We start from the raw sequence: 57,671 nt of genomic DNA, 5'->3' as shown, positions 1-57,671 counted from the left end.
GCCAAATTCGTGCTCCCGAATATTATCGGCTGCCTGCTCTGGCCGCCGCTCTATTTCCTGCCGGGGATTCTCGCCGGCGCGGCGATTGATATTCCGGCCGATGAAAACAGCGCCAGCTTTAAATGGCTGCTGCTGGGGGCGGCGCTGCTGGCCTGGCTGGCGGGGTGGCTGTGCTGGCGGCTGTGGCGGAGCGCGAAAACGTCTGGCGATCGGCTGTCCCGCTGGCTGCCGCGCGGGCGTCTGCTGTGGCTGGCGCCGTGTATGGTCGCGCTGGCGGCAACGGCGTTAACATTTGTCTTCCGCCATCCGCTGATGCCGGTCTATCTGGCGATCCTGCACAAGGTTATCGCGCGCTGATCCCCATCAGATGCGAGGCGCTGCTGCGGCCGCTTAACAGCTCGGCGGTAGCGCCATCCCAGACAATGCGCCCTTCGGCGACCACAATCGAGCGCGGCGCGATGCGCGCGGCATCTTCCACGCTGTGCGAAACCATCAGCAGGGTGAGCTGCTGCTGTTCACAGACATCCGCCACCAGCGCCAGCATCTCCTGACGCAGCGCCGGGTCGAGCGCCGAGAAGGGTTCATCCAGCAGCAGCACCGGCTGCTGGCGCACCAGACAGCGGGCCAGCGCCGCGCGCTGCCGTTGACCGCCGGAGAGCGCTCCCGGCAGGCGGTCAAGCAGGGCATCAATTCCCATCTGGACGGCAATCGCCGTGACTTTCTGCTGCTGTTCGCGGCTCAGTTTCAGGCCAGGGTGGATCCCGAGGCTGATATTCTGCCGAATGGTCAGATGGTTAAACAGGTTATTCTCCTGGAACAGCATCGAGACCGGACGCTGCGCCGGCGGCGTCGCGTGATGCGTCTCGCCGTTAATCTGCAGGCTGCCGCTGGCGGGCGGCAGAAAACCGGCGATCAGATTCAGCAGGGTGCTCTTTCCGGCGCCGCTGGGGCCGAGCACCGCGATGCGCTCGCCGCGCGCGACGTCGAGAGTAAAGCGCATCGGCAGATGCTGGTACAGCCATGTCACATCATTGAGTTTTAGCATCACGCCCCGGAAGTTTTTCAATCAGCGTAAATAATAAGAAACAGAGCAGCAGCAGAAGCAGAGCGGTGACGGCGCCGTCCTGGCTGCGGTAGGCGCCTATCTGCTGGTAGAGATAGAAAGGCAGGGTGCGGAACGCCTCGTTGCCGAACAGCGCCACCACGCCGAAGTCGCCAATCGACAGCACGCAGGCGAAGGCTAACGCCTGGGCTAGGGGGCGCCGGAGCGCGCGAAGTTCGATGACCCGCAGTCGCGTCAGGCCTTCGATCCCCAGCGACTGGCACAGCATATTGTAGCGGACGGCAATGTCGCGCATCGGGTTTTCCAGCACTTTAAGCGCGTAGGGGATCGCCATCAGAGCGTTGGTAAAGATGACGATGCCGTCGGCGGACTCCGGCAGGCCGATGCTGTTATTGAGCAGCAGAAAGAAGCCGGTAGCCAGCACGATGCCCGGCATGGCAAGGATCAGCATGCCGCTCAGCTCCATAGCCTGCCCGGCCAGCGGCCGCTGGCGGGCGCGCAGCTCTCGACTGCTCCATAGCAGCATCATTGTCAGGGTCACGCTCAACAGCCCGGCGGCGATGGCGATGCGCAGGGAAGTCGTTAATGCCTGCCAGAGGGCGGGCTGCGCCAGCACGTCCAGCATATTGCGGTTGACCCCGTCGACGATGACCGCCAGCAGCGGCGGCAGCAGCAGCAGCAGGGCGGCGCCGATCAGCAACCCATCGCTCAGCCGGCTATGCAGGCGATCGTCAGGGTCACGCCAGCCGCGGACATGGCTGACGCCGATAGCCACCGCTTTACTGAGGCGCTGGCTGAGCAGCACCAGCCCGAGGCAGCAGAGCATCTGAATCAACGCCAGCATTGCCGCTCGCGCCGGATCGTAGTCAAAGCTCAGCGCCTGGTAGATAGCCAGCTCAATCGTGGTGGCCTTCGGGCCGCCGCCCAGTGACAGCACGGTGGCGAAGCTGGCAAAGCAGAGCATAAAAATCAGCGCGGCGACGGCGGGAATGTGCCGGCGCATCCATGGCCATTCGACGAGGCGGAAGAAGGCATAGCCGCGCATGCCAAGCTGGGCGGCAATTTGCCGCTGCTCGCCGGGAATGTTCTCCAGCGCCTGCAGCAGCAGGCGGGTGGCCATCGGCATATTGAAAAAGACGTGCGCCAACAGGATGCCCTGCAGGCCGTAAGGTGAGAAATCCCACTGCCAGCCAAAAGTGTGAAACAGCGAGGCCAGCCAGCCCTGGCGGCCATAGACGCTGAGGATGCCGAACACCGCCACCAGCACCGGCAGGATCAGGGTCATCGCGCACAGACGCAGCAGCAACGTGCGGCCGGGGAAGCGACGCCGATAAAGCGCGCGGGCGAGAAAGATAGCCGGCCCCACCGAAAGCAGCGCTGACAGCGACGCCTGCCAGAAGGAGAAGCGCACCACATGCCAGAGGTAGCTATCGCTGAAGACCGTCCGCCAGCCCGCGCCGGGCGCGCTGAACCACAGCGCCAGAAACGCCGCCAGCGCGACGGCGCAGAGCAGCGTAGCGGCGAACAGGCCCGGCAGCAGCCCGCTCAGGTTTAGCGGCTGACGGCGCGTTGCCATGCGCTAATCCAGGTCTGACGCTCGCTGGCGACCTGCTGCGGGGTAAACGTCAGCGTGGTCTGCGGTTTTACCAGGCTTGCAAAACCGGCCGGCAGCGCGACCTGGGTCACCGGATACATCCAGTTGCCGGTGGGGATAGCGTTCTGGAAGCCGGGCGAGATCATGAATTTGAGGAATTTTTCCGCCAGTTCCGGCTGCTTGCTGGCGGCGGTGCGGGCGGCAACTTCGACCTGCAGATAGTGGCCTTCCGCGAAGTTCGCCGCCGCATAGTGGTCTTTCTTCTCTTCAATCATGTGGTAGGCCGGCGAGGTGGTGTAGCTCAAGACCAGGTCGCTTTCCCCTTTCAGGAACAGACCGTAGGCTTCGCTCCAGCCCTTGGTGACGGTAACGGTTTTCGCCGCCAGCTTCTGCCAGGCCTCGGGCGCTTTATCGCCATAGACTTTTTGCATCCACAGCAGCAGCCCCAGCCCCGGGGTGCTGGTGCGCGGATCTTCATAGATGACCCGCCATTTTTGCGGGCTCTCGACCAGCTCTTTCAGGCTCTTCGGCGGGTTGGCCAGTTTGTTTTTGTCATAGACGAAGGCGAAATAGCCGTAATCGTAGGGGACAAAGGTGTCGTTATCCCAGCCGCCCGGCACGCTGACCGCGCTGGCGGGTACGTTGCTTTTGGCAAACAGTTTACTCTGCGCCGCGGCTTCCAGCAGGTTGTTATCAAGGCCAAGCACGACGTCGGCCTTGCTGTTTTTGCCTTCCATGCGCAGGCGATTCAGTAGCGAAACGCCATCTTCCAGCGCGACGAACTTCAGCTCGCAGCCGCAGTCCGCTTCAAAGGCTTTTTTGACCGCCGGGCCGGGGCCCCAGTCGGCAGAGAAGGAGTCATAGGTATAGACGGTAAGAACAGGCTTAGCCAAAGCGGGCATGGCGACCAGCGCCAGCAGCGGGAGTAATTTTTTCAACACTTTGCACCTCAGAAAAAAGGGGGGGCAAAGGATTTTGAGTGAGCCTCAAATCCCTTCGCCGGCGTTATCCGGATCAGGTTCGACGGGTATTTTCTCAGCCCATACGCTTCATCCTTCAAGCCGCATCTGCGTTAGCTTCGCGCGTTCACCCCAGTCACATAGTTATCTATGCTCCAGTGGATTCACCCGCTTGCTGCCTTGATGCAACTTGAATGATATTGCGTATGTTTATTAGCACCCCGTTGAGAACGGCCTTAGTGTAATGATTTTGTCAGATGACGGAAAGCGCTTACGGCTCCGGCGGCGCAAACCATGCGGATTTAAAATCGAACCAGCCGAGGGTGTTCATCCGCACGCCGCGCATACTGCGCTGGCCCTGAATCATCAGCCAGTGATGGATCAGCGGCACGATATGCTGGCTGGCCAGCAGGCGCTGACTCCAGGTGGCCGGATTAAACTCTCCCGCGCGCCAGCGGCTGGCGTCTTCCTGCCAGTCGATGGGGATGCAGCGCTGAATCAGCGGGACTTCGTACAGATAGGCGAATAGCGAGAATTCGATTGGCAAGGTGAAGTTAACGCTGTTGAGCCAGATATCGCTGACTACCTCGCCGCGATGCCAGGCATCGTACTCCAGCTCCTGGATCTCCAGCTTCACCTGATGCGCGGCCAGCAGGTCGCGCATGATCCCGCCGATCACCCGATGTTCGACGTGATCGCGGTAATAGGTGAGGGTGACCGTCTCCAGCCCCGCCGGCTTGTCGCTGGCGTGATTGCTGGCGTGATGCCAGCGCGGCAGCAGGCCGTAGGCGGGAAACCAGTTGCCCTGGTAAAGTTCGCCCGCGTGGTAGAGCAGGTTCGCGGGCTGGAACAGATAGCTTAACCAGCGGCGCACCGCCTCGTTGGCGCCCAGCGGGCTTCGCGAGTCAAACAGCAGGTAGTAGCACCCCTCTTCCAGACGACTCTCCACCGCCTTTTCGCTTTCGGTATTGCCCTGCAGCGTCAGGCCGCCGTTGGGCTCTTCGCTAATTTCCGGTAGCACCCAGACGTTCACCTCATCGATCAGCGCCCGGTAGCCAAAATAGTCCTCAAAGGCGTGGATCTTGAGCTGGTTCTGATTGTTACGCACCACGGCATACGGGCCGGTGCCGACCGGCATCGAAGAAAAGTGGTTCATGGTCTGCCACTCCTGCGGCAGCACCATCGCTGGCACCTGGCCCAGCAGCCAGGGCAGCCAGCGGTCGGGCTGGCGCAGATGAATATCCAGGGTCCAGGCGGTGGGCGACTCGATGCGTTCGATATGCGAATAGAGCGGCAGGGCATTGCTGCGCTGCAGAGAAGCGATCACATCGCTCATCTCCAGCTCACGGCCATGGTGAAAATGGATGCCTGGCCGGAGGAAAAAGCGCCAGTGGGTGGGCGTCAACTGCTGCCAGTGGTGGGCAATATCAGCTTCCAGTTCCCCATTTTCCTCATTTACCCGCGTCAGCGCGCTGAATATTTGCCGGGCGATATGGGTTTCCGAACGTCGCAGCGCGCTGCCGGGCAGTAAATTCTTCATCGGCCGGTAGTAGAGCACGCGCAGGATGTGCCGCCCCTGGCGGAAGCTGCGCCCGAGATGCGAGACCAGCATCTGACGGACGGCGGCTTTATCGCCGACCAGCTGCACCAGCTGATCGATGCGATCCTGTTCAAGCAGATCTTCGGCACGCTGCTGCTGCAGGGCGAGGCCGGTATAGAGAAAGGTCAGCCGCGAGCGTTTTCCGCGGCCAGCCTCCGCCTTCCAGGTCAGCCAGCCGCGGGACTCCATCATATTGAGCAAGGTGCGCATGTGGCGGCGCGAGCAGCTTAGCATTTCCGCCAGCTCGTTGAGGGTGGTCTCCTGCGACTTGCCGTCGCAGCACTGCCATAGACGGATGAACTGTTGTTGCAGACGGCCGGAAGACATAAAAGGGGAACTCCTGCGCAAAACTCAGCAATTTATTACTCCCCATATTAAGCCAATAATGAATCCCGATGAAGCGAGGAGGTGAATATGATGAGGTCTACCGCAAAATCGTTCTACCAGCGCTACTTTTCTGCGACGCAGGAAGCGTCCTGGCTGGCCCGCCTGATGGCAGGACGACAGCAGGAAATCCTGGGCGAACTGATGCAGTGGGGAGTGACGTCAAAGACCTCTGATCATTGACTTGCAGACATCATGTGTGACTGAGTATTGGTGTTATACTCGTCGTTTTTCAAGCTGCAGGTGCGCGCGCTTGCCCGGGTCTATCGCTGTCGATGCTCCCAGAGCCTATGTTCTGGCCGCGTGAATCGCCCCTACGGGACTCACCCTTTCGGTGCCAGCGTAAGCGCTGCGCAAAACGGTTAACCGTTTGTCCTGCAACGTGAAATCCACAGAGTATAGAATCACCCGCCAGCAGAAAGCCTCTGCTGGCTTTTTTCGTTTACTTCGCGTGTGTTAAGGACATTTCATGCTGTGGTTGATGACGATGGGACGACGGCTAAACGGCGTCTATGCCGCCTTTATGCTGGTTGCTTTTATGATGGGCGTGGCGGGCGCATTGCAGGCGCCGACGTTGAGTTTGTTTCTCAGCCGCGAAGTGGGGGCGCAGCCGTTCTGGGTGGGCCTGTTCTACACCGTGAATGCGATAGCCGGGATCCTGGTGAGCCTGGCGCTGGCCAAGCGCTCCGATAGCCGCGGCGACCGGCGGCGGTTAATTATGTTCTGCTGTCTGATGGCGGTAGGCAATGCGCTGCTGTTTGCCTTCAACCGCCACTATCTGACGCTGATCACCTGTGGGGTGATGCTGGCATCCATCGCTAACGCCGCCATGCCTCAGCTCTTTGCCCTGGCGCGGGAATATGCCGACAGCTCGGCGCGGGAAGTGGTGATGTTCAGCTCGGTCATGCGTGCCCAGCTGTCTCTGGCGTGGGTGATTGGCCCGCCGCTGGCCTTTATGCTGGCGCTCAACTATGGCTTTACCACCATGTTCTCTATTGCGGCGGGCATCTTTGCGATCAGCCTGGCGCTGATTGCGGTCAAACTGCCCTCGGTTCCGCGCGTGGAACAGCCCTCGGAAGAGGCGGAGGCGCTGGCGCAGGCCGGCGGCTGGCAGGACAAGAATGTGCGGATGCTGTTTATCGCCTCCACCCTGATGTGGACCTGCAACACCATGTATATCATTGATATGCCGCTGTGGATCAGCAGCGATCTCGGGCTTCCCGACAGTCTGGCCGGGATCCTGATGGGCACCGCCGCCGGCCTGGAGATTCCGGCGATGATCCTCGCCGGCTACTACGTGAAGCGCTTTGGTAAACGTAAAATGATGGTAGCGGCGGTGGCGGCCGGTGTGCTGTTTTATCTGGGGCTGATCCTGTTTCATGCCCGAACGGCGCTGCTGGCCCTGCAGCTGTTCAACGCCATTTTTATCGGCATAATCGCCGGGATCGGCATGCTGTGGTTCCAGGATTTAATGCCGGGACGCGCGGGGGCGGCGACCACCCTGTTTACCAACAGTATTTCCACTGGCGTGATCCTCGCCGGCGTGATGCAGGGGGCGCTGTCGCAGAGCTATGGCCACGCCAGCGTCTACTGGACGATCGCCGCGATTTCGCTGGTGACGCTGTTTTTAACCAGCAAGGTGAAAGATATCTGACCGTCCTCTTCGCCCCGGCGTGCAATTCGCCGGGGCCGCCGTCTTTACTTCAGTTCGATTCGCTTGATGTCGCCGATGATAAAAATGTAGGCAATCACGCCGATCAGCGCCGTCAGGCCGACGTAGATCAGTGCGTAAAAGAAGTTACCCGTTGCGGAGATAATCACGCCAATTATCAGTGGGGCTATAATCGACGCCATATTAGCGCAGAAATTAAATATCCCGCCGGTCAGGCCTGCCATATTTTCCGGGGCAATATCAGAAATTAACGTCCAGCCCAGACCAACCATTCCCTGACCAAAAAATGCCACTGACATAATAATAATAACGGTGCTGTTGGCGCTCACCCAGTTCGCCGCAATAATACAGCTGGAGAGTAATAATCCGGAAATTATTGGTAACTTCCGACTGATATTGACGGAGCCGGTTCGCTTCAGCAGTCGGTCCGAGATCCAGCCGCCGAAGAGGATGCCGATGGCGGCGGCGAGAAACGGCCAGGTGGCGAAGAAGCCAACGTGCAGCCAGGGAAGATGGCGCTCGTTGGCCAGATAGCTGGGAAACCACGTCAGGAAAAACACCAGCGTGGTGTTGCCCGCAAACTGACCCAGACTGGCGCCGAGGATCTGGCGACAGCCCAGCAGGCGCCTGGCGTCACGCCAGTTAAATGGAACGTTCTGGATTTTATTGTTAATACCGTTTGCGCCGATATAATCCAGCTCCGCTTGATTAGCCGTGCGCGATTCATGGGGTTCGTGATAAAAACGCCACCACACCAAAGTAAATAAAATACCTAATCCTCCGGTGAGGAAAAAAAGCGTTCTCCAGCCGTGATGTTCGAGGATTAAAAATAACAGCGGTGAGAAGGCCGCCAGTCCTATATATTCACCAACCGTATATGTTGCCGTCGCCCGTGCGCGCTCATGCTGCGGGAACCAGGTGCTGACGATGCGGCTGTTGGCCGGGAAGCAGGGCGCTTCACTGACGCCAAGTCCCAGGCGCAGAAGCAGCAGAGATTTAAGCCCGAGGGTGAAACTTTGCAGCAGGGTAAACAGCGACCAGAAGAAAATTGACAGGGCATAGGTCAGTTTGTTGCCGAAGCGGTCTAAAAACATGCCGCCGGGGATCTGCGCCAGGGCATAGGTCCAGGCAAAGGCGGAGAAAATGATGCCCATCATCGCCGGATCGATATGAATTTCCTGGGTTAACTGTGGGGCAACGATACCGAGGATGGTGCGGTCGAGATAATTGATCATCGTTCCGACGGACAACAGCAGTAAAATAACTATCCGAACGCGGCTTCTTTTTTTCGTCCCTGATGAGGAAGTGAGGACTTCCTGAGAGTTTGACATACTCATAGCGAGATCCTTTAAAGTTTAAAATATTTTTGCATATATTTGTATATGCAAAAATATCTCCGGGAACTATAGGTAGTATCTATGAATGGCAACGCTTTGTGGCACATTCATACGCTTCAGAAAATAATATTTGATACACCGCCGATATTTACCCGCTCATGCGCATTATTGGTGGCTTGCATGGTATATTAGCATCAGTGGATTTATTCTTATATTATACGGGCAAAAATAATGAACCTAAAGCAACTTTATTATTTTAAACGTCTGTCTGAAACTGAACATTATACCGAAGCGGCCTCCAGTCTGTGCATCACCCAGCCTTCGCTAAGCCATGCGATATCAGAGCTGGAGAAGGAGTTAGGGGTCGCACTGTTCGCCAGACAGGGACGGAACGTTAAAATTACGCAAAACGGCAAGCGTTTTCTGCCGTATGTCGAAGATGCCCTGGCCTCACTGGAAAATGGCCGCACAGTTTTGCAAAAAAACGGCGCTGAAAATAAAGAAAACATTCGTATCGCCTTTATTTACACGATGGGCGAATATGTTGTTCCGCAGTTAATTAATAAATATTCTCTTTCACCTGAGTTTCACAATGTGACTTTTTCTTTTACTCAAGGGACCTCGCTGACGCTGTTGCAGGAGCTGAAAGCGGGAAAAGTCGATCTGGCGATCTGCTCTTATATTGCCGATGAGCCCGATATCGATTTTATTCCGGTTATTCAGCAGGAGCTGGTGGTGGTGACCGCCAGGGATCATCCGCTGGCCCGTCTGTATGAACATGAAGTCGACCTCGTGGAGACGATTCATTATCCCTATATCTATTTTTCAGAAAATAGCGGCTTACGTCCGTTTATCGATAATGTATTTATGCAGCAAAAGCTGGTGCCGGAGATTGCCTGCTACGTGGAAGAGGATACCGCGATGGCCGGGCTGGTCAGCATTGACTACGGGATCGCGATCATGCCGCGGATCTCGGCGCTCTCCCATTACAACGTCCATATCCTGAAGATTAAAAACACCCTCCCTCCGCGCTATATCTATCTGGCGACCATGAAAGACCGGGGACTTTCCCCGGCGCTGCAGTCGTTTAAAAATGTGGTCATCCACGACAGCCAGAAGATCTGTTAGCGAATAGCCCGGAGTGGTCCTCCGGGCTAAGGGGTTATCAGGAGAGAATATCCATCACTTCACGCAGCTTATTGATGGCGATCTGTCCCGGCGCGGAAGCTTGACCCACGGTACCGAAGGTCATGGCTGAGCCAAAAAGACGCCCGGTCACCCGGCTGACGCCGCCTGATTTTCCCATCGACATGGTGATCAGCGGGCGGGTGGCATACTTCTCTTTCATGGTCAGCGTGGCGGCGAGCAGGGTCAGAACGTCCTGCGGCGATTGCGGCATCACCGCGATCTTCGGCAGATCGGCACCCAGATCCTGCATGCGGCGCAGGCGATAGATGATATCTTCCTGGGCGGGGGTTTTATGAAAATCATGGTTACTCATGATCACTTTGACGCCCGCGGCATGCGCATCGTCAACCAGCGCGCGGATCTGCGCTTCATCATTGAACAGCTCGACATCGATGACATCAACCAGTCCACTGCGCGCCGCTTCGCGGTTGAGCGCGAAGTAGGCATCGTCGCTGAGCTCGGTCTCGCCGCCTTCTTTCTTGCTGCGGAAGGTGAACAGCAACGGCAGGGCTTTCAGCGCACCACGGATTTCCGCCAGCGCGGCCATCACCTGGGCCATCTCTCTGACCTGCGTAAAGTGGTCAACGCGCCATTCGATGATATCGGCGCCGGCGTCGACCAGGCCGTGGGCGTTACCCAGTATTTCATCCAGCGTTTTGCCGATCAGCGGTACACAAATTAAGGTTTCCCCTTCCTGGAAGGTGATGTTCTTTACGGTAACTGCATTTGTCATGTAGGCATCCATTATTATTCGCGTTGAACCTCAGGCGGTGACTGCGGTGGGTGATACTTTTTGCGCCGCCCGAGCCTGCAGTTGACGATAGCCGATGTACAGGGCGATCACAAAGCCGATCACGGCGATCGCAAAATCAAACCACATAATGCTGGCAATACTGATCTGCGAAAGTTTGGCGGTGATCAGCGGGATCGTGAAGCTGGCGATACTGCCGGCGGTGTAGAAGATCCCGGTTGCCTTGCCTTTCCCGTTCGGGAAGCTCATCGCCATGATCGTCGCTCCCAGCTGTAGCACTCCGCCCGCGGCGGCAAAGCCGATGACAAAGGCGAAGCCGGTAACCATCATCGGCGTCGGGAACAGGCACACCAGCAGCAGCGAGACCATCGACAGGCCAGTATAGATGATCATGGCGACGGCAGAGCTGAACACCTCTTTGACGAAGGCAGCAGTCACGAAGACGCAGACCAACGACCCAACGGTATAGATGCTGAGCAGCTTAATCGCCGAGGCATAGGGCAGCCCGACCACGAACTGGCCGTACTGCGCCAGCCACTGGCTGACCAGATAGAACGTCGCCATGCCGATATAGCCGTACAGCGTGAAGATCATCATATCCAGTTTGTTGGCCTGCGGACGGGCGAACGTTTCCGCCTGTGGCTCAGGAGATTCCTCTTTTTTCGCTGCCTGGCTGTCAGGGAATGGCATTTTAAGCAGGTAAATCCCGCTCAGTACAAAGAGCGCCGCCGCAATCACGAACGACCAGCCGAACCATAGATTCGCCCAGATCAGGAAGCTGATAATGAACGGCAGCAGGAACTGCCCGGCGGAAACGAAGGCTTTGATCAGCACGTTGGCCCGGCTGGCGGAGTGCGGGAAAGATTCCATCAGCGCCGGATAGGTGCCGGAGTCGAGGAAGCTGTTCGCCAGGCCCGCCATAATGCCGAAGACATAGGCCAGATAGATATTTTTGGTCAGCAGAATGCCGATAAAAAAGATCAGATAGCTGAGGATCCCCAGATAGATAAAGGGCTTACGACCAAAGCGATCCGACAGAAAGCCGGTCACGATGGTCGCTAACTTACCAATACCTAACGAGGAGATAACGATCGATACGCCGGCTTTATCTGTTCCCCACTGTTCCTGAAGATGGGCCATGTTGAGGGTGATTAACAGCACCCCCATGCCGTGGATCAGGTAGTTGAGGTACAGCCCTGCCGCGGTAGGGACGTATTTATTTTTCATCGCTTGCCCCTTAGAACAGGATGCTTTTGATGTAATCAACCGGCATCTGTTTACCCGTCCAGATTTCGAACGCGCGCGCGCCTTGCCACAGCATCATCCCGAGGCCGTTTAGCGTGCGGCAGCCTTTTTTCTCAGCCACTTCCAGCAGGTGGGTTTTGCGCGGGTTGTATACGACGTCGGAGACGATCAGATCCGGACGCAGGAAGCTGTCGTCCGGCAGCAGCATCTGGCCTTCGAACGGCTTCATGCCGACCCCGGTGGCATTGGTCAGGATCACGCTGCTATCGATTTCGGCACGCAGTTTGTCATGATCGTCAAGATCGAACAGATGGATCTCACAGCGCGTGTTGTTGCGGATCTTGGCGACCGTTTCTTCGGCGTTGGCGAAGAATTTATCGCGACGGTTGAAGATGGAGATCGCCTTCACGCCATCCAGTGCCGCCTGGACGCAGAGTGCGGTCGCCGCACCGCCGGCACCGAGCACGGTCATCTTCTTGCCAATGATATCGATACCCGCTTCGCTAAGGGCGCGCATATAGCCGGTGCCGTCGGTGATATGCCCGGTCAGGACGCCGTCGTCATTGACCACGGTATTCACCGCCCCGACCAGCTGCGCCGCCGGCGACAGCTTATCGAGATACTGGCAAATCTCGGTTTTGTTCGGCATAGAGACGTTAAAGCCGCGCAGCTTCAAAGCCCGGAAGCCCTGGACAACGTCTTTCAGCTCCTGATTACCGACTTCAAAAGCCAGGTAGACGTAGTCCAGCCCGAGATGGGCGAAAGCCTCGTTGTGCATGGTGGGCGACATGCTGTGGCGAATCGGGGTGGCGATCAGACCAATCAGCTCAGTGTGTCCAGTAATACGTTCTGCCATGACAAAAATCCTCAATAAGTTAGAAAGGGAATTCGTTGTGCTTCGCGGCTGCCCAGCGCACCCATGTCTTCGAGGGTGTCCAGCACGTTGCGGCCTTCGCGGATGCCGTCGATAATGCGTCGCGCCATCACGCTGTCGCCGATATTCATGATTTTGACGTTATTGGCATTGGCCCAGCGTTCGATCTCGTCGAGACCCGTCCGGTTGGCGCGCATCCCCAGACAGACAAAGCCATAGTCGAAGGGGATATCGAAGGTGTGCTGTGTATTTTTCACCTGGAAATGGTCGGCAGCCACCGCCATCAGTTGCGTATTCATGTGCTGTTCGACCTGGTGCTCGTCGAGCATGGTCAACATGGCATTCTTGGTAATGATGTCGAGATCGCGACCGGCGGCGTCCTGCATTTCGATTAAGACCGCCTGCGCGCCGCGAGCGGTAAAGTATTCGATGACGTCGAGGCCAACGGCGCCCGCGCCGACAACGGCGATGCGTTTGCCCTCGACATGGGTAAATTTCGCCAGATTGTCGATCATGCCGGTAATGGAGAAGACTTTGCCTTCCGCGGCGTCAATATTCTCCCGCAGTCCAGCAATGGGCGGCAGCAGGGGGGTTGAGCCGGTGGCATTGACGATCAGATGTGGACGCAGGGCGGAAACCGAGGCCACGTCTGCCCGTTTGCCGACCTGCAGCATCAGGTTGTCCAGCGCGGCGATGCGGTTTTTCATAAACTGCGGGAAATCCGCGATGCGTTTTTTCTCCGGCAGACGGGCGATATCGCTGGCGAGACCGCCGACGTGATTTTTCGCCTCCAGCAGCCAGGTGTGGCAACCGACTTCCGCCGCGGTGCAGGCGGCCTCCATCCCGGCAGTGCCGGCGCCGATGACGACCACGTTCGTTTCGCGATTAACGCGCCGCGTTTTGTAGGCATCGCCGTGAATGATGTCCGGGTTAATTGAACAGCGCAGCGGACGCGAGCGGGCGATGCGATGGTCGGCGCAGCCGATGTTGCAGGAGATGCATTTGCGCATCAGGCGCTCTTTACCGCTTTGCACCTTCTGCACCCACTCCGGCTCGGCAATCAGACCGCGACCAATGGCAATGAGATCGGCATCGCCGCTGGCGAGGATATCCTCGGCCACCTGCGGGGTACGGATATTGCCAGCGATGACCGTGGGCTTATGGAATTTATCGCGCACCGCGCGGGAGAGGTAACGCTTCCAGCCATCCTCCAGCGACATCTGGTCGATTTGCAGATTCAGGTTGTCGTTCTGCGCCGCCGAGACGTTGATGATATCGACCTTCTCCTGACAGAGCTCAAGGATGCGCAAGGAATCTTCGAGAGTATTGCCGCCTTTGAGGAAGTCGTCGGCGCTGATGCGCAGGCTGACCGGAAAACGTGGCCCGACGCAGGCGCGAACTTTATCGACAATCAGACCTAATATTCGAGTGCGGTTTTCGACGCTGCCGCCAAATTCATCGGTGCGTTTGTTAAATAACGGCGATAAAAACTGGCTAATTAAATAGGAGTGGCCGGCATGAATTTCGACGCAGTCAAAACCCGCGCGACGAACGCGCTCTGCGGCGTCCCCGAATTTTTCCACCGCGTGATAAATTTCCTCATGGGTCATTGGCCGCGGAATATTACCGTGCTTTTTCGAGGGCGTCGTCGAGGAGGAGAGCGGTGTCTGACCCTCGAGGCGGTAGGCATAAGCGGAAGCGCCAGCGTGATTTAACTGAATGGATACGCAGGCGCCGTGTTTATGCAGGGTCTCGGTTAATTTAAACAGCCGTGGAATATATTGATCGTTATCGATGCGCAGCTGGGTGGTGCCGTTGGAAGCGAAAGGGAAATCAATACAGATATTTTCGATGGTGATAAGACCGGTGCCGCCTTTGGCCCGCAGTTCGTAGTATTCCAGCTGTTCCTGCGAGACCTCGCCATTGAGCGTAGCCATATTGGTGCCCATCGGGGGCATAATAATGCGGTTTTTTAGCGTCATGCCGTTGATGGTCAACGGACTGAAAAGGTGCGGATAGTGGCTCATCTCTTCTCTCCACAGGAGGCCGGGAGGCCGCTATGCGGGGGCCCGGGCGTGTCCTTAGTTAATATTTCTCTGTGGGAAAAGATAGCGAGGGGAAAAATTGAAAAATAATGCTTTTTTTTGCTGTGAGCTATAGGGGTTCTCTATGAGATTAACGCTTCTTTCACATTGTTATATTTTTATATTAAACACTCATACCTTATTTTTACTTGCAGTGAAGGGTTAATACATAAACCGCGCAGGTCAGGGGGAAGAAAGCGAAATCATTCGTCTTTATCGCGTGGGGCAGGCCAACGTCATGGGCTGACGTTCGAAGAATTAATATTGTTTTTTGTGCGTGAGATCTCAATTTTCTGCCGCAATAAATTAAAAAGCCCGGTCAAATGACCGGGCGCGAAGCTTAATTCATAAACGCCGGCAGCTTGTGCTCATAGTCGGAAATCGCCGCTTCATGTTGCAGCGTCAGGCCGATGCTATCCAGGCCATTAAGCATGCAGTGGCGACGGAAATCGTCGATCTTAAAGCTGTAGGTTTTATCCCCCGCTTTCACCACCTGCGCTTCCAGGTCCACTTCAAACGTAATGCCCGGGTTGGCCTGCACCAGTCTGAACAGCTCGTCGACCTGCTCATCGCTCAGCGTCACCGGCAGCAGCTGGTTGTTGAAGCTGTTGCCGTAGAAAATATCGGCAAAGCTTGGGGCGATAACGACTTTAAAACCGTAATCGGTCAGCGCCCACGGCGCATGCTCGCGGGAGGAGCCGCAGCCGAAGTTTTCCCGCGCCAGCAGGATAGAGGCGCCTTTGTACTCAGGAAAGTTCAGCACGAACTCCGGGTTCGGCTGTTGACCTTTATCATCGAGGAAGCGCCAGTCGTTGAACAGGTGCGCGCCAAAGCCGGTGCGGGTCACTTTCTGCAGAAACTGCTTGGGAATAATCGCGTCGGTATCGACGTTTGCAGCATCCAGCGGAACCACCAGGCCGGTATGTTGGGTAAATTTCTCTGCCATGATGGTCTCCTTACTTCAGATTACGGATATCGGCGAAATGGCCGGTCACAGCCGCCGCCGCGGCCATTGCCGGGCTCACCAGGTGCGTGCGTCCGCCGCGGCCCTGACGGCCTTCAAAATTACGGTTGCTGGTGGAGGCGCAGCGCTCGCCCGGGTTCAGGCGGTCGTTGTTCATCGCCAGACACATCGAGCAGCCCGGTAAGCGCCACTCAAAGCCGGCTTCGATAAAGATCTTATCCAGGCCTTCCGCTTCCGCTTGCGCTTTCACCGGACCGGAACCTGGTACCACCAACGCCTGGACGCCCGGCGCCACTTTACGCCCTTTGGCGATTTCCGCCGCGGCGCGCAAATCTTCGATACGCGAGTTGGTACAGGAGCCGATGAACACTTTATCGATAGCCACTTCCGTCAGCGGGATGCCGGATTTCAGTCCCATATAGGCCAGCGCTTTCTCAGCGCTGGCGCGTTCCACCGGGTCGCTGAATGACGCAGGATCGGGGATATTATCGGTGACCGAAATCACCTGGCCTGGGTTGGTGCCCCAGGTCACCTGCGGAGCAATCTCAGCCGCCTGCAGCGTCACCACGGTGTCAAATGTGGCGCCGTCGTCGGTTTTCAGGGTTTTCCAGTACGCCACCGCATCGTCAAAATCTTTGCCTTTCGGCGCGTGCAGACGGCCGCGTACGTAATTGAAGGTGGTTTCATCCGGCGCGACCAGGCCCGCTTTGGCGCCCATCTCGATCGCCATGTTGCACAGGGTCATGCGACCTTCCATGCTCAGATCGCGGATCGCTTCGCCGCAGAATTCCACCACGTGGCCGGTGCCGCCGGCGCTGCCGGTTTTACCAATGATCGCCAACACGATATCTTTGGCGGTGATGCCCGGCGCCGCTTTGCCTTGCACTTCGATTTTCATGGTTTTCGCACGACCCTGTTTCAGGGTCTGGGTCGCCAGCACATGTTCCACTTCGGAAGTGCCGATGCCGAAGGCCAGCGCGCCGAACGCGCCGTGGGTGGCGGTATGGGAGTCGCCGCATACAATGGTCATCCCCGGCAAGGTCACCCCTTGTTCCGGGCCCATTACGTGAACGATGCCCTGGTACGGGTGATTCAGGTCGTACAGCTCAACGCCGAACTCTTTACAGTTCTTAATCAGCTCCTGCATCTGAATGCGGGCCATCTCGCCGGACGCGTTAATGTCTTTGGTCTGCGTCGAGACGTTGTGATCCATGGTGGCGAAGGTTTTACCCGGCTGGCGCACCTGGCGGCCGTGGGCGCGCAGGCCGTCAAAGGCCTGCGGGGAGGTAACTTCATGCACCAGATGGCGGTCGATATACAACAGCGGGGTTTCGTTTTGCGCCTCATACACCACGTGCGCATCAAACAATTTTTCGTATAACGTCTTCGCCATGATTACACCCCTTCTGCGACATAGCGGGCAATGATATCGCCCATTTCATCAGTGCTGACCGCCGCCGTGCCGCGCGCTAAGTCGCCGGTACGAACCCCTTCCTCCAGAGCGCGGTTAATCGCGCTTTCAATTGCGCTCGCCGCCTCGTTAGCGTCAAGGCTATAGCGCAGCAGCAGCGCCAGGGAGAGGATCTGCGCGATCGGGTTAGCGATATTTTTGCCAGCGATATCCGGCGCCGAGCCGCCTGCAGGCTCGTACAGGCCGAAACCTTGTTCGTTAAGGCTGGCGGACGGCAGCATACCCATCGAGCCGGTGATCATTGCGCACTCGTCGGAGAGGATGTCGCCGAACAGGTTGGAGCACAGCAGCACGTCGAACTGAGACGGATCTTTAATCAGCTGCATGGTGGCGTTATCGATATACATATGCGCCAGCTCAACGTCCGGATACTCTTTGCCGATCTCACTGACGATTTCGCGCCACAGAATAGAGGACTGCAGAACGTTGGCTTTATCGATGGAGGTCACTTTGTGACGACGTTTACGGGCAGATTCAAAAGCGATGCGCGCGATACGTTCGATTTCAAAGCGGTGATACACCTCGGTATCAAAAGCTTTCTCATGCTGACCGCTGCCTTCGCGGCCTTTCGGCTGGCCGAAGTAGATGCCGCCGGTCAGTTCGCGAACGCAGAGAATGTCGAAGCCGTTGGCGGCGATGTCGGCGCGCAGCGGGCAGAACTCTTCCAGCCCCTGATACAGTTTGGCCGGGCGCAGGTTGCTGAACAGTTTGAAGTGTTTACGCAGCGGCAGCAGGGCGCCGCGCTCTGGCTGTTCTGCGGGCGGCAGGTGTTCCCACTTCGGGCCGCCAACGGAGCCGAACAGGATCGCGTCCGCCTGCTCGCATCCGGCGACCGTCGCCTGCGGCAGGGGAGTTCCCTGGCGGTCGATGGCCGCGCCGCCGACGTCGTACTGGCTGGTGGTAATGTGCATGGCAAAACGTTGGCGCACGGCTTCCAGTACTTTCATCGCCTGGTTCATCACTTCCGGGCCAATGCCATCACCCGGCAAAACGGCAATATGGTAATTCTTCGACATTACACGGTTTCCTTATTGTTCTCTTTATTCTGAGCTTTGCGTTGCAATTCTTTTTCGACTTCGGCGGCGCGCCAGATGTTGTTCAGCACATGAACCATCGCTTTGGCTGACGACTCTACGATATCCGTTGCCAGACCAACGCCGTGGAAACGGCGGCCGTTGTAGTCAACGACGATATCCACCTGGCCCAGGGCGTCTTTGCCGTGGCCTTTCGCGCTTAAGCCATATTTCACTAATTCAATGTTGTAATTGGTGACGCGGTTAATCGCCTGGTAGATAGCATCGACCGGACCGTTGCCGTTGGCGGCTTCAGTTTTGATCTCATCCCCGCAGACCAGTTTGATCGAGGCGGTGGCGATATCGCTGGAGCCGGACTGAACGTTGAAGTAATCCAGGCGGAAATGCTCTGGCTCTTCCTGCTGCTTGTTGATAAAGGCCAGCGCTTCCAGATCGTAATCGAAGACCTGTCCTTTTTTGTCCGCCAGCTTCAGGAACGCGTCGTACAGGTGATCCAGGTTGTAATCGCTCTCCTGGTAGCCCATCTCTTCCATCCGGTGTTTCACCGCCGCGCGGCCGGAACGGGAGGTCAGGTTCAACTGCACCTGGTTCAGACCGATGGATTCCGGGGTCATGATCTCGTAGTTTTCGCGGTTCTTCAGCACGCCGTCCTGGTGGATACCGGAGGAGTGGGCGAAGGCGCCGGTGCCGACGATGGCTTTGTTCGCCGGGATCGGCATGTTGCAGATCTGGCTGACGGTCTGGCTGGTGCGCCAGATTTCATGGTGGTTGATATTGGTGTGCACGTTCATGATGTCTTTGCGCACTTTAATCGCCATGATGACCTCTTCCAGCGCGCAGTTGCCGGCGCGCTCGCCGATACCGTTCATCGCGCCTTCTACCTGGCGAGCTCCGGCGTGGACCGCGGCGAGGGCGTTGCCGACGGCAATGCCCAGGTCATCATGGGTGTGAACGGAGATAATGGCTTTGTCGATATTCGGTACGCGCTCATACAGGCCGCTGATAATGTTGGCGTACTCGAACGGCATGGTGTAGCCGACGGTATCCGGAATATTTATGGTGGTGGCGCCAGCGTTAATCGCTGCTTCCACGACGCGAGCCAGGTCAGCTATTGGCGTACGGCCGGCGTCTTCACAGGAGAATTCGACATCGTTAGTGTAATTGCGCGCCCGCTTCACCATATAAACCGCTCGCTCAATGACTTCATCCAGGGTGCTGCGCAGTTTGGTGGCGATATGCATCGGCGAGGTGGCGATGAAGGTGTGGATACGGAACGCTTCGGCCACCTTTAAGGATTCCGCCGCCACGTCGATATCTTTCTCAACGCAACGCGCCAGAGCGCATACGCGGCTGTTTTTGATGGTGCGCGCGATGGTCTGCACGGATTCAAAATCGCCCGGAGAAGAAACCGGGAAACCGACTTCCATCACGTCAACACCCATGCGCTCGAGGGCCAGAGCGATCTGCAGCTTCTCTTTGACACTCAGGCTTGCCTGTAACGCTTGTTCGCCATCACGTAAGGTCGTATCGAAAATAATGACTTGCTGGCTCATGGTTTGGATCCTTAGTCTGTGTCCTGGCGCCTTGTTGACGAGCATAAAAAAACCCGCGCCAAGGCGCGGGTTTTATAGTCTTGCTGGAAGATGACTTAACGCTGAACGTCGCCCAACAGCCTACCGCGCAAATGGCATGCGTTTAGTAGTAGTAGGCTGGTGATGCGAGTGGTGCGAATCATTGCGTCAAACTCCAGATGAAATCGTTATGCTTTTAGAGTTACTGGATAGCCGTTTCAAAGTCAACCCCTGGCATGGAAAAAGCGTTTTTGGTCCACGGCGTGAATTAGCTAATTGTGCTGATGTTTGCCCTTTTTTGCCGAAGATCCTTTTTTGGCCCTGCGGGAGCGCACTGGGATATGTTTCATTTGACAATGTACTTTGCATTAAAGGCTTCGCTCACGATGCGCCGCGAGCGAGGCGGCAAAAAATCGCTATCTAAATGAAAAGATTATATTTATTTTTCGTGTGAATATCTCCACCCCTTAGCGGCTCTTTTTTCAATGATAAATGGTTGTTAATTTTATGGGGTAGAAAATAAAATGCTTTATTATTGCTTAAGTTACAGTTAATCATTGGTGTTGTTTTTATTTTTCTGAATTATGGTTAAACTCATCATCATTAAGTAACTAGTATGGTTTGAGCAGTTCACCTATTCCGGCGGTACCGGATTTACACTGCCACTCATAGCCTTGATATATTCCTAAAATACACCTTTGCTATTTTGCAAATGTCATTAGCATGATAAATGATATTTTCGCCGCTAATCATAGCGGTTTAGTAAAGGGAATTCATCGTGACGGCGGAACTAGATATGTTAATTGAAAGTCCAGAATATAAATCAGCCCCCGGACAGGAAGTCGTAAAACCTCAACTACGGATGGTTGATCTCAATCTGCTTACCGTTTTTGATGCGGTTATGCAGGAACAGAATATTACCCGTGCCGCCCATACGCTAGGCATGTCTCAACCGGCGGTGAGCAACGCGGTTTCACGTCTGAAAGTGATGTTTAATGATGAACTGTTTGTGCGCTATGGCCGCGGTATTCAGCCGACGGCGCGGGCCTATCAGCTCTTTGGCTCAGTGCGCCAGGCGCTGCAGCTGGTGCAAAACGAATTGCCAGGCTCCGGTTTTGAACCACTGAGCAGTGAGCGTGTTTTCAATCTGTGCGTCTGTAGCCCGCTGGATAACATCCTGACGTCGGTGATATTTAATAAAGTCGCTGAAATCGCGCCCAATATTCATTTAGTCTTTAAATCAGCGCTTAATCAAAATACGGAACATCAGCTACGTTATCAGGAAACGGAATTTGTGATCGGTTATGAAGAGTTCCGTCGCCCTGAGTTTGCCTGTGTGCCGCTATTCAAAGATGAAATGGTTCTGGTGGCCAGTCGCAACCATCCGCGTATCTCCGGACCGGTGATGGAGGCTGATATTTATCGCGAGGAGCATGCCGCGGTGGCTCTCGATCGGTATGCCTCATTCAGTCTGCCGTGGTATGACACGGCCGATAAACAAGCGCGCATCGCATATCAAGGTAATGCGATGGTCAGCGTATTAAACGTGGTGTCACAAACACAGATGGTGGCCATTGCGCCGCGCTGGTTGGCAAATGAGTTTGCCGATAAGTTAGCGCTGCAAATATTACCTCTACCGCTGAAGGTGAATAGCCGGACCTGCTATCTCTCCTGGCACGAAGCGGCGGGTCGCGATAAAGGCCATCAGTGGATGGAAGAGCTGCTGGTGGATATTTGTCAGCGCTGAGCCGATGGCAATGATCATGAAAGGGGCTTCGGCTCCTTTTTTTATATGATTGAATTACAAGAATGCAGAATTTTATGCTGTTTACTCTTTCAGTTGCTCTCCTCCCGTTAACAAAAAATGGATCAATTCCTGCTATCGCGCCTTTTCTCCGAGTATTTACTATTCTCTTTTCTTATCTCTGAAGCATTCCACCATATTTTCCTCTCTCCGCTTGTTTTTCTTCTTATTCCACTTAGAAAGCCCCTGTCGTGGCGAATTGCCTGCCTGCTGGCGAGCAGTTATGGTAGTGGCATGCAGTCCATTCACCTCAGTGCGGAGGGGTACCCCTTCGCATCGTGCGAGCGCGCGGAAATTGAGTTCCGCTGTCGTAAAACAATAAGCCTGGAGGCAAACCATGGAGATGTTGTCAGGAGCCGAGATGGTCGTCCAATCGCTTGTCGATCAGGGCGTCAAGCAAGTATTCGGCTATCCCGGAGGCGCAGTCCTCGATATCTATGATGCGTTACATACCCTTGGCGGTATCGATCATGTGCTGGTTCGCCACGAGCAGGCGGCGGTGCATATGGCGGATGGTCTGGCGCGAGCGACCGGGGAGGTCGGTGTGGTGCTGGTGACCTCAGGGCCTGGGGCGACGAACGCCATCACCGGTATCGCGACGGCCTATATGGACTCTATCCCGCTGGTGATCCTCTCAGGGCAAGTGGCGACATCGCTTATCGGCTACGATGCCTTCCAGGAGTGCGACATGGTGGGGATTTCCCGACCGGTGGTGAAGCACAGTTTCCTGGTGAAGCAGACCGAAGATATTCCCGGCGTGCTGAAGAAAGCCTTCTGGTTAGCGGCCAGCGGTCGCCCCGGGCCGGTGGTGGTCGATCTGCCGAAGGATATACTCAATCCGGCGAAGAAACTGCCGTACGTCTGGCCAGACGCGGTCAGCATGCGCTCGTATAACCCGACGACCAGCGGCCATAAAGGCCAGATTAAACGCGCCCTGCAGACCCTGGTGGCGGCGAGCAAGCCGGTCGTCTACGTCGGCGGCGGGGCGATCAATGCGCAATGCGAACCACAGCTGCGCGAACTGGTGGAAAAGCTGAAGCTGCCGGTGGCCTCCTCCCTGATGGGGCTGGGCGCTTTCCCGGCGACGCACTCGCAGGCGTTGGGGATGCTGGGCATGCACGGCACCTATGAAGCCAACATGACCATGCACCATTCAGACGTGATTTTTGCCGTCGGCGTTCGCTTTGACGATCGGACCACCAATAACCTGGCCAAATACTGTCCGAACGCGACTGTGCTGCATATTGATATCGATCCGACCTCAATCTCGAAAACCGTGCCGGCAGATGTGCCGATCGTCGGCGATGCCCGGCTGGTGCTGGAACAGATGCTGGAGCTGCTGGAACAGGAAGAGGCGCAGCAGCCGCTGGACGATATTCGCGACTGGTGGCTACAGATTGAGCAGTGGCGCGCCCGCCATTGTCTGCGCTACGACGACCAGAGCGATAAGATCAAACCGCAGGCGGTGATTGAAACGATCTGGCGACTGACCCAGGGCGATGCCTATGTCACTTCCGATGTGGGTCAGCACCAGATGTTCGCCGCCCTTTATTACCCCTTCGACAAACCGCGGCGCTGGATTAACTCCGGTGGTCTCGGCACCATGGGCTTTGGCCTACCGGCAGCGCTGGGGGTCAAAATGGCTCTGCCGGACGAAATGGTCGTCTGCGTGACCGGTGACGGCAGTATCCAGATGAATATTCAGGAACTTTCTACCGCGCTGCAATATGAACTGCCGGTCCTGGTGCTTAACCTCAACAACCGCTATCTGGGGATGGTGAAGCAGTGGCAGGATATGCTCTATTCCGGGCGCCACTCGCAGTCCTATATGGAGTCGCTGCCGGACTTTGTGCGTCTGGCGGAAGCCTATGGCCACGTTGGCATCCGCATCAGTGAGCCACAGGAACTGGAGACGAAGCTTGCTGAAGCCCTGGAGCAGGTGCGACAGCGCCGGCTGGTGTTTGTCGATGTCACCGTCGACGGCAGTGAGCATGTGTACCCCATGCAGATCCGCGGCGGCGGCATGGATGAAATGTGGTTGAGCAAAACGGAGAGGACCTGATTATGCGCCGGATATTATCGGTATTACTGGAAAACGAATCGGGCGCATTGTCCCGCGTTATCGGCCTCTTTTCCCAGCGCGGCTATAATATAGAAAGCCTGACTGTCGCGCCGACAGACGATCCGACCCTCTCCAGGATGACCATCCAGACCGTGGGCGATGAAAAAGCGATCGAGCAGATTGAAAAGCAACTGCACAAGCTGGTGGATGTCCTGCGGGTCAGCGAACTGGGGCAGGGGGCTCATGTCGAACGTGAAATCATGCTGGTGAAGGTCCAGGCCAGCGGTTACGGCCGTGAAGAAGTGAAGCGCAACACCGAAATCTTTCGTGGACAGATTATCGACGTGACGCCTTCTATCTATACCGTCCAGCTCGCCGGCACCAGCGATAAGCTCGACGCCTTCCTGGCCTCGCTGCGCGATGTCGCTCGGATCGTGGAAGTGGCTCGCTCCGGCGTGGTCGGCCTGTCTCGCGGTGATAAAATCATGCGCTGAGGATCGGGAATTGATGCAAAAATAGCCCGGCAGCGACTGTCGGGCTTTTTTTTTGCGAAATCAGTAGGAACTGTAAGCGAAAGCGGTTGCTGCGCTAACTATTCTGCGTTTAGATGTTATAAAAAGGGTTCCATACCTGAATAATGGTTATGTTTGGCACTTCTTACCCAAGGGGCAATTGTGAAACTGGATGAAATCGCCCGGCTGGCCGGTGTTTCAAGAACCACCGCGAGCTATGTGATTAATGGCAAAGCGAAGCAGTACCGCGTAAGCGACAAGACGGTCGAAAAGGTGATGGCTGTCGTGCGAGAGCACAACTATCATCCGAATGCGGTCGCTGCTGGCCTGCGTGCAGGACGCACACGCTCTATCGGTCTGGTGATCCCGGATCTGGAAAACACCAGCTATACCCGCATTGCAAATTATCTGGAGCGGCAGGCGCGCCAGCGCGGCTATCAGCTGCTGATTGCCTGCTCGGAGGATCAGCCCGATAACGAAATGCGCTGTATCGAGCATCTGCTACAGCGCCAGGTGGACGCCATCATTGTTTCCACCTCGCTGCCGCCGGAGCACCCTTTCTACCAGCGCTGGGCTAACGATCCGTTTCCGATTGTCGCCCTCGACCGCGCCCTTGATCGCGAGCACTTCACCAGCGTCGTCGGCGCTGATCAGGATGACGCCGAGATGCTCGCCGCCGAGCTGCGGACTTTTCCAGGCGAAACGGTGCTTTATCTTGGCGCGCTGCCGGAACTGTCGGTGAGCTTCCTGCGCGAGCAAGGCTTCCGTAAAGCCTGGCAGGACGATCCGCGTGAGGTGCATTATCTCTATGCCAACAGCTATGAGCGAGAAGCGGCGGCCCAGCTATTTGAAAAATGGCTTGAAACTCATCCGATGCCGCAGGCGCTGTTTACCACCTCTTTCCCGCTGCTGCAGGGCGTCATGGATGTGACGCTGCGCCGTGAGGGTAAACTGCCTTCCGAGCTGGCGATCGCCACCTTCGGCGATAATGAGCTGCTCGATTTCCTGCAGTGTCCGGTACTGGCCGTGGCCCAGCGCCATCGCGATGTTGCTGAGCGGGTGCTCGAGATCGTCCTCGCTAGCCTCGATGAACCGCGCAAGCCGAAACCAGGCCTCAGCCGTATTCGTCGTAATCTTTATCGCCGCGGCAGCCTGAATCGCCGTTAAGGGCGCAATATCGTCAGCATCCAGGATTATTCCTGGCAGGCCTGCCAGAGAGCAGGCCGCTGGCGATAAATCAGGCAACTGACGTCCAGAATGCAAAACTGAATATATTTCAGACAAATCCTTAAACTTCTTTACGCGTTATTTTGTTTTATTCCCTGGCAATCGTTTTGTGACTCAAAACAGGACACAAAAAATGATGGTGCAGGCTTTAATTGTATTATTTTGTTACATTCACCAGGTTAATTGCTGAATTAACACCCATTTTGTTCGCCACTACCGTTCTCCCCTGCCTTATCCCGCGCCTGGTCCACCCCTCAGGCAGCAACAGGTACTGTTAACGGCCGGCATAATGGCCTAAAATGCCGCTCGCGTCGCAAACTGACACTTTATATTTTCCCGCCGAAGATATTTTGTTGTTTATAACTGTTACGAGTTTGTTGGTTATTTTCTTACACGTATTCATAACGTTAATTTGCCTCGCCTGTTGATGATTTTTTCATCAGGGCTAATGTCGGCTGTAAATAATGGGTTTTTGAGCTCCGTTGGCATTCGTGCTGGCTTGACAAGCTTTTCCTCCGCTCCGTAAACTCCTTCTGGTGGGAATTTGTGGGATAAAGTGGCGAAAAGGGGTGAGGCTGGCATGTTCCGTGGAGCAACGTTAGTCAATCTCGACAGCAAAGGCCGCCTGGCCGTGCCAACGCGCTATCGCGATGGGCTGATCGAGGACGCTGCCGGTCAATTGGTATGCACCATTGACATTCATCACCCGTGCCTGCTGCTTTATCCATTGCCTGAATGGGAAGTCATCGAGCAGAAATTGTCGCGTTTATCGAGCATGAATCCCGTTGAGCGGCGCGTACAGCGTTTGCTTCTGGGTCATGCCAGCGAATGTCAGATGGATAATGCTGGTCGCTTGCTGATTGCGCCGGTGTTACGGCAGCATGCCGGGCTGACAAAAGAAGTGATGCTGGTCGGGCAGTTTAATAAATTTGAACTGTGGGACGAAACGACCTGGTATCAACGGGTCAAGGAAGATATTGACGCTGAGCAGTCCGCGACCGGTGAACTGTCGGAGCGCCTGCAGGATTTGTCTTTATAAAAATGATGGAAAATTTTAAACACACTACGGTACTTCTGGATGAAGCCGTCAAAGGCCTCAATATTCGTCCAGACGGTATCTATATTGATGGTACCTTTGGTCGCGGCGGTCACTCGCGCCTGATCCTCTCCCGGCTGGGAGCGGAAGGACGCTTGCTGGCAATCGATCGCGATCCACAGGCGATTGCCGTCGCGCAAACCATCGATGATCCCCGCTTTTCCATCGTACATGGTCCATTTTCACAGCTTGCTGATTATGTCGGCGAGCGCAATCTTACCGGTAAGATCGACGGCATTCTGCTCGATCTCGGCGTCTCTTCCCCACAGCTTGACGATGCGGAACGCGGTTTTTCCTTTATGCGCGACGGACCGCTGGATATGCGCATGGATCCGACGCGCGGTCAGTCTGCGGCCGAATGGTTGCAGACCGCTGAAGAAGCGGATATCGCCTGGGTGATTAAAACCTTCGGCGAAGAGCGTTTCGGCAAACGGATCGCCCGCGCGATCGTCGAACGTAATCGCATTGCACCGATGACTCGCACCAAAGAGCTGGCGGAGGTCATCGCCGCCGCGATGCCGGTAAAAGATAAGCACAAACATCCCGCGACCCGTACCTTCCAGGCGGTGCGCATTTGGGTAAACAGTGAACTGGAGGAGATAGAGCAGGCGCTAAAAAGCTCGCTCAGCGTGCTGGCCCCAGGCGGGCGGCTGTCGATCATTAGTTTTCATTCGCTGGAAGATCGCATTGTAAAGCGCTTTATGCGCGAGCAAAGCCGCGGTCCGCAGGTTCCGGCGGGAATACCGATGACCGAATCGCAGCTCAAAAAACTGGGCGGCCGTGAGTTACGAGCACTAGGCAAGTTGATGCCGGGCGAAGAAGAGGTGGCAGAGAATCCACGCGCCCGTAGTTCAGTGCTGCGTATTGCAGAGAGGACGAACGCATGATCGGCAGAGTGACAGAGGCCTTAAGCAAGGTTAAAGGGTCGATTGGAAGCAACGAGCGCCATGCTTTGCCTGGCGTGATCGGGGACGACCTTCTGCGGTTTGGGAAACTGCCACTCTGCCTGTTCATTTGCATCATTATTACGGCAATTACCGTGGTCACCACCGCGCACCACACGCGCCTGCTGACCGCGCAGCGTGAACAACTGGTTCTGGAACGCGACGCCCTGGACATTGAATGGCGCAACCTGATCCTCGAAGAGAACGCGCTCGGCGATCACAGTCGGGTTGAGCGGATCGCGACCGAGAAGTTGCAGATGCAGCACGTCGATCCATCCCAAGAAAATATCGTTGTACAGAAATAAGGATTATTGCGACGGATGAAAGCAGCGCCAAAAACGCCTAAAGCAAAACGTCAGGAAGAACAGGCCAACTTTATCAGTTGGCGTTTTGCGTTGCTGTGCGGCTGTATTCTACTGGCGCTGGCTTTTCTGCTGGGGCGGGTTGCCTGGCTACAGGTAGTCAGCCCGGACATGCTGGTGCGCCAGGGCGATATGCGTTCTCTGCGCGTACAGGAAGTATCCACCGCGCGCGGGATGATTACCGACCGCTCCGGTCGTCCGCTTGCGGTCAGCGTGCCGGTGAAGGCTATCTGGGCCGATCCAAAAGAACTTCATGATGCCGGCGGGGTAACCCTGGATACGCGCTGGAAGGCGCTGGCGGATGCCCTCAATATGCCGCTGGATCAGCTGGCGACGCGCATCAATACCAATCCGCGGATGCGTTTCATCTATCTGGCGCGTCAGGTTAACCCTGACATGGCCGACTACATCAAAAAACTGAAGCTGCCGGGCATTCATCTACGTGAAGAATCCCGTCGTTACTACCCTTCCGGGGAAGTGACCGCTCACCTCATCGGCTTTACCAACGTCGACAGCCAGGGGATTGAAGGGGTCGAAAAGAGCTTTGATAAATGGCTTACCGGCCAGCCGGGCGAGCGTATCGTGCGTAAAGACCGCTATGGCCGGGTAATTGAAGACATCTCTTCCACCGACAGCCAGGCGGCGCACAACCTGGCGCTGAGCATCGACGAGCGTCTGCAGGCGCTCGTCTATCGTGAGCTGAACAACGCCGTGGCCTTTAACAAAGCCGAGTCCGGCAGCGCGGTGTTAGTGGACGTGAACACCGGCGAAGTGCTGGCGATGGCCAACAGCCCGTCCTACAACCCAAACAACTTTGCCGGCACGGCGAAAGACACCATGCGTAACCGCGCCATCACCGACGTGTTCGAACCGGGTTCGACGGTGAAGCCGATGGTGGTGATGACGGCGCTGCAGCGCGGTATCGTCAACGAAAATACCGTGCTCAATACCGTGCCTTATCGAATTAACGGCCACGAAATTAAAGACGTGGCGCGCTACAGCGAATTGACCCTGACCGGGGTACTACAGAAGTCGAGTAACGTCGGTGTTTCTAAGCTGGCGTTAGCGATGCCGTCCTCAGCGTTAGTAGATACTTACTCACGTTTTGGGCTTGGAAAGGCGACCAATTTGGGGTTGGTCGGAGAACGCAGTGGCTTATATCCTCAAAAACAACGGTGGTCTGACATAGAGAGGGCCACCTTTTCTTTCGGCTACGGGCTAATGGTAACCCCGTTACAGTTAGCGCGAGTCTACGCAACGATTGGCAGCTACGGCATCTATCGCCCGCTGTCGATTACCAAAGTTGATCCACCGGTTCCGGGCGAACGTGTCTTCCCGGAATCACTCGTTCGTACCGTCGTTCATATGATGGAAAGCGTGGCGCTGCCTGGCGGCGGCGGCGTGAAAGCGGCGATCAAAGGCTATCGCATCGCGATTAAAACCGGTACGGCGAAAAAAGTGGGGCCGGATGGCCGCTACATCAACAAATATATTGCTTACACCGCAGGCGTTGCGCCCGCCAGCCATCCGCGCTTTGCGCTGGTGGTGGTGATCAACGACCCGCAGGCAGGTAAATACTACGGTGGCGCCGTTTCCGCGCCGGTGTTCGGTGCCATCATGGGCGGCGTATTGCGCACCATGAACATCGAGCCGGATGCGCTGGCAACGGGCGAAAAAAGTGAATTTGTAATTAATCAAGGCGAGGGAACAGGTGGCAGATCGTAATTTGCGCGACCTTCTCGCTCCATGGGTGCCAAACGCACCGGAGCGCATTCTGCGAGAGATGACGCTGGACAGCCGGGTGGCTGCTTCCGGCGATCTCTTTATCGCGGTACAGGGTCATCAGGCGGACGGGCGTCGTTATATCCCGCAGGCGATAGCGCAAGGTGTGGCTGCCATTATTGCTGAAGCCCAGGGCGAAGCTAAAGACGGTGAGATCCGTGAAATGCACGGCGTGCCGGTTATCTACCTGAGCCAGCTTAACGAACGCTTATCGGCGCTGGCCGGGCGTTTTTATCATCAGCCGTCGCAGCAACTGCGTCTGGTGGGCGTGACCGGTACCAACGGCAAAACCACCACCACCCAGCTTCTGGCGCAATGGGCGAAACTACTCGGCGAAACCAGCGCGGTGATGGGGACCGTCGGCAACGGCCTGCTGGATAAAGTGGTGCCGAGCGAAAACACCACCGGTTCTGCGGTCGATGTTCAGCACGTGCTTTCCGGCCTGGTCGAGCAGGGGGCAACCTTCGGCGCGATGGAAGTCTCTTCCCACGGGCTGGTACAGCACCGCGTGGCGGCCCTGCAGTTTGCCGCCTCGGTATTTACCAACCTGAGCCGCGACCACCTCGACTACCATGGCGACATGGCGCACTACGAAGCGGCAAAATGGCTGCTGTACTCCACCCACCATTGCGGTCAGGCCATCGTCAACGCTGACGATGAAGTCGGTCGTCGCTGGCTGGCGAAGCTGCCGGACGCGGTGGCGGTGTCGATGGAAGATCATATCAATCCGAACTGCCACGGCCGCTGGCTGAAGGCCACCGCGGTTAACTATCACGACAGCGGTGCCACCATCCAGTTTGACTCCAGCTGGGGCAACGGTGAAATCGAAAGCCGCCTGATGGGCGCCTTTAACGTTAGCAACCTCCTGTTGGCGCTGGCCACGCTGCTGGCGCTGGGCTATCCGCTGGCCGATCTGCTGAAAACTGCGGCGCGTTTACAGCCGGTATGCGGCCGTATGGAAGTGTTCAGCGCGCCCGGTAAACCGGCGGTGGTGGTGGATTATGCCCATACCCCTGACGCACTGGAAAAAGCACTGCAGGCCGCGCGCCTGCACTGCAGCGGCAAGCTGTGGTGCGTCTTCGGCTGCGGCGGCGACCGTGACAAAGGCAAGCGTCCGCTGATGGGGGCGATTGCAGAAGAGTTCGCCGATATTGTGGTCGTCACTGACGACAACCCGCGTACCGAAGAACCGCGGGCGATTATCAACGATATTCTGGCCGGCATGCTCGATGCAGGTCATGCAAAAGTGATGGAAGGCCGTGCGGAAGCGGTGACCAACGCCGTGATGCAGGCGCAGGAGAACGACGTGGTGCTGGTGGCGGGTAAAGGCCATGAAGATTACCAGATCGTCGGTAACCGTCGTCTGGATTATTCCGACCGCGTCACCGTCGCGCGTCTGCTGGGAGCGGTAGCATGATTCGCTTTACGTTAAGCCAGCTCGCCGCGATCGCCCATGGCGAACGGCAGGGTAGCGATATCGCTATCGACGAGGTAACCACCGACACCCGTAAAGTCACAGCGGGCTGCCTGTTTGTGGCGCTAAAAGGCGAGCGTTTCGACGCCCATGATTTTGCCGAACAGGCGAAAGCGGCAGGCGCCGGCGCGCTGCTGGTGAGCCGTCCGCTGGCCTGCGATCTCCCGCAGGTGATCGTGAAAGATACCCGGCAGGCTTTCGGCGAGTTAGCCGCCTGGGTCCGTCAGCAGGTGCCGACCCGCGTCGTCGCCCTGACCGGCTCGTCCGGTAAAACCTCGGTCAAAGAGATGACCGCGGCGATCCTCAGCCAGTGCGGCAATACGCTGTATACCGCCGGTAACCTGAACAACGATATCGGCGTACCGATGACTCTGCTGCGTCTGACCGAAGAACATCAGTACGCGGTGATTGAGCTCGGCGCCAACCACCAGGGCGAAATCGCCTGGACCGTCAGCCTGACGCGTCCTGAAGCGGCGCTGGTCAACAACCTTGCCGCCGCGCACCTTGAAGGTTTCGGCTCGCTGGCGGGCGTGGCGAAGGCGAAGGGCGAAATCTATACCGGACTGCCGGAAAACGGCATCGCCATTCTCAATGCCGACAACAACGACTGGCTGAACTGGCAGGCGGTGATTGGCGATCGCAAAGTGTGGCGCTTCTCACCGAATGCGGCCAACAGCGATTTCACTGCGACTAACGTGCAGATCACCAGCCACGGCACCGAATTTACGCTGCAGACTCCAACCGGTAACGTTGATGTACTGCTGCCGCTGCCGGGACGCCACAACATCGCTAACGCGCTGGCGGCGACCTCGCTGGCGATGGCGGTAGGCGCCGATCTGGCGGCGGTGAAAGCCGGTCTGGCGCAGCTGCAGGCCGTTCCGGGACGTCTGTTCCCGATCCGCCTGACCGAGAGCCAGCTGCTGCTGGATGACTCCTACAACGCTAACGTCGGTTCGATGACCGCGGCGGTGCAGGTCCTGTCAGAGATGCCGGGCTTCCGGACGATGGTGGTCGGCGATATGGCCGAACTTGGCGCGGAAAGCGCGGCTTGCCACCGTGAAGTCGGCGAAGCGGCGAAAGCGGCAGGGCTGGATTGCGTTCTCAGCGTCGGCGTCTTGAGCGCGGATATCAGCCGCGCCAGCGGCGTGGGCGAACATTTTAACGATAAAGCCGCCGTGGTGGCTCGCCTGCGCGAGCTGCTGGCGGAGCATAAGATAATGACCATTTTAGTGAAGGGTTCACGTAGTGCCGCCATGGAAGAGGTAGTACGCGCATTACAGGAGACTGGGACATGTTAGTATGGCTGGCCGAACATTTGGTCAAATATTATTCCGGCTTTAACGTCTTTTCGTATTTGACGTTTCGCGCCATCGTCAGCCTGCTGACCGCGCTGTTCATCTCTCTGTGGATGGGCCCGCGCATGATCGCCCGTCTGCAAAAACTCTCCTTCGGCCAGGTGGTTCGTAACGACGGTCCGGAGTCTCATTTCAGTAAGCGCGGTACCCCGACCATGGGGGGGATCATGATCCTCACCGCGATCACTGTGTCGGTGCTGCTGTGGGCTTACCCGTCCAACCCGTACGTCTGGTGCGTGCTGACGGTGTTGATCGGCTACGGCATCATCGGCTTCGTTGATGATTACCGTAAAGTGGTGCGCAAAGACACCAAAGGTCTGATCGCCCGCTGGAAGTACTTCTGGATGTCGGTGATTGCCCTTGGGGTAGCCTTTGCCCTGTATCTAGCGGGGAAAGACACCCCGGCGACCGAGCTGGTGGTGCCGTTCTTTAAAGACGTCATGCCGCAGCTGGGGCTGTTCTATATCCTGCTGGCCTACTTCGTGATCGTCGGCACTGGCAACGCGGTTAACCTGACCGACGGTCTCGACGGCCTGGCGATCATGCCCACCGTCTTCGTCGCAGCGGGTTTTGCGCTGGTGGCGTGGGCGACCGGTAACATGAATTTCGCCAACTACCTGCACATTCCTTATCTGCGCCACGCCGGCGAACTGGTGATCGTCTGTACGGCGATCGTCGGCGCGGGGCTAGGCTTTCTGTGGTTTAACACCTACCCGGCGCAGGTCTTTATGGGCGACGTCGGTTCGCTGGCGCTCGGTGGCGCGCTGGGCATTATCGCCGTGCTGCTGCGTCAGGAATTCCTGCTGGTGATTATGGGCGGCGTTTTCGTGGTGGAGACCCTGTCGGTGATTCTGCAGGTTGGCTCCTTTAAGCTGCGCGGTCAGCGTATCTTCCGCATGGCGCCGATCCACCACCACTATGAACTGAAAGGCTGGCCGGAGCCGCGCGTTATCGTGCGCTTCTGGATTATTTCGCTGATGCTGGTGCTGATTGGCCTGGCGACGCTGAAGGTACGTTAATCATGGCAGATTATCAGGGTAAAAAAGTCGTCATTATTGGGCTGGGCATGACCGGCCTGTCATGCGTGGACTTTTTCATGGCGCGCGGCGTAACCCCGCGCGTGATGGACACCCGCGTCGCGCCTCCTGGGCTGGATAAATTGCCTGAATCGGTCGAATGCCATGTCGGTGGCCTCAATGATACCTGGCTGCTGGCGGCGGATCTGATTGTCGCCAGTCCTGGCATCGCGCTGGCCCATCCTTCGTTGAGCGCGGCGGCAGACGCTGGCGTAGAGATCGTTGGCGATATCGAACTGTTCTGCCGCGAAGCGCAGGCGCCGATCATCGCCATTACCGGCTCGAACGGCAAAAGCACCGTCACCACCCTGGTGGGCGAGATGGCGAAAGCGGCCGGGATTAACGTCGGCGTGGGCGGCAATATCGGCCTGCCGGCGCTGATGCTGCTGGATACCGATCGTGAGCTGTATGTTCTGGAGCTCTCCAGCTTCCAGCTGGAAACCACCTCCAGCCTGCAGGCGGTGGCGGCAACCATCCTCAACGTGACTGAGGACCATATGGACCGCTACCCGCTGGGGCTGCAGCAGTATCGCGCGGCGAAGCTGCGGATTTACGAGAATGCGAAGACCTGCGTGGTCAACGCGGACGATGCGCTCACCATGCCGGTACGCGGCGCGGACGATCGCTGCATCAGCTTTGGTATCGACGTCGGTGACTATCACCTTAACCGTCAGCAGGGCGAGACCTGGCTGCGCGTAAAAGGTGAGAAAGTCCTCAATGTGAAAGAGATGTCTATCACGGGCCAGCATAACTACAGCAACGCCCTGGCGGCGCTGGCGCTGGCCGATGCCGCGGGTCTGCCGCGTGCCAGCAGCCTGAAGGCGCTGACCACCTTTACCGGCCTGGCGCATCGCTTCCAGCTGGTGCTGGATCACAACGGCGTGCGCTGGATTAACGACTCGAAGGCAACCAACGTCGGCAGTACCGAGGCGGCGCTGAACGGCCTGCAGCTTGATGGCACGCTGTATCTGCTGCTGGGCGGCGACGGCAAGTCCGCTGATTTCACTCCGCTGAAGCGCTACCTTGGCGGCGATCGTATCCGTCTGTACTGCTTTGGTCGCGACGGCGCCGAGCTCGCCGAGCTGCGTCCTGAGGTGGCGGTACAAACTGAAACCATGGAGCAGGCGATGCGTCAGATAGCGCCCCTGGTGAAGGCGGGCGATATGGTTCTCCTGTCGCCAGCCTGCGCCAGCCTGGATCAGTTTAAGAACTTTGAACAACGGGGCGAGATGTTTGCCCGCCTGGCGAAGGAGTTAGGTTGATGCGTTTCTCTCTCCCACGCCTGAGAATGCCGCAGCTGAGCTTGCCTCGGTTGAGACTGCCGCGACTGCCGGGGATGTTTATCTTCGCCTGGCTGTTCGCCGCGCTGAAAGGCTGGGTGATGGGCTCGCGCCCAAAAGATAACGACAGTCTGGTGATGTATGACCGGATGCTGCTGTGGCTGACCTTCGGCCTGGCGGCGATCGGCTTTATTATGGTGACCTCGGCGTCAATGCCGGTGGGACAGCGCCTGGCGAACGATCCTTTCCTCTTCGCCAAGCGTGACGGCCTGTACATTGTGCTGGCCTTTGTCCTCGCGCTGGTGACGCTGCGCCTGCCGATGGATTTCTGGCAGCGCCACAGTACCGCGATGCTGATCGCCTCGATCGTCATGCTGCTGATCGTGCTGGTGGTGGGTAGCTCGGTAAACGGCGCATCGCGCTGGATCGCCCTCGGTCCGCTGCGCATCCAGCCGGCGGAGTTCACCAAGCTGTCGCTGTTCTGCTACATCGCCAACTATCTGGTGCGCAAAGCCGACGAAGTGCGCAACAACCTGCGCGGCTTCTTAAAACCGATGGGCGTGATTTTCGTACTGGCCATCCTGCTGCTGGCGCAGCCTGACCTCGGTACGGTGGTGGTGCTGTTCGTCACCACGCTGGCGATGCTTTTCCTCGCCGGCGCCAAGCTGTGGCAGTTCATCGCTATTATCGGCATGGGCATATCGGCGGTGGTCCTGTTGATCCTCGCCGAACCGTACCGTATTCGCCGCGTGACCTCCTTCTGGAACCCGTGGGAAGACCCGTTCGGCAGCGGCTATCAGCTGACCCAGTCGCTGATGGCCTTTGGCCGCGGCGAGATGTGGGGGCAGGGACTCGGCAACTCGGTGCAAAAACTGGAGTATTTGCCGGAAGCGCACACTGACTTTATCTTCGCCATCATCGGCGAAGAACTCGGTTATATCGGTGTGGTACTGGCGCTTTTAATGGTATTCTTCGTCGCTTTCCGCGCCATGTCGATTGGCCGAAAAGCGCTGGAGATCGATCATCGCTTCTCCGGCTTCCTCGCCTGTGCGATTGGTATCTGGTTTAGCTTCCAGGCGTTAGTTAACGTCGGGGCGGCGGCGGGGATGCTGCCGACGAAAGGTTTGACGCTGCCGCTGATCAGTTATGGTGGTTCCAGTCTGCTGATTATGTCGACGGCCATCATGTTGTTGTTGCGAATTGATTATGAAACGCGTCTGGAAAAAGCCCAGGCGTTTACACGGGGTGTTCGATGAGCGGTCAGGAAAAGCGGTTGATGGTGATGGCGGGCGGTACCGGCGGGCATGTGTTCCCGGGACTGGCGGTCGCGCACTATCTAATGGACCAGGGCTGGCAGGTTCGCTGGCTGGGTACCGCCGATCGTATGGAAGCGGATTTAGTGCCGAAAAACGGCATCGAGATTGATTTTATCCGTATCTCCGGCCTGCGTGGCAAAGGGATTAAAGCACAGCTGCTGGCGCCGGTGCGGATCTTCAACGCCTGGCGTCAGGCGCGGGCGATCATGAAGCGTTTCCAGCCGGACGTGGTGCTGGGTATGGGCGGCTATGTGTCCGGGCCTGGCGGCCTGGCGGCGTGGTCGCTGGGGATCCCGGTGGTCCTCCACGAACAAAACGGCATTGCCGGCCTGACCAACAAATGGCTGGCGAAGATTGCGAAGAAAGTGATGCAGGCGTTTCCCGGCGCCTTTCCGCATGCGGACGTCGTCGGGAATCCGGTGCGCACCGATGTGCTGGCGCTGCCGCTGCCGGGGCAACGTCTGGTAGGCCGTCAGGGGCCGATTCGCGTGCTGGTGGTCGGTGGCTCTCAGGGCGCGCGCGTCCTGAACCAGACCATGCCGCAGGTGGCGGCGAAGCTCGGCGATACGGTGACCATCTGGCATCAGAGCGGTAAAGGCGGCCAGCAAACCGTACAGCAGGCCTATGCCGCCGCGGGGCAGTCGCAGCATAAAGTGACGGAATTTATTGATGATATGGCCGCGGCGTATGCCTGGGCAGATGTTGTGGTATGCCGTTCCGGCGCCCTGACGGTTAGCGAAATCGCGGCTGCGGGCTTACCGGCGCTGTTTGTACCGTTCCAGCACAAAGATCGTCAGCAGTACTGGAATGCGCTGCCGCTGGAAAAAGCCGGCGCGGCGAAAATTCTCGAACAGCCGGCGTTCACGGTTGAGGCGGTAGCCTCTACTCTGGCGAGCTGGGATCGGGAAACCTTGCTGGATATGGCGGAACGAGCGCGTGGCGCTTCGATTCCGGACGCTACCGAGCGGGTAGCAGAAGAGGTCAGCGCCGTAGCTTTGGCGCGCTAATTGCGGTGATTTTCACCGCCCGAATACAGAAGTTGATGGCGTAAAGAATGAATACACAAGATTTGGCAAAACTGCGTTCCATAGTGCCCGAGATGCGTCGCGTCCGGCACATTCACTTTGTCGGCATCGGCGGTGCCGGTATGGGCGGTATTGCCGAAGTGTTGGCTAACGAAGGTTATCAGATCAGCGGCTCCGACCTGGCGCCGAATCCGGTGACCCAGCAGCTGTCGCAGCTTGGCGCCACTATTTATTTCAACCATCGCCCGGAAAACGTGCGCGATGCCAGCGTGGTCGTAGTTTCCAGCGCGATTTCCGCCGATAACCCGGAAATCGTCGCCGCGCACGAGGCGCGTATCCCGGTGATCCGTCGTGCGGAAATGCTGGCGGAGCTGATGCGCTTCCGTCACGGGATCGCCATTGCCGGGACCCATGGCAAAACCACCACCACCGCGATGGTATCCAGTATTTACGCCGAAGCCGGGCTGGACCCGACTTTCGTCAACGGCGGGTTGGTGAAAGCGGCGGGCGTCCATGCGCGCCTCGGCCATAGCCGTTACCTGATTGCGGAAGCGGATGAGAGCGATGCATCGTTCCTGCACCTGCAGCCGATGGTGGCCATTGTTACCAACATCGAAGCCGACCACATGGACACCTACCATGGCGATTTCGAGAATCTGAAGCAGACCTTTATTAACTTCCTGCACAACCTGCCGTTCTATGGACGCGCGGTGATGTGTGTGGATGACCCGGTGATCCGGGAACTGCTGCCGCGCGTCGGCCGGCAGATCACCACCTACGGTTTTAGCGACGACGCCGACGTCCGCGTAGAAGACTACCGTCAGGTTGGAGCGCAGGGGCATTTCCGCCTGGTGCGTCAGGATAAAGAACTGCTGCAGGTGACGCTCAATGCCCCGGGACGCCATAACGCGCTGAACGCGGCGGCGGCGGTCGCCGTGGCGACGGAAGAGGGGATTGACGATCAGGCGATCCTGCGCGCGCTGGAAAGCTTCCAGGGTACCGGCCGTCGTTTCGACTTCCTTGGCGAATATCCGCTGACGGAAGTCAACGGCAAAGCGGGCAGCGCGATGCTGATCGATGACTATGGCCACCACCCGACGGAAGTCGACGCCACTATCAAAGCGGCGCGTGCCGGCTGGCCGGATAAAAATCTGGTGATGGTATTCCAGCCGCACCGTTATACCCGTACTCGCGATCTGTACGATGATTTCGCCAACGTGCTGACCCAGGTCGATGCGCTGCTGATGCTCGATGTCTACCCGGCAGGCGAAGCGCCGATCCCGGGTGCCGACAGCCGCTCGCTGTGCCGTACAATCCGTGGTCGCGGTAAAGTTGACCCGATTCTGGTGTCCGACCCGACGCAGGCCGCGGCGATGCTGGCGTCGGTGCTGACCGGCAACGATTTAGTGCTGGTGCAGGGGGCCGGAAACATTGGAAAAATCGCCCGTCACCTGGCTGAAATCAAACTGATCCCGCAAAAAACGGAGGAGGAGCGCCATGGCTGATAAAATCGCGGTGCTTTTCGGTGGAACCTCCGCTGAACGTGAAGTGTCGCTGAATTCAGGCGCCGCGGTGCTGGCCGGGCTGCGTGAAGCCGGGGTGGATGCCCATCCGGTTGACCCGCGCGATGTCGATATTACCCAGTTGAAAAAGCTGGGGTTTAAGAAAGCGTTTATTGCCCTCCACGGTCGCGGCGGGGAAGATGGCACGCTGCAGGGGGTGCTGGATCTGATCCAGCTGCCTTATACCGGCAGCGGCGTGATGGCTTCGGCGATTTCAATGGATAAACTGCGCAGCAAATGGCTGTGGCAGGGGGCCGGATTACCGGTCGCGCCGTGGGTGGCGCTGACCCGCGCCCAGTTTAGCGCCGGATTGTCTGCTGATGTCGAACAGCAGATTGCGGCGCTGGGTCTGCCGCTCATCATCAAGCCCAGCCGCGAAGGCTCCAGCGTTGGGATGTCGAAAGTCAGCGAAAGCTGTGATTTAGCAAGTGCACTGGCGTTGGCTTTTCAGCATGATGATGAAGTTTTAGTCGAAAAATGGCTCAGTGGGCCGGAATTTACCGTCGCCATCGTCGGTGAAGAAATTTTACCGTCAATACGTATCCAGACGGCTGGAACCTTCTATGATTATGAGGCGAAGTATCTCTCTGATGAGACGCAATATTTCTGCCCAGGATTGGAGGATCCAGCGCGTGAGTCAGCCATTCAAAGCCTGGTGCTTAAAGCCTGGAATGTTCTGGGTTGCAAAGGCTGGGGCCGTATTGACGTCATGCTGGACAGCGATGGCCAGTTTTATCTGCTGGAAGCGAATACTTCTCCGGGCATGACCAGCCATAGCCTTGTACCGATGGCGGCGCGTCAGGCAGGAATGAGCTTCTCCCAGCTTGTTGTACGAATTCTGGACCTGGCGGGGTGATATGTCGCAGGCTGCGCTGAATACGCGGAACCATGAAGAGGACGTTTCTTCTTCGCGTCGGAGTAATGGAACGCGGCTGGCAGGGATCGTTTTCCTGCTGGCGGTGCTGTTTACCGTGCTGGTCAGCGGGTGGATGGTTCTTGGCTGGATGGAGGACGCGCAGCGTTTACCGCTGTCGAAGATGGTGGTGACCGGCGAGCGTCACTATACGCGCAATGATGACATCCGCCAGGCGATCCTGGCGCTGGGTTCGCCGGGCACCTTTATGACTCAGGACGTGAACATCATTCAGAGTCAGATTGAACGTCTGCCGTGGATTAAGCAGGCGAGCGTCCGAAAGCAGTGGCCCGATGAATTGAAGATTCATCTGGTTGAATATGTGCCGATTGCGCGCTGGAATGATCAACATATGGTGGATGCAGAGGGAAATGCCTTCAGCGTGCCGGCGGATCGCACCAGCAAACAGAATTTACCGATGTTATACGGCCCGGAAGGCAGCGAGAACGAAGTGCTGCAAGGGTATCGTGACATGGGGCAGGTGCTGGCAAAGGATAAATTCACGTTGAAAGTGGCGGCGATGACCGCCCGTCGCTCCTGGCAGTTGACGCTTAATAATGACATTAAGCTCAACCTTGGTCGTGGCGACACCATGAAACGGCTTCAGCGCTTTATGGAACTCTACCCGGTTCTTCAGCAGCAGGCGCAGACCGACGGCAAACGGATTAGCTACGTTGATTTGCGTTATGACTCGGGTGCGGCAGTGGGCTGGGTACCTGCTCCCGCAGAGGAAACTAATCAACAACAGAATCAGGCACAGGCAGAACAACAATGATCAAGGCGACGGACAGAAAACTGGTAGTTGGACTGGAGATTGGCACCGCCAAGGTGGCCGCTTTAGTAGGGGAAGTTCTGCCCGACGGCATGATTAATATCATCGGCGTGGGCAGTTGCCCATCGCGTGGTATGGATAAAGGCGGTGTGAACGACCTCGAGTCGGTGGTGAAATGCGTACAGCGCGCCATCGACCAGGCCGAACTGATGGCGGATTGCCAGATTTCATCAGTTTATTTGGCTCTTTCGGGTAAACATATAAGCTGTCAGAATGAAATCGGGATGGTACCGATTTCGGAAGAAGAAGTGACGCTGGACGACGTCGAAAACGTGGTCCATACCGCGAAGTCGGTTCGCGTCCGCGATGAGCATCGCGTCCTGCACGTGATTCCGCAGGAATACGCCATTGACTACCAGGAAGGGATTAAAAACCCGGTTGGGCTGTCCGGCGTGCGCATGCAGGCGAAGGTGCATCTGATTACCTGCCATAACGATATGGCGAAAAACATTGTTAAAGCGGTGGAACGTTGTGGTCTGAAAGTTGACCAACTTATTTTCGCCGGTTTAGCGGCCAGTTATTCCGTATTAACAGAAGACGAACGTGAGCTGGGCGTCTGCGTGGTGGATATTGGTGGTGGTACAATGGATATCGCCGTCTATACCGGCGGCGCGCTGCGTCACACCAAAGTGATCCCGTACGCGGGCAACGTGGTGACCAGCGATATCGCCTATGCCTTCGGGACGCCGCCGAGCGACGCCGAAGCCATCAAGGTTCGTCACGGTTGCGCATTGGGTTCCATCGTCGGTAAAGACGAAAACGTCGAAGTACCGAGCGTAGGCGGACGGCCGCCGCGTAGCCTGCAACGTCAGACGCTGGCTGAGGTGATTGAACCGCGCTATACCGAACTGCTTAATCTGGTCAATGAAGAGATCCTGCAGCTGCAGGAACAGCTCCGCCAGCAGGGGGTGAAACACCATCTGGCGGCGGGGATTGTGTTAACCGGCGGCGCGGCGCAAATTGAAGGTCTGGCGGCCTGTGCGCAGCGCGTGTTCCATACCCAGGTGCGCATTGGCGCGCCGCTGAACATCACCGGTTTAACGGACTATGCCCAGGAGCCGTATTATTCGACGGCGGTGGGGCTGCTGCACTACGGAAAAGAGTCACATCTGAGTGGTGAAGCGGAAGTCGAAAAACGCGTGACGGCGTCGGTGGGCTCGTGGATTAAGCGACTCAACAGCTGGCTGCGAAAAGAGTTTTAATTTTTTAAGAGAACGCAGACAATTAGCGTTCTCAGGCGACAGGCACAAGACGGAGAGAAACTATGTTTGAACCTATGGAACTGACCAACGACGCGGTGATTAAAGTCATCGGCGTCGGTGGCGGCGGCGGTAATGCCGTTGAACACATGGTGCGCGAGCGCATTGAGGGTGTTGAATTCTTCGCGGTGAACACCGATGCGCAGGCGCTGCGTAAAACGGCTGTTGGCCAGACTATCCAGATCGGTAGCGGTATTACCAAAGGTCTGGGCGCTGGCGCGAACCCGGAAGTCGGCCGTAATGCGGCGGACGAAGACCGTGAAGCGCTGCGTGCGGCCCTTGATGGCGCAGACATGGTGTTCATCGCGGCAGGCATGGGCGGCGGTACCGGTACCGGCGCGGCGCCTGTTGTTGCCGAAGTGGCTAAGGATCTGGGGATCCTCACCGTTGCGGTGGTCACTAAGCCGTTTAATTTTGAAGGTAAGAAGCGCATGGCGTTTGCTGAGCAGGGGATCACCGAGCTGTCCAAGCACGTTGACTCACTGATCACCATCCCAAACGACAAGCTGCTGAAAGTACTTGGCCGCGGTATTTCTCTGCTTGACGCGTTCGGCGCGGCAAACGACGTCCTCAAAGGCGCGGTGCAGGGTATCGCTGAACTGATCACTCGTCCGGGTCTGATGAACGTTGACTTCGCGGACGTCCGTACCGTGATGTCTGAAATGGGCTACGCGATGATGGGCTCCGGCGTGGCGAGCGGTGAAGACCGTGCGGAAGAAGCGGCTGAAATGGCCATCTCTTCTCCGCTGCTGGAAGATATCGACCTGTCCGGTGCGCGCGGCGTGCTGGTTAACATCACCGCGGGCTTCGACCTGCGTCTGGATGAGTTCGAAACCGTGGGTAACACTATCCGCGCATTTGCCTCGGATAACGCCACCGTGGTTATCGGTACCTCTCTGGACCCGGATATGAACGACGAACTGCGCGTCACCGTAGTGGCGACCGGTATCGGCATGGACAAGCGTCCGGAAATTACCCTGGTGACCAACAAACAGGTTCAGCAGCCGGTGATGGATCGCTACCAGCAGCACGGTATGTCCCCGCTGACGCAAGAGCAGAAGCCGGCGGCAAAAGTGGTGAACGACAATACGCCGCAAACCGCGAAAGAGCCGGATTATCTGGATATCCCAGCCTTCCTGCGTAAGCAAGCCGATTAAGAATCGACTGGAAGTTGGGCATCTGCGCTCTTTGTGCTAAACTGGCCTCCCGATAGTGGTGTACACTTCGGTTGGATAGGTAAATTGGCGAGATTATACGATGATCAAACAAAGGACTCTTAAACGTATCGTTCAGGCGACTGGTGTCGGTTTGCATACCGGCAAGAAAGTCACACTGACGTTACGCCCTGCGCCGGCAAATACCGGGGTCATCTATCGTCGCACCGACTTGAATCCACCGGTAGATTTTCCGGCTGATGCCAAATCTGTGCGTGATACCATGCTCTGTACTTGCCTGGTTAATGAGCATGACGTGCGGATTTCTACGGTTGAACACCTGAACGCCGCATTGGCTGGCCTGGGTATCGACAACATTATTGTTGAAGTCGATGCACCGGAAATCCCGATTATGGACGGCAGTGCGGCTCCGTTCGTTTATCTGTTGCTGGACGCCGGCATCGATGAACTGAACTGCGCCAAGAAATTTGTACGTATCAAAGAGACGGTTCGCGTCGAAGATGGCGACAAATGGGCTGAATTCAAACCGTACAATGGTTTTTCGCTGGACTTCACCATCGATTTTAACCATCCGGCGATTGATGCCAGCACCCAGCGCTATACGCTGAACTTCTCGGCCGATGCGTTCATGCGTCAGATTAGCCGTGCGCGTACCTTCGGTTTCATGCGCGATATCGAATATCTGCAGTCCCGTGGCCTGTGCCTGGGCGGCAGCTTCGATTGTGCCATCGTTGTTGACGATTATCGCGTACTGAACGAAGACGGTCTGCGCTTTGAAGACGAATTTGTTCGCCACAAAATGCTGGATGCGATCGGTGACCTGTTTATGTGTGGTCACAACATTATCGGCGCATTCACGGCGTACAAATCGGGTCACGCGTTGAACAACAAACTGCTGCAGGCTGTTCTGGCAAAACAGGAAGCCTGGGAGTATGTGACCTTCGAAGACGACGCAAAATTGCCAATGGCGTTCCGCGCACCGTCGATGGTTCTGGCGTAAGCCTGACCATTCAGTAAATTCGACTGGTAACCTGGTACTCTCTCCGACCAGGGAACCAGTCGTTTTTCTTTTATAGCCTCTTCCCGTTATTTTTCGCTGCGATCGCTGGGTAATAATTAGCGCGCGTTCGCTGCTTTATTAAGCGTTTTCCCCGGGCAACGGCCTTCATTCATGCTGCCTCAGCGCGCTATTAATGTTAGTATTTGAGCGCAAAATTATTTCTCCGGGTTGCTTTACCCCGTGGACATCAGGTTGTCCTGCGAAAAACGTCAATAAAGAGACAGCCTGAACGACGACGGGTATACCAAAGAAAGGTAATGAACGTGAGTGGATTGCTGACGCGCTGGCGACAGTTTGGCAGACGGTATTTTTGGCCGCATCTCCTGTTGGGGATGGTCGCGGCCAGCCTCGGCCTGCCTGCGCTAAGCAACGGCCATGCGACCGCGACGCCAGCAAAGGCGACCGCCAGCAACCACAACCCGAGTAAAGTTAATTTCTCCCAGCTGGCGCTGCTGGAGACGAATCGCCGGCCCAACTTTACCGTCGACTACTGGCATCAGCATGCCATTCGCACCGTTATTCGTCATCTCTCTTTCGCCATGGCGCCGCAGGCGTTGCCGGTGGCGGAAGAAGCGTCTCCGCTGCAGGCGCAGCATCTGGCGCTGCTCGACACGCTCAGCGCGCTGCTGACGCAGGACAGTACGCCGCCGGTAGTGATCCGCCAGGCGGCGTATATCCCTTCCTCATATTCTGCCTTCCGCGTCAGCGCCTGGATAAGCCAGGTAGCGGGGATCCGCGCAGGCCCTCAACGTCTCAGCTGAAAATAACCACGGACCATCCTATTTTTTGTGACTCCGCACCGCGGGGCGTTTGAGATTTTATTATGCTTATTAAAATGTTAACTAAGGTTTTCGGCAGCCGTAACGACCGTACGCTGCGTCGTATGCGCAAAGTCGTCAATATCATCAACGGTATGGAACCGGCGATGGAAAAACTCTCTGATGACGAGCTGAAAGCGAAAACCGCTGAATTCCGCGCGCGCCTGGAAAAAGGCGAAGTGCTGGAAAACCTGATCCCTGAAGCGTTCGCCGTCGTTCGCGAAGCCAGTAAGCGTGTGTTCGGCATGCGCCACTTCGACGTCCAGCTGCTGGGCGGTATGGTGCTTAACGATCGCTGCATCGCCGAGATGCGTACCGGTGAAGGTAAAACCCTGACCGCGACCCTGCCGGCCTACCTCAATGCGCTGACCGGCAAAGGCGTTCACGTGGTGACCGTCAACGACTATCTGGCGCAGCGTGACGCCGAAAATAACCGCCCGCTGTTTGAATTCCTCGGCATGACGGTTGGCATCAACATGTCCGGCCTGCCGGCGCCGGCGAAGCGTGAAGCCTACGCTGCCGATATCACCTATGGCACCAACAACGAATACGGCTTCGACTACCTGCGCGACAACATGGCCTTCAGCCCGGAAGAGCGCGTTCAGCGTAAACTGCACTATGCGCTGGTGGATGAGGTGGACTCCATCCTGATCGATGAGGCGCGTACGCCGCTGATCATTTCCGGCCCGGCGGAAGACAGCTCTGAAATGTACCGTAAGGTCAACAAGATCATTCCGCACCTGATCCGTCAGGAAAAAGAAGATTCGGACACCTTCACCGGCGAAGGCCACTTCTCGGTGGATGAAAAAGCGCGTCAGGTTAACCTGACCGAACGTGGTCTGGTGCTGATTGAAGAGCTGCTGGTACAGGAAGGCATTATGGATGAAGGTGAGTCCCTGTACTCCCCGACCAACATTATGCTGATGCACCACGTCACCGCCGCGCTGCGCGCCCATGCGCTGTTCACCCGCGACGTTGACTACATTGTTAAAGATGGCGAAGTTATCATCGTCGATGAGCACACTGGTCGTACAATGCAGGGCCGCCGCTGGTCCGATGGTCTGCACCAGGCCGTTGAGGCCAAAGAGGGCGTGGAGATCCAGAACGAGAACCAGACCTTGGCCTCTATCACCTTCCAGAACTATTTCCGTCTGTATGAGAAACTGGCGGGGATGACCGGTACCGCCGATACTGAAGCCTTTGAATTCAGCTCTATCTATAAGCTGGATACCGTGGTCGTGCCGACCAACCGTCCGATGATCCGTAAAGACATGGCGGATCTGGTCTATATGACCGAAGCGGAAAAAATTCAGGCGATTATCGAAGATATCAAAACCCGTACCGCAGCCGGTCAGCCGGTGTTGGTGGGGACAATCTCGATCGAAAAATCGGAAGTGGTTTCCCGTGAGCTGACCAAAGCCGGCATTAAGCACAACGTTCTGAACGCCAAGTTCCATGCCAGCGAAGCGGATATCGTCGCTCAGGCAGGCTATCCTTCCGCGGTGACCATCGCTACCAACATGGCGGGCCGTGGTACCGATATTATGCTCGGCGGTAGCTGGCAGGCGGAAGTCGCGGCGCTGGAAAATCCAACGCCTGAGCAGATTGAAAAAATCAAAGCCGACTGGCAGGTGCGCCACGATGCGGTACTGGCCGCAGGCGGCCTGCACATTATCGGTACCGAGCGTCATGAATCACGCCGTATCGATAACCAGCTGCGCGGCCGTGCCGGTCGTCAGGGGGATGCCGGTTCTTCCCGCTTCTACCTGTCGATGGAAGACGCCCTGATGCGTATCTTCGCCTCCGATCGCGTTTCCGGCATGATGCGTAAACTGGGGATGAAACCCGGCGAAGCCATTGAGCACCCGTGGGTCACCAAGGCTATCGCCAACGCGCAGCGTAAAGTCGAGAGCCGTAACTTCGATATTCGTAAGCAGTTGCTGGAATATGATGATGTGGCCAACGACCAGCGCCGGGCAATTTACACTCAGCGTAACGAACTGCTGGACGTGTCTGACGTCAGCGAAACCATCAACAGCATCCGCGAAGACGTGTTTAAGGCGACTATCGATGCCCATATTCCGCCGCAGTCGCTGGAGGAGATGTGGGATATCGAAGGCCTGCAGGAGCGTCTGAAAAACGACTTCGACCTCGACCTGCCAATCAAAGAGTGGCTGGATAAAGAGCCGGAGCTGCATGAAGAGACCCTGCGCGAACGTATTCTGCAGAGCGCGGTAGAGACCTACCAGCGTAAAGAAGAAGTGGTCGGCGCTGAAATGATGCGCCACTTCGAGAAAGGCGTGATGCTCCAGACTCTGGATTCACTGTGGAAAGAACATCTGGCGGCGATGGACTACCTGCGCCAGGGTATCCACCTGCGCGGCTATGCGCAGAAAGATCCGAAGCAGGAGTACAAGCGCGAATCGTTCTCTATGTTTGCCGCGATGCTGGAGTCACTGAAGTATGAAGTGATCAGCACCCTGAGCAAAGTGCAGGTGCGGATGCCGGAAGAAGTCGAGGCGATGGAGCAGCAACGTCGTGAAGAGGCCGAGCGCCTGGCGCAGATGCAGCAGCTCAGCCATCAGAGCGATGATGAAGCCGCTGCACAGGATCTGGCGGCACAAACCGGCGAACGTAAAGTGGGGCGTAACGATCCTTGCCCGTGCGGTTCCGGTAAAAAATACAAACAGTGCCATGGCCGTCTGAGCTAAGGGCTGATAAAAAAACAAAGGCGCAGAGTTCTGCGCCTTTTTTATGGAGCTGATTCAATGAAAAAACTGCAAATCGCCGTAGGGATAATTCGCAATCCAGAAGGCGACATCTTTATTACCCAGCGCGCCGCGGATGCCCATATGGCGAATAAGCTGGAGTTCCCGGGCGGGAAGATTGAATCTGATGAAACGCCGGAGCAGGCGTTGATCCGCGAGCTGCAGGAAGAGGTGGGAATTACGGCCACTACCTTTTCACTATTTGATAAGCTGGAGTATCAGTTCCCCGATCGCCACATTACGCTGTGGTTTTTCCTCGTGGAAAGCTGGGAAGGCGAGCCCTGGGGTAAAGAGGGGCAGCCGGGACAGTGGATGACGCGGCAGGCGCTGGATCCGGAAGCGTTTCCCCCGGCGAATGAACCGGTTATCCGCAAACTTATCGCCCAGGGCTGAACCCCAGGTTGGGAGGCTAACCCAACTGGCGTTGGGTTAGCGTGCCGTCAAATCAGGGCTGCTGTTCGCTCCAGTCATCGCTGTCGGAGAGATCGCCCGCGCTGGGGATGCGCTTCTCCTCTGCTGCCCATTCTCCCAAATCGATCAGCTGGCAGCGTTTGCTGCAAAATGGACGATAGGGGCTTTGTTCGCCCCATACCACGTTTTTGCCGCAGGTCGGACAATTAACGATAGTCTCTTCTGACATGTTATCTCCTTAACAGCAGGCCAGTTCAAAATCAAAGCGCTCCGGCACGATCCCATACTCACTGTCCAGCGGCAGGAAGCGGATGGCGAAACGGCTCTTATGGCCAGAGATCTGCGGATAAAGCTGGTGGGCCAGATCGAGACGCAGGCGCAGCAGATCGGCATCTTCGCCATTATCCTGATAAAAGCCATTGAGGCTGGTCTGTTTGCGAAACTGTCCGGAGTTACGAATCAGATCGAGGATCAGGCTCAGGGACTGGACCAATGGATCGAGGCTGGCAAGCCAGCTGGCCACCTGCTCGTCACGATGCGCCTGCGGCATATGGAGCCAGATATGCAGGGTCGGTAAATCGAAGCTGCAGCAGCCGCCAGGGATACTCAGGCGCTGGCGTACTAGCGCAATCAGGCGATCTTCACGCAGAAACTGACCAATGCGCGGCGCGGCCATCAGGGTGCTGGAAGACTGCTTGAGCTGCTGGCGCAGCGCGTTAATGCGCTCCTGATCGACTCCCGGCACTTCTGCCCAGGACTGGAGCTTACGCTGCTGGCGCTCCAGCTCTTTGACCAGATCGGTACGCACCTCGCCGCGCTCCAGGACATCCAGCAGATCGCCGGCGTTACGGAAAAAATGGAGCGCATCGGCATGGCTGGAAATCATCGGATGGAAAGCCATCTGCTGGATCAGAAATTCGATGCGCAGCCAGGTGCGCATTTTCTCATTAAGAGGATGTTCAAACAGAACGGGAGTATGCATTACGAGTTTTCCTGTGAGGCGGCCTGCAATGCCAGCGTTAAGTACTTTTCGTGCAGGCGGGCAACATCCGATGCCACTGCATCCGGAGTGCCAGTGTTTTCAATAACATCGTCCGCGACGGCCAGGCGCTGCTCGCGCGTGGCCTGGGCGGCAAGAATATGTTCAGCATGTTCGCGGCTGACCTTATCGCGCAGCATGGTGCGTTCGATTTGCGTCTCTTTTGGCACATCGACGACCAGTACGCGATCGGCCTGGCTGGACAGGCGGTTTTCGACCAGCAAAGGTACGACCCAGAGGAGATAAGGGGAGGTGGCGGCCTGCATCTGGCGGCGCGTTTCCTGCTGAATCAGCGGATGCAACAGCGCGTTGAGCCAGGCTTTTTCCTCCACCTGAGCAAAAATTTTTTCCCGCAGCAGACGGCGGTTTAGCGTGCCGTCGGGGGCAATCATCTGTGGCCCGAAGTGGCCGGCAATGGCCTGGAGCGCCGGGGTGCCGGGTTCGACCACCTGGCGGGCGATAACATCGGCATCGATAACCTTAATCCCGAGCTGCGCGAAGGCGTCGGCGACCGTACTTTTACCGCTGCCAATCCCGCCTGTTAACGCGACTGTGTACCCCATATCTTCTGGCCCTGAAACGGATTGCTCGTATTTTTGGTATTCAGACAGCGAGGACGGGCAGTATGCCGGAGAGGCGACAGCGATCTTGTCGTGATGGCCCCGTGCCAGCCGGGAGCGCCGTCCGCTATTCTGTTTCTTTTAATCAAGCAAATCAAATGGTTAAAAATAATGCGCTGGCGGGTGGAGATATAAGCGCTTTTTTCTCCATTCACCAGGTAAATTTATACGATTGTAGCGTAAAAAAAGTGAAAATCGCAGTCTTGCGCGGGCCTGATTCGTGCGTATGATAACGTCACTGGAGTTGTGCTCTCACATTAATGCCATTAACCCCAGGAATTCGCACATGCGTATTGAAGAAGATCTGAAGCTTGGTTTCAAAGACGTTCTTATCCGCCCGAAACGCTCTACCCTCAAAAGCCGTTCTGATGTTGAGCTGGCACGTGAATTCACCTTTAAACATTCAGGCCTGACCTGGTCCGGTGTGCCGATTATTGCGGCTAACATGGACACCGTCGGCACCTTCAGCATGGCGAAAGCGCTGGCCACTTTTGGCATTCTGACGGCAGTACACAAGCACTACACCGCGGAAGAATGGCAGGCGTTTGTCCAGAGCGTATCCGCAGACGTTCTCAAGCATGTGATGGTTTCCACCGGTACTTCCGATGCGGATTTTGATAAAACGCAACAGATCCTCTCTCAGAACCCACAATTGAACTTTGTGTGCATTGACGTCGCCAATGGCTACTCTGAACACTTCGTCCAGTTTGTGGCGAAGGCGCGCGAAGCCTGGCCGCAAAAAACCATTATTGCCGGGAACGTGGTCACCGGTGAAATGTGTGAAGAGCTGATCCTCTCCGGCGCCGATATCGTCAAAGTTGGCATTGGCCCGGGCTCCGTCTGCACCACCCGCGTCAAAACCGGGGTCGGCTACCCGCAGCTCTCCGCCGTGATCGAGTGTGCTGATGCCGCACATGGCCTTGGCGGCCAGATCATCAGCGACGGCGGTTGCACCATGCCGGGCGATGTGGCGAAAGCCTTCGGCGGCGGCGCTGATTTCGTGATGCTCGGCGGTATGCTGGCGGGCCACGAAGAGAGCGGCGGTACTGTGGTTGAAGAGAACGGTGAAAAATTCATGCTGTTTTACGGTATGAGCTCCGAATCGGCGATGACCCGCCATGTGGGCGGTGTCGCGAAATACCGCGCGGCGGAAGGGAAAACCGTTAAGCTGCCGCTGCGTGGCCCGGTGGACAATACCGCGCGCGACATTCTCGGCGGCCTGCGCTCTGCCTGCACTTACGTTGGCGCCTCGCGACTGAAAGAGCTGACCAAACGCACCACCTTTATCCGCGTTCAGGAACAAGAGAACCGGGTATTCAATAGTCTGTAACCGGCTGCGCTGGCGCCTGCGCGGTGCCAGCGTTGCTTATCCTCCCGCCCCGCCAATGGCATCGCCCAGATGAAAAACGGGCAAATACATCGCCACCACCAGGAGCCCGACCAGCGAGCCGGTTATCACCAGCATCAGGGGTTCCAGATGCGCAGCCAGACTGTCGGCTCGCTGATGGGTCTGCTCACGATGATGATGCGCCAGGTTTTCCAGCATCTGATCCAGTGCCCCCGCGCTTTCCCCCGTGCGGATGAGCTGCAGACACAGCGGTGTAAAACCGCCGCAGCGGCTTAACGCCTGCCAGATCGGATCCCCCTGAACGATCAGCGCGCGGGCCTGCGCCAGGCGCTGGCGCCACAGCGGGCACGACAGGGTCTCTTCAACGCTTTGCAGCCCCTGTAGAAAGCTGATACCGGCACTTTGGGTTAACGCCAGAACGGTGAATATCAGGCTCAGCTGTTGGCCGCCGATCAGGGGGCCGATGAGAGGGAGCGCGTTAAGCAGTTGCTGGCGACGCAGCAGCCAGTCGGCGCGCTGCCGGACCAGCTGGTTGAGCAGCAGCGGGCTCAGCAGAAAGGCCAGCAGTAACGGCCAGCCGCGGTTCAGCATGTCCCCTGCCGCAATAACCATTCGCGTTAATAACGGCAGCGGCGTATTGAACGTCTGGTAGATGGCAGTGAATTCAGGAAGGACAAAATAGAGCATCCCCAGCACCACCAGCAGCGCCAGTGTGAGCACGATCAGCGGGTAGCGCAGCGCCTTCTTGACCTTGCCGGCGAGCCGCTGCTGCTCCTGCTGCTGGTTGGCCAGCTGCTGGCAGCAAATATCGAGCTTGCCCGTCAGTTCGCCAGTGCTAATCATCGCCAGATACAGTGGCGGAAAAGCCTGCGGCCACTGCGCCAGTGCGGCAGAGAAAGTCACGCCCTGGGCCAGTTCGCGGCCCAGCGCCTCAAGCAGCGCCTGCCACTGCCCATGCGGTTGCTGCTGCGCCAGAAGCGATAACCCTTCCGCCAACGGTAGCCCGGCCTGCAGCAGGGTTGCCAACTGGCGGATTGTTTCGCTGCTGTAGCGCGGGTGCCACAGGCTTTGCTTCACCGTACAGCGGCGTATAGCCAGCGGCAGGATGCGCTGCTGCTGGAGGTGATGCAGCACCTCCGGACGACTGGCTTGCCATAGCATCCCCTGACAAGGAGCGCCTTGCGCATCGACGCCTCGCCAGCGCCAGAGACGCTTAGTCGCCATGGGGGATCCCCAGCACCCGCACCACCTCTTCGAGGCTGGTCAAGCCCTGTTCGATAGCCTGACATCCGCTTTCGAAGAGCGTCATCATGCCCGCGGCTCGCGCCAGAGATTCGATCTCAATGGCGTTGAGCCCCTGGACTATCCCCTGACGTAGCCCCGGAGTGACAGGCAAGACCTCGAACAGCGCCAGCCTGCCGTGATACCCGTGATAACAGTGTTCGCAGCCCGCGGCCTGCCAGCGCGGCAGCGAGCGGGGCCACAGACTGTGCGGCAGGTCGGCGGCACTGCCGGCATTGCGCCGGCAGTGGGGGCACAGCTTGCGAACCAGACGCTGGGCGATAACCAGCGAGAGCGCAGAGGAGATCATCCAGCGGGCGATGCCCATTTGCTGCAGGCGGGTAAGGGTTTCGCTGGTGGAATTGGTGTGCAGAGTAGAGAGCACCAGATGACCCGTTTGGGCGGCTTTCAGCGCGATTTCAGCGGTTTCGGCATCGCGGATTTCACCCACCATCACAATATCCGGGTCCTGACGTAACAGGGCGCGCAGTACGCTGTGAAAGGTCAGCCCGGCGCGCGGGTTGATTTGCGTCTGGTTCATCCCGGCGATGGGGATCTCCAGAGGATCCTCGACGCTACAGATGTTCACTTGCTCCCGGTTTCGCGCCTGCAGGGCGCTGTAGAGGGTTACCGTTTTCCCGCTTCCGGTTGGGCCAGTGACCAGCAGCAGCCCCTGCGGCTGATTCAGCGCCTGGCGGAAGGCCGCCAGCTGAGAGGATGAGAGGCCGAGCGCCTCCAGATCCAGCGCCTGGTCAACCTGATGCAGAAGGCGCAGGACAATTTTCTCGCCATAGCGGCAGGGCAGAGTGGCGATGCGAAAGGAGAGCTGCCGTCCGGCGAGGTTCAGCGCGAACTGACCATCCTGCGGCAAACGATGCTCGGCGATATCGAGACTGGCCATCACTTTGAGTCGTGCGATAACCGGCGCGGCCAGCTCGGGCGCCAGCAGCGGCAGGGCGTGTAGCACGCCATCGACACGCAGGCGGATCCGTAAGTGCGTTTCCGTGGGTTCGATATGAATATCGGAGGCCCGCTGACGCAGGGCCTGCTCGAGGATCTGATTGACCCGTTCGGCGATGTTTTCCGGGCCTGCATTTTGCGCCAGCAGCGCCTGCTTTTCCTGGACTTGCAGGCGTTTATCCATCTGCTCCTGGCTCCAGCATTCAATATCGATCCGTTTTTGCGTCGCGAAACGTAGCGCCTCCATTAGCTCCGTCGGCGGGGTATCGACCACCGCAATGGATATCGTCTGCTCATCGCTGTGCAGCAGCAGGGCGTGATGGCGACGACAGAGAGGGATCAGCTGTTCTGTTTTCATGTTGTCGCCCTCACTTCACGCGGAAGACGTCTTCGCAGGCCTGCTGAAGCGCGCTGTTGTCGGTGATAGTGCAGACCCGCTGCCAGCCGGTGACGCCCTCGGCGTTATCCCAGGTCGGGGTTAGGGTGACGCCCAGTCCGTTGAGACTTTCCTGGCCGGTGAGGGTAACGACCCCTTTTGCCACGCTCATGGCGGAGAGGTAGCGCGTGGTGGTTGGCGAGGGGATGCCATTGCTGCCGCCGTCGCATGTCGTCAGGCCGCCATGATCGAGCGCGCAAAGTTCAATTGCCGTCCGGTAGGGGACAAAGGTCTGCAGCAGATCGGTGAGGGCGGCTTTACGCAGGTAGTTCTGGTAGGCCGGGATGCCGATGGCGCTGAGAATGGCGATGATGCCGATGACCACCATCAGTTCAATCAGGGTAAAACCTCGTTGTTTATCCATAAGTCGCTCCTTGTTGTGACAGAAGCACTGTGACGGGATTCAGGGGGACAGGCGAGGAGACGAAAACGATCCGGGAAACCGGGTTCCAGGGTTTTTAGCGGGATTGCATGGTGAGCAAGAGCGGCTGCGAGTCGGGTCGCAAATTCAGGCCTTCACGCCGGAAACGTGAAGGCCCAATCTTCAGCGAAAACGCATCGACAGGTCGAGCGCCTGCACATGTTTGGTCAGGGCCCCGACGGAGATATAGTCGACCCCGGTGTCGGCAAATTCGCGGATGGTGTCAAAGGTGACGTTGCCGGAGACCTCGAGCGCCGCCTGGCCAGCGGTGATTTTCACCGCCTCGCGCATCAGGTCGGTGGTGAAGTTATCGAGCATAATGATATCGGCCCCGGCTTTTAACGCCTGCTCCAGCTCATCCAGCGTTTCCACTTCCACTTCCACCGGCACATCAGGATGCAGCCAGAACGCCTTTTCCACCGCCTGACGGATCGAGCCGGAGGCGATGATGTGGTTTTCTTTAATCAGGAAAGCGTCGAACAGCCCCAGGCGGTGGTTGGCGCCGCCGCCGCAGAGAACCGCGTATTTCAAAGCGGTTCGCAGCCCTGGCAGCGTTTTGCGCGTATCCAGGAGTTGGGTTTTGGTGCCCGCCAGCAGGTCGACATAGCGGCGGACAACGCTGGCGACGCCGGAGAGGGTTTGCACAAAGTTCAGCGCCGTACGTTCGCCAGTGAGCAGAATGCGCGATGGGCCTTCCAGCTCGAACAGGGGTTGATCGGCTTTGACCGCATCGCCATCGGCGACGTGCCAGGTGATATTCACGTCGTCACCGGCGAGCTGAATGAAGACCTCTTCCACCCAGCGTTTACCACAGAAGACGCCATCTTCGCGGGTAATGACCACCGCATGGGAGCGTGCATCCTGCGGCAATAATTGTGCGCTAATATCGTTGCTGGCGTCGACTTCGCCGCCCAAATCTTCCCGCAGGGAGTGTGCGACAGCATCGGTAATATCGAGATTAATACGTTCCAGCAGCACGTCACGGCGGCGGTCGGGGTTGTAACGACGAGGCGACATGATAAAGCTCCAGATAGATAAGATTCAGAAGTGGGAAACATGCTAACCTGAACGACGTTTCAGTACCATACACACTTCATCCTTTGGGCCGGCGTGTGGCCCGGAAGCATGAGTTCGCGAAAGGAGATCCCGCATGCAGTTGAACGAGGGATGGCTGGTCGGCGCGCGGCGGGTTCCCTCGCCGCACCATGACTGCCGTCCGGATGAAGAGGCCCCTTCCTTATTGGTGGTGCATAATATCAGCCTGCCGCCAGGTGAATTTGGTGGTCCATGGATTGACGCGCTGTTCACCGGCACCCTGGATCCTCACGCGCATCCTTTCTTTGCCGAGATCGCTCATCTGCGCGTTTCGGCGCATTGTCTGATTCGCCGTGATGGTGAAATCGTGCAGTATGTGCCTTTCGATAAGCGTGCATGGCATGCGGGTGTCTCCAGCTATCAGGGGCGTGAACGCTGCAATGACTTTTCCATCGGTATAGAGCTGGAAGGCACGGATACCCTGGCGTATACCGATGCGCAGTACCAGCAGCTGGCGGCGGTGACGGATCTGCTTATCACGATTTATCCTGCCATCGCCGCAAACATCACGGGCCATAGCGATATCGCGCCCGTGCGCAAGACGGACCCGGGACCGGCCTTTGACTGGAAAAAATTTCGTGCGCTGCTCAGCGCGCCGTCCGAAAAGGAGACCTCATGACGCTGTTTACTACGCTGCTGGTGCTTATCGCTGAACGCCTGTTTAAACTGGGCGAACACTGGCAGCTTGATCATCGGCTGGAGGTGGCGTTCCGCCGGATAAAACATTTCTCGTTGCCGGGAACGCTGCTGATGACCCTGGTCGCCGTCGCGGTGGTCTACATTATTCAGCGCTTGCTGCAGGGGCAGCTGTTCAACGTACCGCTGCTGGTGTTCTGGATTTTGCTAGGCCTGCTGTGCATCGGCGCCGGTAAGGTTCGGCTGCACTATCATGCCTATCTGAAAGCGGCGTCGCGCAATGACAGCCGCGCCTGCGATGCGATGGCTAGCGAGCTGACGTTGATACACGGCGTCCCCCCGGGCTGTGATGAGCGCGAGTACCTTAGCGAACTGCAAAATGCGCTGCTATGGATTAACTATCGTTACTACCTGGCGCCACTCTTCTGGTTTGTGGTCGGTGGGGCGTGGGGGCCGCTGACGCTTATCGCCTATAGCGTCCTGCGTGCCTGGCAGACGTGGCTGGCGCGCTACCAGACGCCGCATCATCGTTTGCAGTCCGGAATCGATGGTATCCTGCATATTGTGGACTGGCTGCCGGTGCGTCTGGTGGGGGTTGTCTATGCTCTGGTGGGGCATGGAGAGAAAGCGCTCCCGGCGTGGTTTGCATCGTTAGGCGACCGCCATTCGTCGCAGTATCAGGTATTGACCCGCCTGGCGCAGTATTCCCTGGCTCGTGAACCGCACGTGGATAAAGTGGCGACCCCGAAGGCCGCGGTGTCGATGGCCAAGAAAACCTCGCTGGTGGTGGTGGTGATCATGGCGCTGCTGACGATTTACGGCACCCTGGTGTAACGGCCTGCGCTCGTACTCTACCTGCCACGATACTCTCACATCTGGGGCGTTATTTGCCGGATGGCGTTGTGCTTATCCGGCCTGGAGACCCACACTGCGCAGGCCCGGCAAGCAACAGCGGCGCCGGGTTCTATATCAGACGCCGTACCTGGCATGTTGCCGGGCGGCGGTTTCGCCTGACCCGGCCTGGAGAACCCGCGCCAGCGGGCCGCATACCGAACCGCTACAGCGTATCCGCCGGCGGGATGCCGAAGTCGGGCATGCCGTCCTCTCTCCAGCTGACGAGTTTTAGCCGGGTATGACGATTGGGGTCATACAGCGGGTCGCCTTCAATCTCGGTGTAATTCCGCGCGTGGTAGACCAGCACATCTTCCCCGGCCGGCGTTTGGGTAAAACTATTATGGCCCGGGCCATACTGGCGGTTTTCATAGCTGGTCCGGAACACCGGCTGCGGGGCTTTATGCCAGTTTGCCGGCTGCAGCGGATCGGCCTGCCGGTCAATCCAGAGCAACCCCATGCAGTAGTTTTCGTCGGTGGCGCTGGCGGAATAGCTGATGAACAGCTTATCGCCATGCACCAGCACCGCGGGTCCTTCATTGACCTTAAATCCCCGACACTCCCAGTCGAACTCCGGCTTGCTCAGCATGACCGGCTTGCCTTTTAGCGTCCACGGGTTGGCCATTTCAGCGAGATACAGGTTTGAGTTGCCCTCGATATGCGGCGATTTTTGCGCCCACAGGTACCAGCGTTTGCCCTGATGGATAAAGGTGGTGGCATCGAGGGCGAAGGTATCGAAAGGCGTGACCACCTGGCCTTTTTCCTGCCAGCGGCCGGTCAGCGGATCGTTGTCGGCGCACTCGATAACGAACATACGATGCTGGAACATGCCCAGCGCATCCAGATCGTGGGTATAGGTGGCGGCAAAATAGATATACCACTTCCCGTCTATCTCATGTAGCTCCGGCGCCCAAATCAGCTGGCTCATCGGCCCGCTTTGCGGTGCGCGCCAGACCACTACCGGCTCCGCATCGCGTAATCCTTCAAGGGTCGCCGCGCGCCGGATCTCCAGCCGGTCGTATTCCGGCACCGAGGCAATA

Annotated in this window: 52 protein-coding genes and 1 riboswitch (2 of these 53 running past the window's edge); of the genes, 30 read left to right on the top strand and 22 right to left on the bottom strand. The window is 57.4% G+C overall.

What is annotated here, in order from left to right; all coding sequences use genetic code 11:
• Positions 1-357 carry the 3' end of a DedA family protein gene (locus KHQ24_RS10510; protein ID WP_017901199.1) on the top strand. 411 nt of this gene lie to the left of the window's left edge, so only the last 357 of its 768 coding nucleotides appear in the window; its start codon lies off the left edge, out of view; its stop codon occupies positions 355-357.
• On the opposite strand, the gene thiQ is transcribed toward KHQ24_RS10510, so the two are convergent.
• The 4 genes from thiQ to sgrR all read right to left on the bottom strand — a co-directional run bounded on the left by thiQ (position 344) and on the right by sgrR (position 5,543).
• A complete protein-coding gene (gene thiQ / locus KHQ24_RS10505) occupies positions 344-1,045 on the bottom strand; it encodes a thiamine ABC transporter ATP-binding protein ThiQ (protein ID WP_004204303.1) in 702 nt (233 codons plus the stop codon). The two genes, KHQ24_RS10510 and thiQ, sit on opposite strands and share 14 nt — an antisense overlap.
• Positions 1,029-2,639, bottom strand: a complete 1,611-nt coding sequence (gene thiP / locus KHQ24_RS10500) for a thiamine/thiamine pyrophosphate ABC transporter permease ThiP (RefSeq protein WP_004204304.1) — start codon at positions 2,637-2,639, stop codon at positions 1,029-1,031. Before thiP ends, thiQ begins: the two co-directional genes overlap by 17 nt.
• A complete protein-coding gene (gene thiB, locus KHQ24_RS10495) occupies positions 2,615-3,598 on the bottom strand; it encodes a thiamine ABC transporter substrate binding subunit (protein WP_211777259.1) in 984 nt (327 codons plus the stop codon). Before thiB ends, thiP begins: the two co-directional genes overlap by 25 nt.
• Before the next feature lie 32 nt (positions 3,599-3,630).
• Positions 3,631-3,850, bottom strand: a riboswitch (TPP riboswitch).
• Between the two features lie 37 nt (positions 3,851-3,887).
• Complete coding sequence (sgrR, locus tag KHQ24_RS10490) at positions 3,888-5,543, bottom strand: HTH-type transcriptional regulator SgrR (RefSeq protein WP_065904202.1); 1,656 nt, start codon at positions 5,541-5,543, stop codon at positions 3,888-3,890.
• Positions 5,544-5,630: 87 nt separating this feature from the next.
• Between sgrR and sgrT the strand changes: the two genes are divergently transcribed.
• Positions 5,631-5,783, top strand: coding sequence for a glucose uptake inhibitor SgrT (gene sgrT / locus KHQ24_RS10485; protein WP_004204309.1), 153 nt, complete (start codon positions 5,631-5,633; stop codon positions 5,781-5,783).
• Between the two features lie 286 nt (positions 5,784-6,069).
• A complete protein-coding gene (locus KHQ24_RS10480; protein ID WP_004204311.1) occupies positions 6,070-7,254 on the top strand; it encodes a sugar efflux transporter in 1,185 nt (394 codons plus the stop codon).
• 44 nt (positions 7,255-7,298) lie between these two features.
• Here the strand turns inward: KHQ24_RS10480 and KHQ24_RS10475 are convergent, their stop codons facing one another.
• Complete coding sequence (locus tag KHQ24_RS10475; RefSeq protein WP_004204313.1) at positions 7,299-8,609, bottom strand: MFS transporter; 1,311 nt, start codon at positions 8,607-8,609, stop codon at positions 7,299-7,301.
• A gap of 231 nt (positions 8,610-8,840) precedes the next feature.
• Here KHQ24_RS10475 and KHQ24_RS10470 point away from each other — a divergent pair, with 231 nt between their 5' ends.
• Positions 8,841-9,737: a LysR family transcriptional regulator gene (locus tag KHQ24_RS10470; RefSeq protein WP_004204315.1), complete on the top strand. Its 897-nt coding sequence runs from the start codon at positions 8,841-8,843 to the stop codon at positions 9,735-9,737.
• 37 nt (positions 9,738-9,774) lie between these two features.
• On the opposite strand, the gene aroD is transcribed toward KHQ24_RS10470, so the two are convergent.
• The 9 genes from aroD to leuL all read right to left on the bottom strand — a co-directional run bounded on the left by aroD (position 9,775) and on the right by leuL (position 19,955).
• Entirely contained in the window at positions 9,775-10,530 is a 756-nt protein-coding gene (gene aroD / locus KHQ24_RS10465; RefSeq protein ID WP_004204316.1) for a type I 3-dehydroquinate dehydratase, read from the bottom strand.
• 30 nt (positions 10,531-10,560) lie between these two features.
• Positions 10,561-11,775: an MFS transporter gene (locus tag KHQ24_RS10460; protein WP_057213392.1), complete on the bottom strand. Its 1,215-nt coding sequence runs from the start codon at positions 11,773-11,775 to the stop codon at positions 10,561-10,563.
• Positions 11,776-11,785: 10 nt separating this feature from the next.
• Positions 11,786-12,649: a shikimate dehydrogenase gene (locus tag KHQ24_RS10455; protein WP_017901194.1), complete on the bottom strand. Its 864-nt coding sequence runs from the start codon at positions 12,647-12,649 to the stop codon at positions 11,786-11,788.
• 11 nt (positions 12,650-12,660) lie between these two features.
• Positions 12,661-14,694 carry an FAD-dependent oxidoreductase gene (locus tag KHQ24_RS10450; RefSeq protein WP_048294153.1) on the bottom strand — a complete coding sequence of 678 codons (2,034 nt, stop codon included), beginning with the start codon at positions 14,692-14,694 and terminating at the stop codon, positions 12,661-12,663.
• Positions 14,695-15,091: 397 nt separating this feature from the next.
• Positions 15,092-15,697, bottom strand: a complete 606-nt coding sequence (gene leuD, locus KHQ24_RS10445; protein WP_004204321.1) for a 3-isopropylmalate dehydratase small subunit — start codon at positions 15,695-15,697, stop codon at positions 15,092-15,094.
• A gap of 10 nt (positions 15,698-15,707) precedes the next feature.
• Positions 15,708-17,108 (bottom strand): 3-isopropylmalate dehydratase large subunit, encoded by a 1,401-nt coding sequence (gene leuC / locus KHQ24_RS10440; RefSeq protein WP_004177417.1) that lies wholly within the window; start codon positions 17,106-17,108, stop codon positions 15,708-15,710.
• A 2-nt stretch (positions 17,109-17,110) separates the two neighbouring features.
• Complete coding sequence (gene leuB / locus KHQ24_RS10435; protein WP_017901193.1) at positions 17,111-18,202, bottom strand: 3-isopropylmalate dehydrogenase; 1,092 nt, start codon at positions 18,200-18,202, stop codon at positions 17,111-17,113.
• The gene (gene leuA / locus KHQ24_RS10430; protein ID WP_004204323.1) at positions 18,202-19,773 is read right to left on the bottom strand and encodes a 2-isopropylmalate synthase; all 1,572 of its coding nucleotides are present in this window, start codon (positions 19,771-19,773) and stop codon (positions 18,202-18,204) included. Before leuA ends, leuB begins: the two co-directional genes overlap by 1 nt.
• 95 nt (positions 19,774-19,868) lie before the next feature.
• Positions 19,869-19,955: a leu operon leader peptide gene (gene leuL, locus KHQ24_RS10425; protein WP_017901192.1), complete on the bottom strand. Its 87-nt coding sequence runs from the start codon at positions 19,953-19,955 to the stop codon at positions 19,869-19,871.
• Positions 19,956-20,569: 614 nt separating this feature from the next.
• On the opposite strand from leuL, the gene leuO reads away from it, so the two are divergent.
• The 23 genes from leuO (at position 20,570) to mutT (ending at position 47,886) form a co-directional block, all read left to right on the top strand.
• Positions 20,570-21,538 (top strand): transcriptional regulator LeuO, encoded by a 969-nt coding sequence (leuO, locus tag KHQ24_RS10420; protein WP_072140386.1) that lies wholly within the window; start codon positions 20,570-20,572, stop codon positions 21,536-21,538.
• 394 nt (positions 21,539-21,932) lie between these two features.
• Complete coding sequence (gene ilvI / locus KHQ24_RS10415; RefSeq protein ID WP_017901190.1) at positions 21,933-23,657, top strand: acetolactate synthase 3 large subunit; 1,725 nt, start codon at positions 21,933-21,935, stop codon at positions 23,655-23,657.
• Between the two features lie 2 nt (positions 23,658-23,659).
• A complete protein-coding gene (ilvN, locus tag KHQ24_RS10410) occupies positions 23,660-24,151 on the top strand; it encodes an acetolactate synthase small subunit (protein ID WP_002888536.1) in 492 nt (163 codons plus the stop codon).
• Between the two features lie 180 nt (positions 24,152-24,331).
• Positions 24,332-25,336 carry a catabolite repressor/activator gene (cra, locus tag KHQ24_RS10405; RefSeq protein ID WP_004145952.1) on the top strand — a complete coding sequence of 335 codons (1,005 nt, stop codon included), beginning with the start codon at positions 24,332-24,334 and terminating at the stop codon, positions 25,334-25,336.
• Positions 25,337-25,976: 640 nt separating this feature from the next.
• Complete coding sequence (gene mraZ, locus KHQ24_RS10400) at positions 25,977-26,435, top strand: division/cell wall cluster transcriptional repressor MraZ (RefSeq protein ID WP_004204327.1); 459 nt, start codon at positions 25,977-25,979, stop codon at positions 26,433-26,435.
• A 2-nt stretch (positions 26,436-26,437) separates the two neighbouring features.
• Positions 26,438-27,379, top strand: a complete 942-nt coding sequence (gene rsmH / locus KHQ24_RS10395) for a 16S rRNA (cytosine(1402)-N(4))-methyltransferase RsmH (RefSeq protein WP_211777258.1) — start codon at positions 26,438-26,440, stop codon at positions 27,377-27,379.
• Positions 27,376-27,741: a cell division protein FtsL gene (gene ftsL, locus KHQ24_RS10390; RefSeq protein ID WP_002888550.1), complete on the top strand. Its 366-nt coding sequence runs from the start codon at positions 27,376-27,378 to the stop codon at positions 27,739-27,741. Before rsmH ends, ftsL begins: the two co-directional genes overlap by 4 nt.
• A 15-nt stretch (positions 27,742-27,756) precedes the next feature.
• Positions 27,757-29,523, top strand: a complete 1,767-nt coding sequence (locus KHQ24_RS10385) for a peptidoglycan glycosyltransferase FtsI (protein ID WP_004204330.1) — start codon at positions 27,757-27,759, stop codon at positions 29,521-29,523.
• The gene (gene murE, locus KHQ24_RS10380; RefSeq protein ID WP_017901188.1) at positions 29,510-30,997 is read left to right on the top strand and encodes a UDP-N-acetylmuramoyl-L-alanyl-D-glutamate--2,6-diaminopimelate ligase; all 1,488 of its coding nucleotides are present in this window, start codon (positions 29,510-29,512) and stop codon (positions 30,995-30,997) included. The genes KHQ24_RS10385 and murE overlap by 14 nt, the downstream gene beginning before the upstream one ends.
• The gene (gene murF / locus KHQ24_RS10375; protein WP_048322988.1) at positions 30,994-32,352 is read left to right on the top strand and encodes a UDP-N-acetylmuramoyl-tripeptide--D-alanyl-D-alanine ligase; all 1,359 of its coding nucleotides are present in this window, start codon (positions 30,994-30,996) and stop codon (positions 32,350-32,352) included. The genes murE and murF overlap by 4 nt, the downstream gene beginning before the upstream one ends.
• Positions 32,346-33,428, top strand: coding sequence for a phospho-N-acetylmuramoyl-pentapeptide-transferase (gene mraY, locus KHQ24_RS10370; protein ID WP_004204335.1), 1,083 nt, complete (start codon positions 32,346-32,348; stop codon positions 33,426-33,428). The genes murF and mraY overlap by 7 nt, the downstream gene beginning before the upstream one ends.
• A 2-nt stretch (positions 33,429-33,430) precedes the next feature.
• Positions 33,431-34,747: a UDP-N-acetylmuramoyl-L-alanine--D-glutamate ligase gene (gene murD / locus KHQ24_RS10365; RefSeq protein WP_004204336.1), complete on the top strand. Its 1,317-nt coding sequence runs from the start codon at positions 33,431-33,433 to the stop codon at positions 34,745-34,747.
• Positions 34,747-36,021: a cell division protein FtsW gene (gene ftsW, locus KHQ24_RS10360; RefSeq protein WP_004204337.1), complete on the top strand. Its 1,275-nt coding sequence runs from the start codon at positions 34,747-34,749 to the stop codon at positions 36,019-36,021. Before murD ends, ftsW begins: the two co-directional genes overlap by 1 nt.
• Positions 36,018-37,088, top strand: a complete 1,071-nt coding sequence (gene murG / locus KHQ24_RS10355) for an undecaprenyldiphospho-muramoylpentapeptide beta-N-acetylglucosaminyltransferase (RefSeq protein ID WP_004204339.1) — start codon at positions 36,018-36,020, stop codon at positions 37,086-37,088. The genes ftsW and murG overlap by 4 nt, the downstream gene beginning before the upstream one ends.
• A 47-nt stretch (positions 37,089-37,135) precedes the next feature.
• Complete coding sequence (gene murC, locus KHQ24_RS10350; RefSeq protein ID WP_017901185.1) at positions 37,136-38,611, top strand: UDP-N-acetylmuramate--L-alanine ligase; 1,476 nt, start codon at positions 37,136-37,138, stop codon at positions 38,609-38,611.
• Complete coding sequence (locus tag KHQ24_RS10345) at positions 38,604-39,524, top strand: D-alanine--D-alanine ligase (RefSeq protein WP_049092072.1); 921 nt, start codon at positions 38,604-38,606, stop codon at positions 39,522-39,524. Before murC ends, KHQ24_RS10345 begins: the two co-directional genes overlap by 8 nt.
• 1 nt (position 39,525) lies before the next feature.
• On the top strand, positions 39,526-40,356 hold the full coding sequence (gene ftsQ / locus KHQ24_RS10340; RefSeq protein WP_004204342.1) for a cell division protein FtsQ: 831 nt from the start codon (positions 39,526-39,528) through the stop codon (positions 40,354-40,356).
• A complete protein-coding gene (gene ftsA / locus KHQ24_RS10335) occupies positions 40,353-41,615 on the top strand; it encodes a cell division protein FtsA (RefSeq protein ID WP_004204343.1) in 1,263 nt (420 codons plus the stop codon). Before ftsQ ends, ftsA begins: the two co-directional genes overlap by 4 nt.
• Positions 41,616-41,677: 62 nt before the next feature.
• Positions 41,678-42,829, top strand: coding sequence for a cell division protein FtsZ (ftsZ, locus tag KHQ24_RS10330; protein WP_002888628.1), 1,152 nt, complete (start codon positions 41,678-41,680; stop codon positions 42,827-42,829).
• A 100-nt stretch (positions 42,830-42,929) separates the two neighbouring features.
• Positions 42,930-43,847 carry a UDP-3-O-acyl-N-acetylglucosamine deacetylase gene (lpxC, locus tag KHQ24_RS10325; protein ID WP_002888632.1) on the top strand — a complete coding sequence of 306 codons (918 nt, stop codon included), beginning with the start codon at positions 42,930-42,932 and terminating at the stop codon, positions 43,845-43,847.
• Between the two features lie 323 nt (positions 43,848-44,170).
• On the top strand, positions 44,171-44,668 hold the full coding sequence (gene secM, locus KHQ24_RS10320; RefSeq protein ID WP_196611919.1) for a secA translation cis-regulator SecM: 498 nt from the start codon (positions 44,171-44,173) through the stop codon (positions 44,666-44,668).
• A gap of 62 nt (positions 44,669-44,730) precedes the next feature.
• A complete protein-coding gene (secA, locus tag KHQ24_RS10315; protein WP_004204346.1) occupies positions 44,731-47,436 on the top strand; it encodes a preprotein translocase subunit SecA in 2,706 nt (901 codons plus the stop codon).
• 57 nt (positions 47,437-47,493) lie between these two features.
• Positions 47,494-47,886, top strand: coding sequence for an 8-oxo-dGTP diphosphatase MutT (mutT, locus tag KHQ24_RS10310; protein ID WP_017901183.1), 393 nt, complete (start codon positions 47,494-47,496; stop codon positions 47,884-47,886).
• A 52-nt stretch (positions 47,887-47,938) separates the two neighbouring features.
• Here the strand turns inward: mutT and yacG are convergent, their stop codons facing one another.
• Genes yacG through coaE form a run of 3 tightly spaced genes read right to left on the bottom strand, consistent with a single transcriptional unit; the run spans position 47,939 to position 49,506 of the window.
• Positions 47,939-48,133, bottom strand: a complete 195-nt coding sequence (gene yacG, locus KHQ24_RS10305; RefSeq protein WP_004204348.1) for a DNA gyrase inhibitor YacG — start codon at positions 48,131-48,133, stop codon at positions 47,939-47,941.
• A 9-nt stretch (positions 48,134-48,142) separates the two neighbouring features.
• The gene (gene zapD / locus KHQ24_RS10300) at positions 48,143-48,886 is read right to left on the bottom strand and encodes a cell division protein ZapD (protein WP_114508558.1); all 744 of its coding nucleotides are present in this window, start codon (positions 48,884-48,886) and stop codon (positions 48,143-48,145) included.
• Positions 48,886-49,506 carry a dephospho-CoA kinase gene (coaE, locus tag KHQ24_RS10295; protein ID WP_017901181.1) on the bottom strand — a complete coding sequence of 207 codons (621 nt, stop codon included), beginning with the start codon at positions 49,504-49,506 and terminating at the stop codon, positions 48,886-48,888. Before coaE ends, zapD begins: the two co-directional genes overlap by 1 nt.
• Positions 49,507-49,849: 343 nt before the next feature.
• Between coaE and KHQ24_RS10290 the strand changes: the two genes are divergently transcribed.
• Positions 49,850-50,893, top strand: a complete 1,044-nt coding sequence (locus tag KHQ24_RS10290; RefSeq protein WP_100050947.1) for a GMP reductase — start codon at positions 49,850-49,852, stop codon at positions 50,891-50,893.
• A 36-nt stretch (positions 50,894-50,929) separates the two neighbouring features.
• Here the strand turns inward: KHQ24_RS10290 and hofC are convergent, their stop codons facing one another.
• The 4 genes from hofC to nadC all read right to left on the bottom strand — a co-directional run bounded on the left by hofC (position 50,930) and on the right by nadC (position 55,026).
• Positions 50,930-52,135 carry a protein transport protein HofC gene (gene hofC / locus KHQ24_RS10285; RefSeq protein WP_043522211.1) on the bottom strand — a complete coding sequence of 402 codons (1,206 nt, stop codon included), beginning with the start codon at positions 52,133-52,135 and terminating at the stop codon, positions 50,930-50,932.
• Positions 52,125-53,510 (bottom strand): type II secretion system protein GspE, encoded by a 1,386-nt coding sequence (gene gspE / locus KHQ24_RS10280; protein ID WP_017901178.1) that lies wholly within the window; start codon positions 53,508-53,510, stop codon positions 52,125-52,127. Before gspE ends, hofC begins: the two co-directional genes overlap by 11 nt.
• A gap of 10 nt (positions 53,511-53,520) precedes the next feature.
• Positions 53,521-53,952 (bottom strand): prepilin peptidase-dependent pilin, encoded by a 432-nt coding sequence (ppdD, locus tag KHQ24_RS10275; protein ID WP_004204358.1) that lies wholly within the window; start codon positions 53,950-53,952, stop codon positions 53,521-53,523.
• Positions 53,953-54,132: 180 nt separating this feature from the next.
• Positions 54,133-55,026 carry a carboxylating nicotinate-nucleotide diphosphorylase gene (gene nadC, locus KHQ24_RS10270; RefSeq protein ID WP_017901176.1) on the bottom strand — a complete coding sequence of 298 codons (894 nt, stop codon included), beginning with the start codon at positions 55,024-55,026 and terminating at the stop codon, positions 54,133-54,135.
• A 133-nt stretch (positions 55,027-55,159) separates the two neighbouring features.
• Here nadC and ampD point away from each other — a divergent pair, with 133 nt between their 5' ends.
• Both ampD and ampE read left to right on the top strand, forming a co-directional pair.
• The gene (ampD, locus tag KHQ24_RS10265; protein WP_017901175.1) at positions 55,160-55,723 is read left to right on the top strand and encodes a 1,6-anhydro-N-acetylmuramyl-L-alanine amidase AmpD; all 564 of its coding nucleotides are present in this window, start codon (positions 55,160-55,162) and stop codon (positions 55,721-55,723) included.
• Positions 55,720-56,574 carry a beta-lactamase regulator AmpE gene (ampE, locus tag KHQ24_RS10260; RefSeq protein ID WP_004204361.1) on the top strand — a complete coding sequence of 285 codons (855 nt, stop codon included), beginning with the start codon at positions 55,720-55,722 and terminating at the stop codon, positions 56,572-56,574. Before ampD ends, ampE begins: the two co-directional genes overlap by 4 nt.
• Positions 56,575-56,797: 223 nt before the next feature.
• Here ampE and KHQ24_RS10255 read toward each other — a convergent pair whose 3' ends face one another.
• Positions 56,798-57,671, bottom strand: the 3' portion of a protein-coding gene (locus KHQ24_RS10255; RefSeq protein ID WP_060656785.1) for a family 43 glycosylhydrolase. 77 nt of this gene lie beyond the right edge of the window; the window shows 874 of its 951 coding nt (coding positions 78-951); the start codon falls outside the window, past its right edge; the stop codon is at positions 56,798-56,800.

Source organism: Klebsiella sp. 54 (assembly GCF_018223875.1).
Classification (GTDB): domain Bacteria; phylum Pseudomonadota; class Gammaproteobacteria; order Enterobacterales; family Enterobacteriaceae; genus Klebsiella; species Klebsiella quasipneumoniae.
This window is presented reverse-complemented; position numbering and strand designations above follow the sequence as displayed.

Excerpts from the sequence above, each read along its gene's own strand:
- thiQ (WP_004204303.1), bottom strand. The coding sequence starts at position 1,045 with ATGCTAAAACTCAATGATGTGACATGGCTGTACCAGCATCTGCCGATG.
- thiP (WP_004204304.1), bottom strand. The coding sequence starts at position 2,639 with ATGGCAACGCGCCGTCAGCCGCTAAACCTGAGCGGGCTGCTGCCGGGC.
- sgrR (WP_065904202.1), bottom strand. The coding sequence starts at position 5,543 with ATGTCTTCCGGCCGTCTGCAACAACAGTTCATCCGTCTATGGCAGTGC.
- sgrT (WP_004204309.1), top strand. The coding sequence starts at position 5,631 with ATGATGAGGTCTACCGCAAAATCGTTCTACCAGCGCTACTTTTCTGCG.
- KHQ24_RS10480 (WP_004204311.1), top strand. The coding sequence starts at position 6,070 with ATGCTGTGGTTGATGACGATGGGACGACGGCTAAACGGCGTCTATGCC.
- KHQ24_RS10475 (WP_004204313.1), bottom strand. The coding sequence starts at position 8,609 with ATGAGTATGTCAAACTCTCAGGAAGTCCTCACTTCCTCATCAGGGACG.
- KHQ24_RS10470 (WP_004204315.1), top strand. The coding sequence starts at position 8,841 with ATGAACCTAAAGCAACTTTATTATTTTAAACGTCTGTCTGAAACTGAA.
- aroD (WP_004204316.1), bottom strand. The coding sequence starts at position 10,530 with ATGACAAATGCAGTTACCGTAAAGAACATCACCTTCCAGGAAGGGGAA.
- KHQ24_RS10460 (WP_057213392.1), bottom strand. The coding sequence starts at position 11,775 with ATGAAAAATAAATACGTCCCTACCGCGGCAGGGCTGTACCTCAACTAC.
- KHQ24_RS10455 (WP_017901194.1), bottom strand. The coding sequence starts at position 12,649 with ATGGCAGAACGTATTACTGGACACACTGAGCTGATTGGTCTGATCGCC.
- KHQ24_RS10450 (WP_048294153.1), bottom strand. The coding sequence starts at position 14,694 with ATGAGCCACTATCCGCACCTTTTCAGTCCGTTGACCATCAACGGCATG.
- leuD (WP_004204321.1), bottom strand. The coding sequence starts at position 15,697 with ATGGCAGAGAAATTTACCCAACATACCGGCCTGGTGGTTCCGCTGGAT.
- leuC (WP_004177417.1), bottom strand. The coding sequence starts at position 17,108 with ATGGCGAAGACGTTATACGAAAAATTGTTTGATGCGCACGTGGTGTAT.
- leuB (WP_017901193.1), bottom strand. The coding sequence starts at position 18,202 with ATGTCGAAGAATTACCATATTGCCGTTTTGCCGGGTGATGGCATTGGC.
- leuA (WP_004204323.1), bottom strand. The coding sequence starts at position 19,773 with ATGAGCCAGCAAGTCATTATTTTCGATACGACCTTACGTGATGGCGAA.
- leuL (WP_017901192.1), bottom strand. The coding sequence starts at position 19,955 with ATGATTCGCACCACTCGCATCACCAGCCTACTACTACTAAACGCATGC.
- ilvI (WP_017901190.1), top strand. The coding sequence starts at position 21,933 with ATGGAGATGTTGTCAGGAGCCGAGATGGTCGTCCAATCGCTTGTCGAT.
- ilvN (WP_002888536.1), top strand. The coding sequence starts at position 23,660 with ATGCGCCGGATATTATCGGTATTACTGGAAAACGAATCGGGCGCATTG.
- mraZ (WP_004204327.1), top strand. The coding sequence starts at position 25,977 with ATGTTCCGTGGAGCAACGTTAGTCAATCTCGACAGCAAAGGCCGCCTG.
- rsmH (WP_211777258.1), top strand. The coding sequence starts at position 26,438 with ATGATGGAAAATTTTAAACACACTACGGTACTTCTGGATGAAGCCGTC.
- ftsL (WP_002888550.1), top strand. The coding sequence starts at position 27,376 with ATGATCGGCAGAGTGACAGAGGCCTTAAGCAAGGTTAAAGGGTCGATT.
- KHQ24_RS10385 (WP_004204330.1), top strand. The coding sequence starts at position 27,757 with ATGAAAGCAGCGCCAAAAACGCCTAAAGCAAAACGTCAGGAAGAACAG.
- murF (WP_048322988.1), top strand. The coding sequence starts at position 30,994 with ATGATTCGCTTTACGTTAAGCCAGCTCGCCGCGATCGCCCATGGCGAA.
- mraY (WP_004204335.1), top strand. The coding sequence starts at position 32,346 with ATGTTAGTATGGCTGGCCGAACATTTGGTCAAATATTATTCCGGCTTT.
- murD (WP_004204336.1), top strand. The coding sequence starts at position 33,431 with ATGGCAGATTATCAGGGTAAAAAAGTCGTCATTATTGGGCTGGGCATG.
- ftsW (WP_004204337.1), top strand. The coding sequence starts at position 34,747 with ATGCGTTTCTCTCTCCCACGCCTGAGAATGCCGCAGCTGAGCTTGCCT.
- murG (WP_004204339.1), top strand. The coding sequence starts at position 36,018 with ATGAGCGGTCAGGAAAAGCGGTTGATGGTGATGGCGGGCGGTACCGGC.
- murC (WP_017901185.1), top strand. The coding sequence starts at position 37,136 with ATGAATACACAAGATTTGGCAAAACTGCGTTCCATAGTGCCCGAGATG.
- KHQ24_RS10345 (WP_049092072.1), top strand. The coding sequence starts at position 38,604 with ATGGCTGATAAAATCGCGGTGCTTTTCGGTGGAACCTCCGCTGAACGT.
- ftsQ (WP_004204342.1), top strand. The coding sequence starts at position 39,526 with ATGTCGCAGGCTGCGCTGAATACGCGGAACCATGAAGAGGACGTTTCT.
- ftsA (WP_004204343.1), top strand. The coding sequence starts at position 40,353 with ATGATCAAGGCGACGGACAGAAAACTGGTAGTTGGACTGGAGATTGGC.
- ftsZ (WP_002888628.1), top strand. The coding sequence starts at position 41,678 with ATGTTTGAACCTATGGAACTGACCAACGACGCGGTGATTAAAGTCATC.
- lpxC (WP_002888632.1), top strand. The coding sequence starts at position 42,930 with ATGATCAAACAAAGGACTCTTAAACGTATCGTTCAGGCGACTGGTGTC.
- secA (WP_004204346.1), top strand. The coding sequence starts at position 44,731 with ATGCTTATTAAAATGTTAACTAAGGTTTTCGGCAGCCGTAACGACCGT.
- mutT (WP_017901183.1), top strand. The coding sequence starts at position 47,494 with ATGAAAAAACTGCAAATCGCCGTAGGGATAATTCGCAATCCAGAAGGC.
- yacG (WP_004204348.1), bottom strand. The coding sequence starts at position 48,133 with ATGTCAGAAGAGACTATCGTTAATTGTCCGACCTGCGGCAAAAACGTG.
- zapD (WP_114508558.1), bottom strand. The coding sequence starts at position 48,886 with ATGCATACTCCCGTTCTGTTTGAACATCCTCTTAATGAGAAAATGCGC.
- coaE (WP_017901181.1), bottom strand. The coding sequence starts at position 49,506 with ATGGGGTACACAGTCGCGTTAACAGGCGGGATTGGCAGCGGTAAAAGT.
- KHQ24_RS10290 (WP_100050947.1), top strand. The coding sequence starts at position 49,850 with ATGCGTATTGAAGAAGATCTGAAGCTTGGTTTCAAAGACGTTCTTATC.
- hofC (WP_043522211.1), bottom strand. The coding sequence starts at position 52,135 with ATGGCGACTAAGCGTCTCTGGCGCTGGCGAGGCGTCGATGCGCAAGGC.
- gspE (WP_017901178.1), bottom strand. The coding sequence starts at position 53,510 with ATGAAAACAGAACAGCTGATCCCTCTCTGTCGTCGCCATCACGCCCTG.
- ppdD (WP_004204358.1), bottom strand. The coding sequence starts at position 53,952 with ATGGATAAACAACGAGGTTTTACCCTGATTGAACTGATGGTGGTCATC.
- nadC (WP_017901176.1), bottom strand. The coding sequence starts at position 55,026 with ATGTCGCCTCGTCGTTACAACCCCGACCGCCGCCGTGACGTGCTGCTG.
- ampD (WP_017901175.1), top strand. The coding sequence starts at position 55,160 with ATGCAGTTGAACGAGGGATGGCTGGTCGGCGCGCGGCGGGTTCCCTCG.
- ampE (WP_004204361.1), top strand. The coding sequence starts at position 55,720 with ATGACGCTGTTTACTACGCTGCTGGTGCTTATCGCTGAACGCCTGTTT.